General features: G+C 33.5%; 27 protein-coding genes. 12 read left to right on the top strand and 15 right to left on the bottom strand.

The window, feature by feature from the left end:
* Positions 1-117: 117 nt before the first annotated feature.
* The 8 genes from mnmE to FLJC2902T_RS10895 all read left to right on the top strand — a co-directional run bounded on the left by mnmE (position 118) and on the right by FLJC2902T_RS10895 (position 6,780).
* Positions 118-1,506, top strand: coding sequence for a tRNA uridine-5-carboxymethylaminomethyl(34) synthesis GTPase MnmE (gene mnmE, locus FLJC2902T_RS10930; RefSeq protein WP_023579852.1), 1,389 nt, complete (start codon positions 118-120; stop codon positions 1,504-1,506).
* Between the two features lie 257 nt (positions 1,507-1,763).
* Complete coding sequence (locus tag FLJC2902T_RS10925) at positions 1,764-2,327, top strand: helix-turn-helix domain-containing protein (protein WP_023579851.1); 564 nt, start codon at positions 1,764-1,766, stop codon at positions 2,325-2,327.
* On the top strand, positions 2,320-3,465 hold the full coding sequence (locus tag FLJC2902T_RS10920) for a tyrosine-type recombinase/integrase (RefSeq protein ID WP_035678418.1): 1,146 nt from the start codon (positions 2,320-2,322) through the stop codon (positions 3,463-3,465). Before FLJC2902T_RS10925 ends, FLJC2902T_RS10920 begins: the two co-directional genes overlap by 8 nt.
* Entirely contained in the window at positions 3,452-4,432 is a 981-nt protein-coding gene (locus FLJC2902T_RS10915) for a hypothetical protein (protein ID WP_035678416.1), read from the top strand. The genes FLJC2902T_RS10920 and FLJC2902T_RS10915 overlap by 14 nt, the downstream gene beginning before the upstream one ends.
* 185 nt (positions 4,433-4,617) lie before the next feature.
* On the top strand, positions 4,618-4,962 hold the full coding sequence (locus FLJC2902T_RS10910) for a helix-turn-helix domain-containing protein (protein ID WP_023579849.1): 345 nt from the start codon (positions 4,618-4,620) through the stop codon (positions 4,960-4,962).
* Positions 4,963-4,983: 21 nt separating this feature from the next.
* Positions 4,984-5,421, top strand: coding sequence for a hypothetical protein (locus FLJC2902T_RS10905; RefSeq protein ID WP_035678414.1), 438 nt, complete (start codon positions 4,984-4,986; stop codon positions 5,419-5,421).
* Positions 5,402-6,055 (top strand): hypothetical protein, encoded by a 654-nt coding sequence (locus tag FLJC2902T_RS10900; RefSeq protein ID WP_023579848.1) that lies wholly within the window; start codon positions 5,402-5,404, stop codon positions 6,053-6,055. Before FLJC2902T_RS10905 ends, FLJC2902T_RS10900 begins: the two co-directional genes overlap by 20 nt.
* Before the next feature lie 2 nt (positions 6,056-6,057).
* Positions 6,058-6,780 carry a hypothetical protein gene (locus FLJC2902T_RS10895; RefSeq protein WP_023579847.1) on the top strand — a complete coding sequence of 241 codons (723 nt, stop codon included), beginning with the start codon at positions 6,058-6,060 and terminating at the stop codon, positions 6,778-6,780.
* A 313-nt stretch (positions 6,781-7,093) separates the two neighbouring features.
* Here FLJC2902T_RS10895 and FLJC2902T_RS10890 read toward each other — a convergent pair whose 3' ends face one another.
* The 5 genes from FLJC2902T_RS10890 to FLJC2902T_RS10870 are packed head-to-tail and all read right to left on the bottom strand — an operon-like array spanning position 7,094 to position 19,447.
* Positions 7,094-10,903, bottom strand: coding sequence for a T9SS type B sorting domain-containing protein (locus tag FLJC2902T_RS10890; RefSeq protein ID WP_023579846.1), 3,810 nt, complete (start codon positions 10,901-10,903; stop codon positions 7,094-7,096).
* Between the two features lie 19 nt (positions 10,904-10,922).
* The gene (locus FLJC2902T_RS10885) at positions 10,923-11,717 is read right to left on the bottom strand and encodes a hypothetical protein (protein ID WP_023579845.1); all 795 of its coding nucleotides are present in this window, start codon (positions 11,715-11,717) and stop codon (positions 10,923-10,925) included.
* 4 nt (positions 11,718-11,721) lie between these two features.
* Positions 11,722-12,090, bottom strand: coding sequence for a hypothetical protein (locus FLJC2902T_RS10880; protein ID WP_035678413.1), 369 nt, complete (start codon positions 12,088-12,090; stop codon positions 11,722-11,724).
* Positions 12,090-18,986, bottom strand: coding sequence for an RHS repeat domain-containing protein (locus tag FLJC2902T_RS10875; protein WP_023579843.1), 6,897 nt, complete (start codon positions 18,984-18,986; stop codon positions 12,090-12,092). Before FLJC2902T_RS10875 ends, FLJC2902T_RS10880 begins: the two co-directional genes overlap by 1 nt.
* 11 nt (positions 18,987-18,997) lie before the next feature.
* Positions 18,998-19,447, bottom strand: a complete 450-nt coding sequence (locus tag FLJC2902T_RS10870) for a T9SS type A sorting domain-containing protein (protein WP_023579842.1) — start codon at positions 19,445-19,447, stop codon at positions 18,998-19,000.
* A gap of 625 nt (positions 19,448-20,072) precedes the next feature.
* Here FLJC2902T_RS10870 and FLJC2902T_RS10865 point away from each other — a divergent pair.
* The 3 genes from FLJC2902T_RS10865 to FLJC2902T_RS10855 are packed head-to-tail and all read left to right on the top strand — an operon-like array spanning position 20,073 to position 25,749.
* Entirely contained in the window at positions 20,073-23,339 is a 3,267-nt protein-coding gene (locus tag FLJC2902T_RS10865) for a DEAD/DEAH box helicase (RefSeq protein ID WP_023579840.1), read from the top strand.
* 54 nt (positions 23,340-23,393) lie between these two features.
* On the top strand, positions 23,394-24,905 hold the full coding sequence (locus FLJC2902T_RS10860) for an AAA family ATPase (RefSeq protein WP_023579839.1): 1,512 nt from the start codon (positions 23,394-23,396) through the stop codon (positions 24,903-24,905).
* A 1-nt stretch (position 24,906) separates the two neighbouring features.
* A complete protein-coding gene (locus FLJC2902T_RS10855; RefSeq protein WP_023579838.1) occupies positions 24,907-25,749 on the top strand; it encodes an HNH endonuclease in 843 nt (280 codons plus the stop codon).
* Between the two features lie 480 nt (positions 25,750-26,229).
* Here FLJC2902T_RS10855 and FLJC2902T_RS16250 read toward each other — a convergent pair whose 3' ends face one another.
* Both FLJC2902T_RS16250 and FLJC2902T_RS10845 read right to left on the bottom strand, forming a co-directional pair.
* On the bottom strand, positions 26,230-26,592 hold the full coding sequence (locus FLJC2902T_RS16250) for a hypothetical protein (protein ID WP_155958896.1): 363 nt from the start codon (positions 26,590-26,592) through the stop codon (positions 26,230-26,232).
* A 19-nt stretch (positions 26,593-26,611) separates the two neighbouring features.
* Positions 26,612-27,502, bottom strand: a complete 891-nt coding sequence (locus tag FLJC2902T_RS10845) for a hypothetical protein (RefSeq protein ID WP_035678405.1) — start codon at positions 27,500-27,502, stop codon at positions 26,612-26,614.
* 152 nt (positions 27,503-27,654) lie between these two features.
* Here FLJC2902T_RS10845 and FLJC2902T_RS10840 point away from each other — a divergent pair, with 152 nt between their 5' ends.
* On the top strand, positions 27,655-28,059 hold the full coding sequence (locus tag FLJC2902T_RS10840; RefSeq protein WP_023579834.1) for a helix-turn-helix domain-containing protein: 405 nt from the start codon (positions 27,655-27,657) through the stop codon (positions 28,057-28,059).
* A gap of 281 nt (positions 28,060-28,340) precedes the next feature.
* Here the strand turns inward: FLJC2902T_RS10840 and FLJC2902T_RS10835 are convergent, their stop codons facing one another.
* The 8 genes from FLJC2902T_RS10835 to FLJC2902T_RS10800 form a co-directional block, all read right to left on the bottom strand.
* Positions 28,341-29,132, bottom strand: a complete 792-nt coding sequence (locus tag FLJC2902T_RS10835) for a TIGR02391 family protein (RefSeq protein ID WP_023579833.1) — start codon at positions 29,130-29,132, stop codon at positions 28,341-28,343.
* 158 nt (positions 29,133-29,290) lie between these two features.
* Positions 29,291-31,561 (bottom strand): hypothetical protein, encoded by a 2,271-nt coding sequence (locus FLJC2902T_RS10830; RefSeq protein WP_023579832.1) that lies wholly within the window; start codon positions 31,559-31,561, stop codon positions 29,291-29,293.
* Between the two features lie 416 nt (positions 31,562-31,977).
* Positions 31,978-32,643, bottom strand: a complete 666-nt coding sequence (locus FLJC2902T_RS10825; protein ID WP_023579831.1) for a DUF4339 domain-containing protein — start codon at positions 32,641-32,643, stop codon at positions 31,978-31,980.
* 10 nt (positions 32,644-32,653) lie between these two features.
* Positions 32,654-33,553 carry a restriction endonuclease gene (locus FLJC2902T_RS10820; protein ID WP_023579829.1) on the bottom strand — a complete coding sequence of 300 codons (900 nt, stop codon included), beginning with the start codon at positions 33,551-33,553 and terminating at the stop codon, positions 32,654-32,656.
* An 80-nt stretch (positions 33,554-33,633) separates the two neighbouring features.
* A complete protein-coding gene (locus FLJC2902T_RS10815; RefSeq protein ID WP_023579828.1) occupies positions 33,634-35,496 on the bottom strand; it encodes an ATP-dependent nuclease in 1,863 nt (620 codons plus the stop codon).
* A 19-nt stretch (positions 35,497-35,515) separates the two neighbouring features.
* Entirely contained in the window at positions 35,516-38,776 is a 3,261-nt protein-coding gene (locus FLJC2902T_RS10810; RefSeq protein WP_035678401.1) for an Eco57I restriction-modification methylase domain-containing protein, read from the bottom strand.
* A gap of 719 nt (positions 38,777-39,495) precedes the next feature.
* Entirely contained in the window at positions 39,496-40,500 is a 1,005-nt protein-coding gene (locus tag FLJC2902T_RS10805) for a PorP/SprF family type IX secretion system membrane protein (RefSeq protein ID WP_023579825.1), read from the bottom strand.
* Between the two features lie 6 nt (positions 40,501-40,506).
* Positions 40,507-44,428, bottom strand: a 3,922-nt coding sequence (locus FLJC2902T_RS10800; RefSeq protein ID WP_051364375.1) for a PKD-like domain-containing protein, incomplete at its 5' end; no start/stop codon positions are given.

Raw genomic sequence — 44,428 nt, 5'->3', positions numbered from 1 at the left:
TTACTCTTTACTCTTTACTCTTACTCAGCCACTCAGTTACTCAGTTACTCAGAAACTAAGCAACTCAGAAACCTAAAAACTTTGTACCTTTGCCGCTCTGTAACTTTGTAACTAAAAATGATTTCAAACGATACTATTGTAGCCTTAGCAACACCTTCCGGAGCGGGTGCGATTGCCGTAATCCGTATTTCGGGTAAAGATGCCATTGCCATTGCTTCGCTGGTTTTTCAGTCGGTTTCCGGCAAGGATATTACCAGACAAAAAACCCATACACTGCATTTAGGCCATATTGTTGACGGAAATAAAGTATTGGATCAGGTTTTGTTGTCTCTTTTTATCGGAACGAATTCCTACACAGGTGAAAATACAGTAGAGATTTCATGTCATGGTTCAACCTACATCCAACAGCAGATTATCCAATTACTGCTTCGTAAAGGTTGTCGCATGGCGCAGCCGGGTGAATTTACCTTACGATCGTTTTTGAATGGTAAAATGGACTTATCGCAAGCCGAAGCCGTAGCCGATCTTATTGCTTCTGATAATGAAGCCTCACATCAGATTGCCATGCAGCAGATGCGCGGCGGTTTCAGTACCGAGATTGCCAAACTGCGTGAAGAACTTTTAAACTTCGCTTCCCTCATAGAATTAGAATTGGACTTTGCAGAAGAAGACGTTGAATTTGCCGACCGTTCGCAATTCCATGATTTATTAAACCGAATCGAATTCGTCTTAAAACGTCTTATCGATTCATTTGCAGTAGGAAATGTAATCAAAAACGGTATTCCCGTGGCGATTGTTGGCGAACCGAATGTCGGGAAATCCACACTACTGAACGCCTTACTGAACGAAGAACGCGCGATCGTATCCGACATAGCCGGTACAACCCGAGACACTATCGAAGACGAATTGGTGATTGAAGGTATCGGCTTCCGATTTATCGATACGGCCGGGATTCGTGAAACCAAAGATGTTGTGGAAAGCATCGGTATCCGAAAGACCTTCGAGAAGATGGAACAGGCCCAGGTAGTGGTGTATTTGTTCGACAGTACTGATTTTAAGACAACAGGCTCACAACTTCAGAAGGAGATTGCTAAGATTCAGAATCAGTTCCCGCTAAAACCTTTGTTAATCATCGGAAATAAAGCCGATAAACTAACTGAAACGGAACAGGTTGAACTGAAAGCCTTAATACCAGACATCCTTTTAATCAGCGCCAAAGAGAATTTAGGTGTAGACGAACTGAAAAGTAAACTGCTTTCTTTTGTAAACACCGGTGCCCTACGCAACAACGAAACCATAGTAACCAACACGCGTCACTACGACTCTTTACTGAAAGCCTTAGAGGAAATCCAGAAAGTACAGTGGGGATTACAGAGCGGTATTTCTGCCGATTTGATGGCGATTGACATTCGTCAGGCGTTGTATTATTTCGGAGAGATTACGGGTCAGGTTACTAACGATGAACTGCTTGGGAATATTTTTGCTAATTTCTGTATCGGAAAATAATGTAAGTAAAAAATTATATAATTTTAATTAAAATTCCACAACAAACCCGCATTTTAAGTGGGTTTTTATTTGTTTACAATGTTTTACAATTAATTAATATTTTCCACGATTTTTTACTGATTTGTACCTCACTTGTACCTCGTTTAAATTTATTTGTTATCTTTGAAATTATTGGCGAAATTATGGCACTTATTTCACCTTAAATTACTTAACAACATAGGCAAATAAATCATAAGCTTGGTCAAATTATAGTCAAAATGAGCTCAAATCTTAACATTAAAAAAAGGTGTGAACATTGCAAAAATGAGTTTGTCGCCAAAACGACAAAAACAAGATATTGTTCCCTTAAATGTAATAGCAGACACTATAAAATACTTCATCAACAAAAGAGTATTAAAACCATAGAAAAAGCTACGGAACTAAAATTGCCTCCTTTAGAGGAAATCAATAAAAAAGATTTTCTAACGGTGAAGGAAACTGCCTTCATTTTAAATATGTCTGTTCGGACGGTATACAGATTGGTTGCAGAGAAGGAAATCAATTCATATAATTTTTCAATTCGGAAAATATTAATCAGACGAAAAGATATTGACAGTTATTTTGACATAAATCTGAATGGTACCAATATTGATAGAGACCATCTGAAAAAACTAATTACTTTAGAAAATTCTTATACTATAAATGAGGTTTTAAAAAAATATAATATTTCAAATGGTGCACTATATAGAATATTGAGCCGACTTGAAATTCCTAAAAAGAATTTTGGCAAACATGTACTAGTAAGAAAAGAGGACATCGATAAAATATTTGTAAATGACTAAAGTAACACTAAGGCAAAAATCTCTGAAGACAGACAAAGTGAGTCTATACTTAGATTACTACCCTCCTATCATTCATCCTGAAACGGGTAAAGAAACACGCCGTGAGTTTTTAAATTTTCATATCCTCAAGACTCCAAAAACTCAAGAAGAAAAAAAATACAATAGTGATACTTTGGAGCTTGCAAGTTTAGTCAAATCGAAGCGAGAGGTTCAGTTAAGAAACAAGGAGTTTGGATTCAAAGAGAATGTAAATTTAAGCGTCGATTTAGTAGGTTTTTATCAAGGCATTGTCGATGATTACTATAACAAAGGAAGCAAATCAAATTACAATTCATGGAAAGCATCTCTTAGTCACTTTAGTGAATTTTGCAATGGATTAGTGATGAGCAATCAGCTTGATTTGACATTCGTTAAAAGATATCGTAATTATCTATTAAATGCCGAGCTAAGACGCAATCTGGAAGAACCTAAGAAAATTTCACGAAATACAGCTTCATCTTACTTCAAAAATTTTGTTTCAGTTTTAAAATTAGCTTACAAACGAAATCTCATAGAAAAAAATCTGGCTGAAGATGCTGAGTTCATAAAGGAAGAAGAAACACACCGCGAATATTTAACCGAAGAAGAACTTGCGAAATTATGGAACACTCCCATAAAAATTGAAAAGGTAAAACACATGGCGTTGTTTTCGGCCTTAACAGGTTTGCGTTTTGTAGATATCAAAAACTTAGATTGGAAAAACATATACAGCGACAAACATCAGGGTAATTATATTCTGCTGAGAGAACAGAAAACACAATCCATTAAAAACCACCCAATCTCTGAAACCGCTTATAATATTCTAAAGTCACAGAATACAACTGAAGGTTTGGTTTTTGGAGATATAGAATATCCACAAATTACGAGACCTTTGAAATTGTGGCTTGAGGAATCCGGAATAAATAAAAAAATATCGTTCCATAATTTCAGACACAGCTATGCAACACTGCAATTAGCCAACGGAACCGACATTTATACCGTATCGAAATTACTCGGGCATAAGAATGTCTCAACAACACAGATTTACACCAAAGTATTAGACAAAAACAAAATTGAAGCTGCTAACCGAATTAATTTGAAATTGGATGGACTATCTTGACACATATAACAAATACTATAATCTTGCATTAGAAAATGGGGAGGCAATCGCAAGACAAAGCCTAGAATCATTAAAAAAAGAAAAACGCAATTCTAATTTTGCCTATAACAGAACATTAGAATTATTAGAAACACATTTGGGAGTGAATATTATTAGTAAGAATGAAAGCCTCACTAATCTTGAAAGGTATTTTGAAAATTCTCTAAGCAAATATGACGAAGATCATATTGAACTTGTTCTGAAAAATGAGATAACTGAATTTTACAACAAACTTTCAACAAATCAATTACCCCAGAACTATTCTTTCATATTAATGATAGAAGATTTAGCAAATTATAGAGGTTTAAAAGAAATTGCCAGGTTATTTAGGAACCAGAGTACTCTATATGACATGATGTATAAACTTAATGATTTTGGTCGTTTCAAAATTGAAAATTATGACAATATTCATTATGAAGACACTCCATTGTTCAATGAACTTAGAAAAAGACTTTATCCTTCAAATAATAACATAGAAACAATTGTAGACACATCAGAAAAACAAAAAAATACAAACGAAAATATAATGACTGATAACACGAAAAAAAATGAGGATTTTAGTGATATCGAAAAAGGGTTACTATTAATGACAACCTACAAAATACTTGAAGAATACAATAAAGACACTGAAGGGGCTTTAAAAATAGAATGCACAGAATTTTATAAGGTTTTATCTATTGTGAATTTGAATGATATATCCTCTTTAGCAGGTGATAATTATAAAAATTCATTTAATTATAGAATTCTAACATCTGGAATTGAATATGTAGACAAAGAACTTAAGACTCAAGATGCCATATTTGATATTCTTATTAGCAAAACTAAAAAATCAAAACTGAGAAGTGTAACGAAATATCTATCAAAAAAAAGCACATTACTTAAAGCAAAAATTGCTTTAAACGAAAAAAAAGCTAAAAACAGCAAATAACTTATTAATTTAAGCACACACTTTTTAATGTTTTTTTAAGATTAGCACCTACAAAAAATAATTTTTAAAATTAAAAAAAACACAAAACACAATTAATTACCTCAAAAACAATCGCTTACTTTTTTCAATATCACACACTTTAAAACACATATCACAACACCTTTTCTATACCGGAACTTTGAAACATGCAAAACAATCAATTTTACATGCTCTCCGATGAAGGTATAAAAGTACTCGTTGAGCAAATCACGGCAAACATTAAAAAAGAGTTGCAATTAACTCCAAACGCAACTCAGGAAGATGAATTTTTAACTATTGATGAGTTAACAAAACTTATCGGGCTAACCAAGGCTACCATATATGGTCACGTTCATCGTAACACGATTCCTTTTATCAAAAAAGGAAAGATGCTTCGTTTTTCTAAACAGGATATTCTAAACTGGTTACAAGATGGAAAAAGTAAATCAAAAAGCGATTTAGAAGCTCGTGCTGACGAGTATTTAGCTAAAAATCCACTGTTTAATCGTTAATCTAACGTAAAACTTACGCACATGGAAAAATATCTATATATCTGTCAGTATTGCGGCAAAGAGTACAAACCCAACAGAAGACGCAAGCAACGTTTTTGCAGCAACAGTTGTAGAACCAATGCATTCAACTTAAAAAACAAAAACAATTCCGTTCAAAAAACAGAGAACACGGGAATTGAAAACAAACCCCAGAAGGTTGAAAAAATGAGTTGGGCTGGAGTTGGTAATGCCGCTGCCGGAACGTTAGCTGTCAACTTCGTTACAAACTTACTTACTAGTGATGAGAATAAGCCGGCAACGAAAAAGGATCTTAATCAGTTAAAAAACTCATTAAATCTCAGATACCATAGAATATTGAATTTACAAAACGATCTCTATGGAAAGTTACCCTATTATGATATTGAAACAAAAACTGTTGTTTATTTAATTAATAAAAATCATGGAAGAACAAATAGATAAAGGATTTGTAAAGTTAAAGAGAACCTACTTGGAATGGGAATGGTATCAAGACGGCAATACATTTCGACTAATGATTCATCTTCTGCTAAAGTCAAATTATATATCAAAAAGATGGCAAGGAAACATCATAAATCCAGGTGAATTAATAACTTCATTGAACAATTTAAGTAAAGAACTCAAATTATCTGAAAATGTAATTCGCACCTCCTTAAATAAACTTAAAAAAACAGGTTATATAGTAACAAAAAGCACAAACAGGTTCACTAAGATAACTATCCTAAAATCAACAATATTCGACAAAATCAATTCCGTACATAACGAACAGAATAACAATCAATCAACAATCCGAACACAAACAACAAACAATCAACCCACAACAACTAATAAAGTAAATAAAGAAAAAGATATTAAAGAAAGAATAGATCTATTTCAAAAAGAAATTTTTCAATTCAAGAATAAATTTTCTATTGAAACTTTAAACTCATTTTTTAAATACTGGACTGAAGAAAACAGGCAAACTGGGCGGCTGAAATTTGAGAATGAAGAATTTTGGAACTTAGAGACCCGCCTTTCCAACTGGAAAACCTTTGGAACAAACAAGCCTGAAAAAAAACAAATAATTAAAAACAGATAAATATGGATTTGAATTTGAACAAAATTCTGCAAACCTCAATAGAAAACAGATTATATAAGCCCATTATCAAGCCTTTATTACCAAAAGATCTGAAGGCTAACACAATCTATAATTATTTCAAAAAATACTATTCTGAAATTAACGGCAAAGCGTTTATTGAAACAAATGAAACAATAGCATTTGTATACACTCTAATATACTATTTCAAAAATGAAACTAATTTTCACCTCTCTCCATTGCTGTACAATGTTCCAAACACCTATATTTCTTTAGATAAAGGATTAATAATCATAGGAGGATACGGTACCGGTAAAAGCTCCTGCTTGTTAACTTTCCAATACATGTTAAACACCATTTTCAAATCAACTGTTACGCTCAAATTTGAAAAAGCGATTGATGTTGTTCATGAATATGAAAATCTACCGCAAGAGGAAATCGAACTTTTTTATGAAAAATATTGCAATGGCTTCCGGGTTATTGATGATCTAAAAAGTGAAAAAGAAGCCTCTCGTTACGGTAAAACAGATATCTATAAAGAGATTCTTTTTAAACGGTGTGATAACCCCATAATCAACTCAATAATTACAAGTAACTATTCCGAAGAAAATCCTAATAATATGGAGGCTGCTATTGAAAATTTTTACAGGTATGGTGGCAGAGTTTTAGATAGAATCTATGGGAAGTTTAACTTTATTGAACTCAATGGCAAAAGTTTTAGGAACTAATTTAAAATAATTACACTTGACATCTTTAAAATACCATTGCAATCATTTCTAAAAAAAACTAAGCTAGTTGCAATGGGAAACTTACACTGTAATTTGGCATATAACGAAAGGAAAATTAGATGGGCAGTTAAGAACTGAAATTTTCTATGTAACAATCACTAAAGGATATTTTTAGGAAATTTAGCACCAATAAAGAAAATAAAGACAACGCAACGTACCGGTTATAAATAATAGAGCCGTTAAAACTTGTTACATTGTCTTTACTCTACAAAGTTACTATTTTAATTAAATATCCAAGAGGAAATTATGATTACTACCTCTTCAACGCAAAATGTCCCTTAAATATCCTACCATCCTGAAGCTCGATAGAAAACCAATAATCATCGGAAGGCAAAGATTGACCATTATAAACTCCGTCCCAACCCGGACTGTGCGGGCTTAATTGTTTCAATAGTTTTCCGTATCTGTTGAAGATGTAAATTGTTGTTGCATTAGCATAGCTTTTACCTACTCCTTTAATGTTCCAAAAATCATTATATCCATCTCCATTAGGTGTGAAGAAATTCGGAATTCCCAACACGCTAACTTCCTTAGGTGGTGTTGTACCACAACCGTTCAGATCTTTTACGTAAACATTATAAATCCCGGCTTCAAGACCGGTAAATACATTTGATTGCTGAAAATTCATATTATCAAGACTATAGACATAATCTCCTTGACCGGTAACATGTACAACTATGGAATTATCATTGGATAAATCCGTTACTTCCACATTGGTAATAGTGGCGATATCGGAAGCCATTACAGTTATCGTTCTGGTTCTTATACAACCATTCGCATTACTGACATCAACCGTATAAACACCTTCCTGATTTACCGTTAATGCATAATTGTTTTCTCCAACGATAAGATTGCTGTTTAAATACCAGGTATAGGTAAAATTAGCTATGATCGATTCATCTAAAAGTCCTGAATTGATTACTTTGGTAAAATTCAGATTATCACTGCACACCAACTCTTCACCTGTTAATTGAATAACCGGAACTGGATTTACAACAAGCGGGATGGTCATTGTTGCTGAACAATTATTATTTATGGAATTAACAACTTCTACTCTGATATTCTGTGTTGCTGAATTAAACGGATTTGGAAGTGGGCTTGGCAGCGGATTATTATTCCCGTCGAAATAAGCAACTGTCATTCCGGTTTGACTTCCCAATATTGTCGATTGGAATGTGGTTGTATTGAACGGATAACTCCCGTTTTGGATAGCGGGATCCGTTTCATCGTCACAAACGGTTGTTAAAGTAACCGGGATTTGAAATGCTTCCGGTAAATCATCAACAATAAATCGAATGGTTGACGAATAATTGCAAGCCATTGCAGTGTTGTTTGCGACGGTTACAGTTATCGTTTGAGAGCTCGTTGCAAAAGGATTCGGCAGTGGGCTTGGTAACGGATTTCCGGTTTGGTCGGTGTAACTTACCGTTACGTTTGTTAATCCATTTAACAACGCGCTTTGCAAATTCGTTGTATCAAAAGCATAAATACCATCCTGATTGTCATCACAATGTTCAAGCACTTGTGGCTGAACAATCGGAATACTTTCCACATTCAACGTTATGTGATCTCCTAAGCCTAAACATTCGTTGTTTAACTGGCTGTCTACCCTGACATAAATGTTTTGCAAATTAGGATACCCAATATTGGTGTAATTTGAAATGTCGATAATCGTATTTTGTTCCGCTAAAGCATCTGCTAAATTTTTGTAATAGGTAATGTCGAGTTGTTGTCCAACAGGAAATAACGCTCGAATTTGCCCATCAACATTGCTGAAATCGAAAGTTGCAATGCCATCTGTATTACTTCCTGAAACAATATCATCACAAACCGCAACTATTCTTTGTGGGAAGTTTGCAGGAATTTGTGTTGTGGAAACCACTAAATTCAATTGAGTAACTCTGTGACATCCATTTGCATTTTGTACTCTGATGTAAACCGTATCGTTGTTTACAATTTGGTTGGTATAAACAGGTACATTGGTAATTGGATTACTGTTGCTGTTTGCTTCAGAAGATGATTCAAAAAACGAAAATGTCAGGCCACTAGTGGACGTTACTGCAAGCGTAATCGCTTCATCCAGATTGAAAGCACTGAATCCATCCTGATTGTCATCACATTGTTTTAACGTCACTACAGCATTTACAACAGGCAATGAAAACACTTCAATATCGAATGAGGTAACCGCGAAACAAGCTGGATTTTGAATATTAGTCATTTTAACCCAAATCGTTTCCGTTGGATTCGTATTGGCATAACTTGTTGGCGTAGTAATTTGCTGTGTTAAGGCACTGTCTTTGTAATAAGTTAAGGAAAAATCACTTACTGACTGCCCATTCAAAATAGCCGTTGCTCGCTGCGTTAAATTAAAAAGCACACGACCATCGACATCGGTTCCGACAGAAGTATTATCACAGGTTTGTATTGATGACACTACAGTTGAAGGAAGTGGTGTTTCAAATACCTGAATTACAAAACTCGTTGTGGCCTTGCAATCTCCATTGGCATTATTACTTACTTCCGCAATTATTGTTTGCGATTGATAAGCTGCCACATTTGGATAACTTGCAGGAGTTGCAATGGCTATATTATTAGTATAGTCTGTTGCATTGGCAAAATATCTGATGGAATATTGCGAAGGGCTTTGCCCGTTTAAAATAGCATTGTTTCTGCTAGTTAAATCGAAATTATAAAAACCGTTATTATCCGTATCACATGTTTTTATATCCTGTGGTTGTGTGGCAGTGGGAACAGCTGAGATAACAATATCTCTTGTTTGCGTACCAATTCCAATAGAACTCACTGCAGCAACTGATACCGTGTAAACACCCGGAGAAGCATACACATGACTTGCATTTAAGTTGTTTGATGTATTACCATCACCGAAATTCCATGTAGCACTTGTAATGGTTTGGTTGGTATTTAATTCAAAAGTAGTTGATTGCCCTACACAGGCATTGTCTGCAACAATTGCTGGACTAAAGAAAAACGATTGACTAAAAGAAGGAAGTCCACCTTGACTAATTCTTCCTCCCAAATCAATTGCATCAATTTGAAAATTACAACCCAAACCCAAAACATTGGGATTATTAATAACGCCCAGTTTATTTTGATTATAAACTGCTACATAAATCTTTCCATCCGGCCCCATTTGTAACGCCGAAGGCAATCTGCTTGAATTATATAGTGTGATTTTAGAACTTGGAATGTCCGCAGCATTCAAGTCGAATTGATACACTTTATTAAAAACATTGGTAACGTATAAAATTTCTTCATTTGGTGAAAATTCTACACCGTATAATTCCCAAGGCTCTTCAATTACTGTTCGGGCATTTGAAATAACGCCTGTTACATTATTAAAATCAAAAAGTTGAACAAAATCGGAAACACTAGACAAAGCCAATTTTCGTCCACTTGGTGAAATTTTAGCAATCCCTGCTGCTACAAAACCAGTACCGCTGATCGTATTACCGACATTAGAAGTGACAGGAGTAGCGCTTAATCCAGAAGAAGTTAATAAGTAAGCATGAAAACTATTACTTTCCCAACCATGCGATATTATCCAAAAATCATTCCCGTTTGCATGCTTTGTAATTGCAAAACTTTCTATAGTTGGCGTATAAATCAATATATTTTTATTTGATGTAACAGCTCCCATACCTCCATTTAAAGACATATCAACGATAGAGTATCTCAGTCCGTCAGGGTCATGCTCGTTATCGGTTGTAAAAATATAGTACAAAGTGGAAGAACCCGGCTTAGGAACTATTGTTGCCGATTGTGCTGATGAAGGATGTCCCAACAAACCTGAACCATTAACCATCACCTGATGGTTACGATTATAAACAGTTATTCCATCAGTATAAAACAGTAATTGCCCCGCAGCAGTTGAAAGTGTTGCACAACCTTCAATAGTATTTAACTGACCGTTGGTAAATGGAACCGGAGTACCACTACTAAAATCTAAACCTGCAAATTGACCAAAATACCAATTATTAGCCTCGCCTTGTGCAAACGAGGCTAATGAATAAATACTTACTACTATGTAAATCCAATACTTCATCAAATTTTGCTGCCAAAAATTAATTAGGCCATTCCACTTGCAAAATAAATTCTAGATTTATTTCAGGATAAGAATAAGCAATTGTAGTTGGCTTTGTAGTTGTGTAAGCTGATAATGAAAAACTTTTTGTATCCTGAATACTATTTAGCAGATTTTGCCCTAATGGCGGTTCGTCCTGATCGATAACACCTATTTGAATTGTTTTTAAAGGATCAACATATAAGCCTGCACTACTTATATTCCACGTTAGATCCCCTTGATTTTCTTTTACTGACGATTTGTACCATAATCGTGGCCAATACCCCTCTTCCAAAGAACTATTCAATTTTGATTTATTAAACCCAAAGAAAACATCCGCCAGATGATTTGGGTTGGATATTGGATACTCCGGATCCCATGTCCCATTGATGTTGTTAAACGATACAACTTGGACACCAGTAATTTTAACCGCATTACCACGATTAACATTGATAGCTATTTGCCTTTCCGAAACCTGATTTGCGGCATTTTGACATCTTACATAAATAGTTTTTTCTCCTAATGTGTCAAAATTAAAATGCAACACATAGGACGAACCAAAATTTCTGATAGAATAACCACCGGTTGCAAAATGATCCAATGAAACCCACATGGCTTTAATGGTTTCTTCTGCATTAACGGTTACCGTGAATTCTTCATCCACATTGGTTTGTGTAACTGAGGGCACCAACTCAACAATAAAATTATTTTGGCTTTGGTTTTCAGTACTGTTATCACTGTCTGAGTCACAGGCTAGAAAAGCAAAGGGCAATAAGTAAATTAGTTTTTTTAGCATACTTTTAAATTAATTTAGAGTTTTCTTTTAAATATTTCACACACAAACTTACTTGTTGTTTAAAAACTTCGAATTCATTTTGTGTACCATCATTTATTTGATTTAATGTACTCAACTCTAAAATCTCACTCACACTAATGGTAGTTTGTTTACGCATAAGCCCCCCTTCTTTTATTACTAAGAAATCAAATCCTGGTGTATACTTAATAAAAATTTTATTTTTTTTTAAATAGTTTTCATACATAACAAATAAACCATCCCTACTGTAACCATCATATTCGATATTAGAAATATGATATCCATGTATGGAAAAAAAATGGTATGTTTCCCTTAACAAAATAATAAGATATTTTTCAGCCCAATTTAAATTCATTAAAATCGATAATTTATTATCACGTTATTATTAAAAAATGTTCTTGTTTGATAAACATTTTGATAATTCATAGTATTGATAGTATTTATTTCAATTCCATTATAAAATGGGCTATAGCCATTTCTTCCTAGATCATAAATCCTATAATTAGACTTAATAACATCATTAATCCAATTTTGATTAAATTCAAGAGCTGCAGGATTTATAAGATCTCTCCCTTGATATGGAAATAAATCTTTTGGCCAATTAGAAATTTTATTACTATTAATTGTTTCTACTTGCATTTTGGAAGCAACCTGATCAACTTTGCTTTGAGGCCCTCCAATTAGAACTTCTCCTGCTTTAGCTTTTCCTGTAAAAAGATTATAACCTCCTTTTTTTGCAGCAGAATATGCCCCAGCGGCACCTGCAATTCCTCCTGTAACGAAACCTAATCTCATTCCATCAATACCAACTCCTATAGCATTGTCAAAACTTGCTCCAGAAGCTAATGCCATACTAAATCCAGTCACTCCACTTGTAAATGCTCCAACTAATGAACCTACTATGGTTCCCTGCAAAAGTGGACTTGTCACTTTTATCCCATTAACAACCACACCCCCCAAAGCTCCAGCCGCATATTTACCCGCATAGCCTCCAACGACGCTTGAAATACCTCCCATAACCGCACCTTCAATCGGATCGCCCCCTGATAACCAGCTATTAGTAGCTCCTACTATCGCACCTCCAGCTGCCCAGCCGCCAAATTCAGGATACAGAGCTAACCAACCTGCAGCCGCACCTGCCCCAAAAGCAGCAAGACCTTGACCAAAATTATGAATATTACCTTGGTATATATTTACCCCTAAATTAATTACCCCCCCTACGACAGCCGCTATAGCATCATCTAATCCAAAATATTCACCACTTGGATCGGTGAACTTAGTCGGATTATTCATTACATACCCATAACGATTGAAATTTTGAGTATTATATGGATCCTGAACATAGTTATCAGGCTGTAGGAACCTATGCAATTTAGGATCGTACAAACGACCGTTCATGTGAATCAATCCAACACTTTGCACATGTTCATGACCGGTATAACCTCTATCTAAAACGGTTAATCCTGTTAAATTATTGCCAGCACCATCTTGAACCTTTACTATAGCTCCCCAAGCATTAAAATGACGTTTTTCAACAATATTCCCTGTCTGATTGGTAATCGCAACTATCGTACCTTGGTAATCCCGGTGCAAATATAGATATTCTTGTGTTGTTCCATTATTTTTAAATACAACAGGTGCACTGTACCCATCCCCCCCGATGTAGGTAATAAATTCTACAGCTCCAGTTTGTGTATTATGTTTTATCTCCATAGAACCATCTGCAGAGTAATGCTTACGTAATGGACGAGCGAGCATATTGCTTTGCAATCCCCCATAGAACATACTACTTCTTCCACTTGCTGCATTATACCAAAAGTTAATAATATCTATACCCGGTTGTTCAATTTTAACCGGAGCTTTAAAAACATTATATGTAACAGTTTGTAACGGTTTAGCTGTATAATAAGCCAAAGCATCAGGCGTTGGATTTATCGAACTATTTTGATAATGTATTGGAAGACCTGTGCTATTAGTTTTGTTATAATTATAAGTTCCTAAATTATTTGCCGTTATTCTTCCCCTATCATCATAATCTTGTTTTTCTAAAGGATATTTGGTAACCACAAAATTATCAACATAAAAATAGGATGATGTTGTATCTTCTACCTCAACGAATGATTCGTTAATTTCAATTTCAATACTAGAATTTTGAGAAACAGTGTGGTCAAATGTTCTCGTACCATTTCTGTTTATCATCAGCTTATTAAATAATTGAGTAGCACCCGTTACACTGTTTGTTTCAATAATATCAACTCTTATATTAGGTGTATTCCCAATACCAACATATAAACTTACTGATATTTTCTCTCCTTCTATTGCTTGGGGAACAATTGCTTTTTTAGTTCCTGCAATTCCTGTCGCTGCCACTTTAAGCTGCCCGCTGAAATTAGAAACCGTAGAAGGGGCTATTGCCACAAATCCGTCTACACCTGAAACAAAAGCGTTATTATCTGTAACAACAGAAGGAATACTCCATTTAACTAATCTATCCAAATTGTCATATTCGAAAGTTTCATTCAAATTAAACAAGTTACTGGAACGACTAGTCAAATTACCCCTCAATGGTTCAAAAACAGTATTTAGCGTCATTATGTTAACAGAAGGAGTCCCTATTTTATCATGTTTTAATTGGGTAGGAAAACCGTATTGGTCATAACTATTTGTTATTGCAATCCCATTGCCGTAAGACGCCCCCGTTAATTGACCTCGTGAATTAACGCTGTTAGTTTGCCATAACATCTGGCTAGTTACATCGTCTAATATCTGCCAATGATGACCATTTTTATAAGTGTTTCTTATTTTTTTAGTAGAAGACTGTCCGCCTTGTAAATTATTTGCAATAAATTTTTCTGTTAAAACTCTTCCGAATGCATCATACTCATAATGAACTTCAAAAAATGATTTATCGTTGGATTCGTATTTAGTAATTAATCTATTATAACTATCATAAAAGTATTCTAAAGTAAATGGCAATCCATAATTATTATCAGTCCCATCTTCCATAACCAATAACCCGTTAACATATGCATAAAAAATGTTGTAATTAGTGTTAACTCCCTGAATTGATTTACTTTCTAGTCTGCCATAGCGATCCAAATTATAATATGTAGTACCATTGGGAGTAATTTCTTTTGTAAGTTCTCCGAGAATATTGTACTCATAGTCATACACACCGGCAGCAGGATCTGTCAATTTCTTTTTCCTACCCCAACCATCCTGCTCTATATCAATGGTGGTTCCATTATAATATGATTGCTTTAAATTACCATTTATATAATATTGATACGTGATAGTTCCACCATTATCCGTTTTGGAAACAACATTACCAACTGCATCTTTAACGATTATTTCCGTCTTTATACCATCACTTACAGTTGTGGTTAAGCCGTCATAGTCAATATTAGTTATTTTTCCTGTATGCTCTACAGTTTGACTAAGCCTCCCATATTCATCAAATGACGAGGTAGTATAACTTGTAGGATTACCCGACAAACCATTATAAGGCGTACTCACAGATATTTTTCTATTGTAAATATCGTATTGAGTATTTACCGTACTATGAGTATCATCAATATTTTTTTCAGAATCCTTTATTAATCGTCCTAAATCGTCATATTCAGATTTTTGATAACTATTATCCTCACCCGTGGTTGTTATGTACGAGTAGCCAGATGAAGACACACTATAGTCTATAGTTACCTTTTTACTCAAATAATCCTTTATTTCTTTCTTTTTACCCCAAACATCATAATTATAGGTTGTAGTTATGTTTCCCGGTTTAGTTTCCGTTTTTAATAATCCGTTATTAAAATCATACGTATAATCCGTTGCTAACGATTCTATATCAACAGCTTTTGTTAAAAAACGCCCTGAAGGATCGTAAACATAGGAAGTAATTCTCGGTGTCAATCCACTAGCCGAAATTGTTTTCTTTTTGATGTTTCCAAAATTATCATACTCATTATCTTCTATAATGTAATCAGTATTATGGCCTTTTCTCTTAACTCGAGTAAGTAAACTATTAGTATACGAATAAATCTCTTCTGCATCCATTTGATTTACACCATTAACACCATAACTAGTCGTGTTCTTTTTAGTTGGACGGCCAATTATATAGGGAGTTCCTAAATCATTAAAATATACAATTGATGTTATGTCAGTTTTTTGAATATTCGTTCCTAGTTTTGTGTAGACAGTATTAGATAAAGGATTATTATAATTATCATAACTTGTTGTTACGCTCTCTTTCGATGTGCCTTCTAATCCGTTATATATTACTGAGGACGTATTTTTAATCTTATAAACATAATTTTGTAATAAAGCGCCATCATATGAAAATACGGATTTGCTTATAAATGAATTTGTATTAAAGTTAGAAGAAAGAATATAATCTCCTTTAAATGTATAACTTTCACTAATTGCACCTCTCTTGGTTATATCGAATTTAGTTAAACTAGAAATTGGAGCAAAAGCATCATTAAACCAATTAGTTTTAGACGAACAACGGAAACCTAAAAATCCCAGTCCTTCAACATTAGAAACAGCTCCAAAATATCTAAACTCTTGCTTTTTATAATCTGTTTGACTCCTGTTTTCAATTTTTGAAACTACTTGGAATGTAGGAGCAACAACAATATCCACGTTTGGATAATTTTCAGTCCCACGACTATCATTATAGGTGGCTGAAAAAGAATTTGCTTCCGGTTCTAAAGGACTATAAGTTATACCTTCTTTGACACCGTTGCCTAAAGTTATCTCTTTTAGTCTTGTATCTTTTTTATTATCCTTATTATAAGTAAATGTGTGAATTTTATCAACAATAATTAACGAAAACTCTAAATTGTTGTTTTGATTTTTATAATCTAACAGTGACAAAACGGGAAATCTTCTTATTCCATAAACACTTATATCACCTGAATATAAATCATGTATCCCTCCTTCAACCCTAACATTAAACGCTATCTGATTTATTCCTGATATTTTATTTTCAGCCAATCTGAATACTGAAAAGAATGGGTCACCATCATGATTTGTATGGCATTGGGAGTCCGGTTGGACTGAATTTGCAAATTGAAAAATATCCGTTTTACCATCGCCATTGAAATCATTTGCCATATGATAAATCTCAGTATTCTTAACTGTATTGTCACATATTGGGGCAAAGTATGGTAAACCAATACCAGTTGTTTTTACAGTAAAAGAACTAATCCCATTTGAGAAATAAAAACTCCAATTATCTACATCAAGTTCTTGAGGAACAACAAAATCTGACTTTCCATCACCATTATAATCACCTATTAGAATTTGCTTGTCCGTTTTTATCCCGCTATCATTTTTGGAAAAAAGCAAAACTAATTGCTTAGCGTCGTTCATTGTATAGACGTGTACAACTCCTTGATTAATTACTAGAATATCCGATTTACCATCTCCATTAACGTCACATACAAAAAATTTACTATTAACAGTAGTGCTTAATCCACCCGCATAATTCACATAATTACTGCTTAACCTTTTATCTAAATCAACAAAATATGCTGTCCCACTAGTATGGGTGGCTGTAAATGTATTACAGTTTTGAGTCACTTCATATGAAACTGGTCCCTCGACAACAACTAAATCTGTTATAGCATCACCATTAAAATCACCATTCAAGTATATTTTTGGAAAATCTTTAACTACCTCAACCCAAACAGGATCGGTTGGATCAATCGGGTCCTCCGTCTTATTACTGCTCGAATTTCTCAACCCGCATGACACTCTCCAATAACCATAAGTAAATTTTGGGAATTGATATGATTTTTGATCTTGCAAATTAATCGGATTCATAACCCCTCCAGCTGAGTAAGTTGTAAAAGTTGTTACATTTCCATTTAATTTCACAACATTCCATCCTTGGGTATGAGATAATTTATACCCAAATGAAGCACTTCCCGTTATCCAAGAAACAGGAAAAATTTCATCAAAAGTCCCTACAGGGTGCTCATAAGCAATATTAGGGGCATCACCATTTATGTCAGTATACAACCAATACTTTTTCTTTGCGTCAGGATTAATCCAATCCCCATAAGGACTACTTATTGGGTAAAGTATCATGTCTATCTTACCATCTCCATCAAAATCACCATTAATATTTGCTGCATTAGTGTTTCTGACATTTGACATTCCAACTGATGTAGTATTTAAACTAAAAAAAGTATTACTTCCCTCGGAATCCTCATAAGTAAATACTGTTGGATTTAAACTTTTAGTATTATCACCACTTTTTTCAGTTACATTAATTAGGCGTTCATAGCCTAAGGTTGTTGCATTGTGTCCTAATAAATAATTTCTAAAACCAACACCGTTACCTACAACTTTTATTTCTTTTAATATGGAATTCATTATAAAGCTTTCTCCTCCTACAAATGATTCTTCAGCACGTTCCCTAGAATTATAGACGAACTGAACCTCATTTATGTGGGTTGATGCACCTAATGCGCCATATAAAACTTTACTAATACTTAGAGTATTATTTGAATTATTATAAACATAACTAATTCTTACTCCCTGAAGATTTTCCCAGTAAGTGATTGCCCATTCTGTTTTAGACCGAGAATTAGTAGTGATGCCATAATAAGCTTTTGAACCATCCGGATATTCTACAACAAAAGATTCTGGCCCAAAATTCGCTCCATACGGAGAAACTCCATTAGATGTTATTTTTAAATTTGAAAAGTTCTCGGTTTCGTAAACTGTTAGATTAGCTCCATATATTTCCCCTATTCTAGCCATCATTAACCGTTGACCATCTAACGCATAGCGATCTAAATTATCAAAGTCAACTGCATCAATAGCATTATCGTGATATTTTGTAGAAGGAACTCTAGTAATAACCGAAAGACCTGTTATATTCCAGCCAAATCCTGCTAAACCATTTCCTCCTTGGCTATTATATGCTAACCCAATTTGAGGCTCGGCTCCAGCAATTCCCGGCGGTACTGCAATAGGAATACTATAATTAGCACCTCCAGTTAATGAGACCGAAAGTTGTCCTTGAGTCACACCAACTTCAGTAGAGTTACCAGTCGGAACACCTGGATCAAGCAGTTGATTTTGCTCAATTTGCGCTTTATTTAGTGTCTTATTCGAATTTAAATCAGTTCTCTTTATTGGAATTATCCCTTTAACAGGAGTACCTCCCAAATCTTTTACTTGAGCGTTAACAAATAGGCTTATAAAAAGTAATACCAGCAAATAAATATTCTTCATGTTTCCTTTTCTTATTTTTTAATGATTTTAATATCTTTCTGCTCCCCATTTGAATACTGAAGAAGTATCATATAGACACCTTCACGATAATTACCAAAGGGGATATTTAATTTATTGGATACATCAAGATTGGTATATTTTTTTACCAATTGACCATTGAGTGAGTATATCTCTATACTATTTACATTTTTACCATCAATCAGATTCCATTTCAAAAAAAGCTCCTCTTTTACCGGATTAGGATAATAGGAAATAACATCTTCAGGGAAAAATTTCAACAAATCTTGTTCAGTCAAATTCTCAATGGCTATAATATTTTCGTCTCCATTTTTTGAAGGACAACTTGAACACAATTCTCTTTTTACCTGGTTTCCAGCTATATCATAGTCAAAACTTATTTTTTGAGCATTCCCCAAAAAACAATAGAAAAACACCGTTATAATTATTAAATTCCTTGCCATTGAATGTTGTTTTTAAAATTTTGGCAAAGAAAAGAATATTGTTTCATATTTCCTATCACCAATTTTGGTGATATCGCATCACTAAATTTGGTGAATTTTTACTTTTTTTTGATTGGATTAAAAACCCAAACATGCTTTAAAAACCATCTCTACTAATATTTTATCTTCTACTATGATTGAGAAAATTGGAAATACACTTGAGAAAACAAGATTAAGTAACTATAAACCAGAACTAAACCTTGATATCATATTCCTTTTAAGAATCTAAAACATACAACTATTCTTGTGAAATATTTGAATTCTAACATTAATTGACTAGATAGTGAACTACCAATTTATATTCTGAAAGATTAAAATTGCCCATTTACATATCAAAAAAATTAATAATCAAGATAATTTAGTTATCTAAAAAATCAGGATGGCAAACATGTAAGATAGATATTTCGGAGAACGCAGAAAACTTTAAGAAAATTTTATAGCTTTATTATGATCGATATGACACTTTCAACGAAAAATTTTCTTTAAATCTGCTATTTTAAAATAAATATGGATTGAATTCGATACAATATTTGTATGAAAAAACCATACATTTGAAATTCTTAACACCAATAACTAAGAATCTCTTATGATAGATATTACCCTTCCAGAATTAAATATAAATTGTTGGCAACAAGTCGGGAATAAAAACATAGTAAAACAACTTTTAGAAAAAGAATTAAAATCTCAGTTTAATTTCATTTCATCTCACAGGAGTCATTCTGTTATTGAATCAAAAGGCATTGAGTACTGCCTTTCTTGTAATTTAGAAAGCTTCCCTAATGATTTTGAATATGTTATATTAACCGATAAAAAAGCAACGCAACAAAAATTAGAAACGAATCAAATCAAATTTAAGTCTTGGATAAAACATCCAAAACTGAAAGAATACACAAATGAAGAAATAATAGAATCTTGGGATAACGATTTTAATTATATCGAGGAAAATATAATCAAAGGGACTAATGGCTTAAGAGAACCACAAATTGCAGGACTGTACTCTATTCTTAGCCATTTAAAAATAGCCGAATCTATTGGTACAGTAGTAATGCCTACTGGAACTGGAAAAACAGAAACTATGCTCGGAACATTAGTTGCAAATAAATGCAACAAATTATTAATTACTGTTCCATCCGATGCCCTTAGAAATCAAATAGCTAATAAATTTTATAAACTCGGACTATTAAAGCAATTTGGTATTGTTGGAGAAAAATCATTATTTCCAAAAGTTGGGATATTATTTCAAAATTTCTCAGACGCAAATGATTTAGTTGACTTCATAGACAATTGTAATGTACTTGTTACTACAATGAACTTATTAGCCAATAATAGTAATGAAAATCTTTTATTATTTTCTGAAAAATTTTCAAATATTTTTATTGATGAGGCTCACCATATCGAAGCAAGTTCATGGAAAAAAGTTAGAGATTTTTTTGATGACACAAAAATTCTTCAATTTACAGCTACTCCATTTAGAAATGACAGAAAAAGACTTGAGGGAAAAGTAATATTTAATTTCTCATTAAAGAAAGCACAGGAACAAGGGTATTTTAAACCTATTAACTTCATTCCAATCAGAGAGTATGATTTTAAAAAAGGTGACAAATTAATTGCCGAAAAGGCCATTGAAAAACTGCAAGAGGATTTAAATAACGGCTATAATCATATCTTAATGGCTCGCTGTGAAAATAAAACAAGAGCTGAAGAAATTTTTGAAATTTATAAAGAATATAAAGACTACAATCCGGTATTAATTCATTCATCGGTAACAGGTAAAAAAGATATTCTTTCATCTATTATAAATGGAGAACATCGCATTATAGTTGCAGTTAACATGCTTGGGGAGGGATTTGACTTACCACAGCTAAAGATTGCCGTTTTTCATGACATAAGGAAAAGTCTACCAATCACTTTACAGTTTGCAGGAAGATTTACAAGAACTTCAACAGATGATGAATTAGGTAATGCTACTTTTATTGCAAATTTAGCAGATATAAACACTGAGAATGAGTTAAGTGAATTATACGCACAAGATTCAGACTGGAATTTATTGCTATCGACATTAAGTTCCGATGAAATTCAAGAACAAGTTGACTTTAACGAATTTATCAATGGATTTCAACATTTAGACAATTCTAAAATACCATTTCAAAATATTAAATTTGCTTTAAGCACCGTGGTTTATAAAAATATGTCACAGGATAAATCTTTTAATTTTTCAAAGTTTAAAAATGGTTTTCAGAATTATGATGATTTAGAATACAAATTTTCGGATTATAATCCTAATGAAAACACTTTAGTAGTAATAACTGCAAGTAAAACAGAAGTTGAATGGGTAAATTATAAGGAAGTATTTGGATTAAATTGGGAACTAACAATTCTCTATTACAATACGGATTTAAATCTATTGTTCATTCATAGTTCTGATAAATCTGGATTTTATAGTGAATTAGCAAATTCAATATTAAATGATAGTGCTGAAATGATAAATCAATTAAATGTATTTAAAAGTTTTTATGATGTAAAGAGAGTGTCATTACAAAATGTTGGATTAAAAGAATTTTTAAATCGGAAAATTCGGTTTACAATGAGAGTTGGAACTGATATAGAAGAAGCACTTTCAATAGCTGAACAACAGAGAGGGCAAAAAGCATTTGTATTTGGCTCAGGGTATGAGCAAGGCAATAAAATAACTTTAGGTTGTTCATACAAAGGTAGAATTTGGAGTTATTTAAGAAGTGACTTAAAAGGATTTATTAGTTGGTGTAAAAATATAGGGGTTAAACTTATTGATGATGCAATAGATCCAAATCAAGTACTAAGACAGACACTAATACCTGAAATTATATCTGAAATTCCAAATATTTTTCCAACTCATATTGATTGGGATGATAACTTTTATGATTATCCTGAATCTAAAATATCTTTCAGAATAAACAATCAAGAATTTGGCTTATCAAACTGTTCTATAAATATTATAAATCCAAATGATCAAAGGAAAATCGAGTTTGAAATAAAAACCCCCACCTCTTCTGTAAAATATAGTAAAGAGCTTTTTATAGACACGAATGAAGATGGTTCTAATTTTCCCAATTTTAAAATCAATAAAATTGATCAAGTTAAAAGTGAAATTATCATAGGAAATAAAACCAATGATTTTACAGAATATTTGAATTCTAATCCACCAATAATATGGTTTGCAGATGGTTCTGCTCTTCAAGGAAATGAATATGTCGAACTAAAACATATTATTCAGCCATATTTAACTGAAAGACTTATTGCCTGGGATTGGACAGGAATTGATTTGAGTAAAGAAGCCCAAGGAGTTAATCCATTTAAAATTGATTCAATTCAATATAGAGTAATTCAAAGATTATTACAGGATGATTTTGATATTATTTATGATGATGATTATTCCGGAGAAATTGCAGATGTGATCACTATTAAAGAAACAGACAGGGAAATAAATATACAGTTTTACCATCTAAAATTTGCTAAAGATGGCAACATAAATACTCGGGTAGATAATTTTTATGAAGTATGTGGTCAAGCACAAAAATCAATTCATTGGAAACATAAAAGAGGTACCGAATTTTTCGAACATTTGTTAAGAAGAAAACTGAAAATTAGAAATGGAAGTGACAGAAGTAGATTAGAAAAGGGTACTGCACAAGATTTAGAGCGACTTTTGACTATTGCCAAAAATAGAAAGCCAATGAATTTTGAAATTTTTATAGTTCAACCAAGTTTGTCAAAACAAAATGTTTCAGAATCTATAATGACTCTTCTAGGTGTCACTGATAATTATTTAAAGGAAGTTGGAAACATCAATTTAAAAGTAATTGTAAGCAAATAAAATGATTAATGTTTAGTCAAATCATTATTTTTATCTAAGATAATTCAATTAAGTATGGATTTTTATTTATCTGATTCCCGATTATTACAAAGAATTGAGAAAAAAAACATTATAGTTTTAAACCACTCTTCGTGGGATGATTGGTTTACATACAATACGCTCTACAGAGTAAGTTATTATGATGATGATTATAATGAAATTATATTAGGTCCTGTTAAAATAGGTGAATTTAATATGGAAGAAAGAATACCAAGACTTCCTGAAAAATTTACAAGTTTAGACGATACTTTTTTTTCTGTAGGTCAAGATGTTAGTTATTATGAATTATTAAATTCTAAAGGCGAAGTCTTTAGGGATGCTATTTTAGAAGCCTTAAATGACATTTCTTTGAAAAATGAATTATTTGATAATGCAATTAAAGAAAGAGTAACAAAACAATCTCTTTTACGGTCTGTAAGCCTTGTTTCTGTAAAAGGAGAATATAGACGATTAGCACAGGGAATAGTTGAATTAACTCCTTATGATTTTACTTTTTATGCACCAAAACATTTTAAAAGTAGTATTAATCCAATGGTGCTTGATTTTAGTGTAAAACCAAAATCTAATCCTCCAACTAATATTCACGTAATAATTGGAAGAAATGGGGTTGGTAAAACACACCTTTTTAATAATATGATAACATCATTAATAGAGGAAAGATCAAGTAAAAAAGTTGGATACTTTGAAAGTAAAGATGATTTTGACATTCCTTTTGCAAATTTAGTTTCTGTTTCTTTTAGTGCATTTGATGATAGTAACCCGATAGTTGAAAAAAGAGATAAAACTAAAAGTATTAGTTATTCTTATATTGGATTAAAGAAAATAGAAAAAGGAAATATTAAACAGCCGCCTAAAAGCCCAACAGTCCTTAAAAATGAGTTTGTTAAAAGTATTGAAATTTGCAGGCTTGGAGCAAAAAATGAAAGATGGCTTAATGCACTTAAAACATTAGAAACAGACCCAATATTTAAAGAAGCAGAAGTTTCACAAATTGCTAAATTAGGAATTGAAGAAGATTTTACAGAATTAGCATCTAATATATTCAAAAATTTAAGTTCGGGACATAAAATTGTATTGCTAACAATTACACGATTAGTTGAAACTGTAGAAGAAAGAAGTCTTGTACTATTAGATGAACCCGAAGGATATTTACATCCACCTTTGCTATCTGCTTTTATAAGAGCATTGTCTGATTTATTAAAAAGAAGAAATGCAGTAGCAATAATTGGGACACACTCTCCTGTGGTTTTGCAAGAGGTTCCAAAAAATTGTATTTGGAACTTAAGACGACACGGAGCTGATGCTATTGCAGAAAGATTAGAAATGGAATCTTTTGGAGAAAACGTAGGAACACTTACACAAGAAGTATTTGGATTAGAAGTTACTGATTCAGGTTTTCATAGAATATTGAAAGATATTGCAGAAAGAACTGAAAACTTTGATGAAGCTATTACAAAGTTTAATAACCAATTAGGATTAGAAGCAAGGGCGATATTAAGAAATTTATTTTATCAAAAGAACTTGTAAAATGAAAAAGATAAAAAAGCCCGAAATAAAAGTAAAGCAAGTATTTACAGACTGTATTAGTATTGTTAGAAATCCAATTTATAAACAGCAATTAACTAATTGTATTGATACGTTAGAAGCTGCCGAAACAGATTTAGAGAATAAAATTACAGGAAATACAGTCCACGAAATTGCCCAAAATGAAGTTATTTTAGGAACTATCGTTAAGGAAGATATGGAGAAAGTTTATAATGATCGAATGTCCAAAAAAGGGACACCTGCAAGAGATCACTATAACACTATTTTTTTATCCGCACCAAATGGAAAGTGTCCCTTTTGTTCTCAAAGAATTGTAAAAACATTAGATCACTATTTACCAAAGTCAAAGTATCCAATTTTTGCAGTTACACCGATAAACTTAATTCCTTGTTGTAGTGATTGTAACAAAGATAAACTCGTTGACTACCCAACTTCGCAAGAAGAAGAAACTTTACACCCATATTTTGATGATGTAGAAAATGAAGTATGGCTAAAAGCAAAATTATTACAAACTAATCCCATAGGATTTGAATACTATGTATTTCCTTCTCCGAATAGGGCAGATTTATTAAATAGAAGAATTTTAAATCACTTTAATTCGTTTGGATTAAATAAACTTTATAGTGTACACGCAATAGAAGAATTAGAAAACAATAAACAACATTTTAAAAAATTATTTGCAAACGGAGGGTATGATTTATTAAGAGCACACTTAAAAGATGGTTTTGATAGCAGAAGTAGTGTAAATCTTAATTCATGGCAAACTGCTTTTTATTGTGCCCTATACGAAGATGAATGGTTTTGTAATGGAGGGGTAATGATTTAAAATAATGAAATTTGTGCATTTTTGTACCTCATTTGTACCTCTACCCTACACACCCCGTAAATAATAGCAATGTAAATTTCTGTATCGGTAAATAAATCATTCCCTCCTAAATAAAATAAATAAGGAATAGTTAGCGCTATTCCTTTTTTGTTTTAAGGCAGACACCCCTAGAACTATGTTCGCAACCTTCCATAACTTCTACACCCCTGATGAACTACGTTCGCAACCTTCCACAAACCCTGAACGGCTTTGTTACGGTCGTCCTCGAGGGGACAATCCTGATAACAGCGTTTGACTTATAAAGCTACTACTCGATTTATAAGACAAAAAACCTTCTAGGAATCCCCCCCTTTAGGGGGGCTCGGGGGGTGTTACGCAATATCCATACATTATCCATACACTATCCATGCATTATCTATGCATTATCTATACCTATGATAGAGGCGGGTTTGAAACCCGCCTCTACACCAATACCATGCATTATCCGTCTTGGATATTTTCTTTTTCCTGTTGCTTATTTTCTTGATACAGTTCGTGAATTTCATCAAGCAGCTGCATTTCTTCTAAAGGGACCAATTGTAATGCGATATCAAGAAGATTACGAACATTTGCACTTGAATCTACAATGTGCGTAGAATCGTAAGGTTCATCTGCTTCGAGAGCGAGGACGGAAACTTTTAAGATATCCATGATAGTTAGGAGCATGTCGGTATAGCCGGAAAATTTTAATTGAGCGGTGAAGGATTGCTCCCGATGTTCGCAGGGTTTAAGATGTGTGAAATACCGTCTGTTTTTGATGTGGTCGCAAAGTTCTGTGAGGGATTGCATTTCGGTTGCTTTCATAATTATTGGTTTTAGGTTGTTATTGGTTTGTTTCTTCAAGTCTTTTGAGTTCGGCTTCTATTAGTAAGGTTGCTTTTTCGAGGAACAGGTAACACCGCCTTTGCAGAAGTTCTGTATGCAGAAAATCGGTTGGTTTGAGGTTAGCAAAGCGTAGTTTGCTTAAATGTTGGGATAACAGGTTGAAAATTTTCTGTTCCTCCGGAGTGTTGCGCGGGAAGATTTCTTCGGCTAAGGGGCAAAACAAATTGCACAAATCGAAAAGATAACCCAATGAGAAATGCATGGGACGATACCCTAAAAAGGTATCGATCAGTGCTAAGGTGGTATTTTCTATTGCCAGATGCATCATCGATTCCTGTATGGGTTGGGTATCGCAGCCTTCTATTTGGTTTTGAGATTCAAGGAACACTTGGGCAATGCGGTTACGGTTGTGCCAATAGGCTTTTATGCTTTCTACATTTCGTTTGGGATTGGCTTCGAAAGCTATAGCCGGAGGCACCACAGGATGCTCATACAGTTTAATACCCGTTTGCATTACCCGATGAAAGAAATAGCTCTGATGCGGAGTTAGTTGCCTTACGGCTGTAGCTTTGTGCAACAATAAGGTTATGGTATAACGGCCTTCGCTTTTGGTTTTAAGAACATCGCTTACTTCTCCAACGGCGTTTTCTTTGAACTCGGGGCAAAATGCCAGCAGGTAATAATGGGTGTGCTGCTCATTACTGGATTTGCCCGATAGAGAACACTGATTGGATTTACAAGTTTGGCGAGTACCAAAACAGTACAAGCCCGAGAGCTTAAGATTATCCTGCAAGAAGGCGGTGATGTAGTCAAAGCCTTGGTTTGGAGCTACAGTACTTTCCGGAGGTGTGGTTTGATTGAACATGGCGGTAATTTTTTGGTGAAACATTCGCGAAAAATCTTATATTTGCTAAGTAACTGCAAGTACGGAAGATGGAACCGCGTACCGAACCAAAGTGATTGGTATAGTACCACTACCCGCTTGTATTTTACCAACAGCGAACCTTTTGAGGATAATGAACTAAAGACTATTTTTGAACTATGAACACACCTACCAAAAACCACATAGGAAGAAAGATAAGCCGCATAAGAGAATTACGCGACATGAAACAGGAAGCATTAGCGGCAGCCCTAGGCGTAAGCCAACAAACGATTTCCAATATTGAGAATAGTGAGACTATCGAGGATAGTACACTTGATAAAATTGCCCAAGTATTAGGAGTTAGCCCTGAAGCAATAAGAAAATTTTCTGAAGAAGCAGTCTTTAATATTATCAGCAATACTTTTCAAGATAGTAGTTCGAACAACAATAACTACTTGTGTACAATTAATCCCATTGATAAGATTGTTGCTTTATTTGAAGAAAAAGAAAAGCTTTACGAAAGGCTTTTACAGGCTGAAAAAGACAAGGTTACTTATTTAGAAAAGTTAGTTCCCAATAAATAATATTAAAATATATTTAGTTTTTTGAAAAGGAGATTACAATAGCAATCTCCTTTTTTTGTCATCCTATGGCATCAAAGTCTCCCGACTTTGAATAACTAATTACCAGAATATTTTTCAAAGCAATTGTACTTTATTTAATAAAAAAAAGCTTCAACATCACTGCTGAAGCTTTTTTTATAATTATAGCTCAAAGTCAAGCGACTTTACCCTTACTTTTAATGAGTTTTGCCATAAAGCCTACTTGCTTAAAACCGCTGTTGTAGCCAGTTTTTTTAGACTTTCTATTCCATTCTCCTGTGAATTAAAGAAATTGTTGAGAGAATATCTAAAGCATCCTTTTCATTAATTTCCCAAATAATTTTTGGCGAATGTGCGGTTGAATTTCTAAACATACCAAAAACTCCTTTTATCAAATTTGCAAAACCTTTATGTTCACTTTCTTTAGTTTCGGTAGACAAATCATTTATCTTGATAAGTGGATTTTTAATAGAAAAAGCTTTGTCAATTAATTCAGCACCATCTTCAGTTAGTCCAGTTTTTTGTCTAATATTTTCTGCAACGCTTTTTGTTGCTTCAAATACTGTATGAAAATAGTTTTCTGACAATAATTCAGCTTTACAATATTTAAAAATTTCTGGATGTGCATTTCTTTGTTCAAGTTTGCTTTTTAATCTATTAGCTCTTTGTTCCGCTTCCGAAATAGTTGCAGTAATTTCAGTTTTAATAAATTTACCGCTTTCCGAAAGTTCTAGACCAATGAATGACAATCTTTTGTTTAATTCTATTCTTAGATATTCAAAATGGCTATGATTACCTATGAATCTCGCAGGATTCATCGATATATTAATAAACTTTAAGATGTTGTTTGAGTTTTTGTTTTTATTTTGGTAAGTAACAAAAGCATTATACAATCTTTTCCATTTTGTATTTGTAGAATCTATATCATTAATCGTTGCTTCTTGTAAAAATTTACCGATTTCAGGACCTGTTAATCCATTAATAGTATCACCCAAGGTTTTGCTTATTCCTTCTAGAACGCTTCCGTCAATTGGTGGTAATTTTTTTATATCCATCTCGTTTTGTTAAAATTGGCTACAACGTCCCGCCGGCTTGCTGCAGGTGGGGATTTTTGTCCCTTTAGTTTGTTTATTACTGAAGCCAAATATACAAAAAGAAGTTTGGTTTTTCCCTAAAACCCCACTTGCTGCAAACCGCTGTTGTATGTCGTTTTTTAAAACTTCATTATTTCATTATAGTATTCAATTGATCCATAAATCATAAATACTAGACAACTAATTTTAGTTTCTATAATTTCAGTTTCAGTCCAAAAATTAGCATTGTGAGCATCTATATTTCTATTGTTATAAGCCCTAGAACAATGTTTACCAAATTCAAATTGTGAAGATGAATTTAAATCTTTGTATCTGTTTTTTTTAGGATCAATTTTGGCTAGATGATCGATCACACTTCCAAATCCTTTTTTGGAGGATTTAATGGAATTATAAGAATTTGGATCTGTTATAAATAATAACTTTTTAAAAAATGCTTCTTGAGATGTAACTATTTGTTTTAAGTAATTGAGTTTATCATTTCTGTCACTAGATCCAAAATAAAATTTATTTAATGTTGGTATTATTCTTTCTGCTAAATCTGAATTTTCAGGACAATTTTTGCTTATATCAAATGTTAATAATTTAAAGAAAGAATCTAAAGCATCTGATAAAGTCGTCGGATATGTTTTTTGAATATTAGAATTAAATATGTTATTTAATTCTTTTTCTAAAATATTCTTTAATTCATTCCAACTATATTTATTAAAATTATTTTTTTTATCATTTATAACTTCCAATAAAGAAACATATTTAGTTCCTGAATGATCTGTGAATTTATTGAATGATAAAGGATTATTAGTGATGCATCTATAAACATCCATTTTACTATAATTTTTCTCTAATAATAAAATAGTTTTTACAAGTTCAATGAGCTTAATAGAATTATTAGGTTGTTTTTCTAATACTTTTACGCAACATTTTTTTACTTCATCTATTTTTAAAGCCCCATTCTTTTTTACTGGCTTTTTTGTTTTTACAATTTCGTTTTTGTATTTTTCTTTAAGTTCAGAAAGTATAAATTGATTACCACTTATTTTAATGAAATTTTTCTTGTAATTCCTTAGATTGGAAGATACTGATCTTTTTGTTACATCTTTTCTATTTAGATTATTATTTATAAAATCTGTTATTTCATCAATATTGAGAGGTTTGTCAAGTATTCTACAAGACTTTAAAATTAAATTTACTTGACTTTCTATGCTTACATTAGATTCCTTCAATGTCCATTTTCCAGTTTTGCCTAGTGGAATAATGTTTTTGTCTTGTCTTAATGTTTGTTTTAAAGATTCTAGTGTTATCTCATTATTTGTTAGCGTTAACCTTTTATTTATTAAATGTAATAACTCTTCATATGATAAAACTTTCTTTTTTTCATATAGAAGTCTATAAACATAATTATTAATCGATGCTAAATTTTCGAACTTAATTTGATAAACATTATCATCAATTATTTCAATTTCATTAATTGTTTTGCAAACAGTTTTGATGAAATTATCATCAACAACATAGTCGTCTAGTATATCTATGACGATATCATCAAAGTGGAGAGGTAAAACATTATTTCGAAGTAATGCAAAAATTTTTGTTGCAACATTTAAATAAATATCATTATTTACACTTTTTTGAGTATAAATAATGTTATTTTTTAAAAAATAATGCTTTGAAACACTGACCTTTTCGTATTCCCAAATATTTAAAAGTAATTCTAAAATATTATAATTAATTTTCGCTATACCATAATCTTGTAGCCATTCTATTATTCTTTTTTGATTAATAATTTGTTCTCCAACCAATTCTTTTCTATATGATAAGAATTTATCAGTTATATTAGTATTAATTTTACAGTTCCAATCTTCTACAAGTTCGCCATTTAAAAGTTTTTGTAAATCAGGAATTAATTCATTTGAAATAATCTGTCTTATTCTTTCTCTATGTAATCTATACCTTTTAGCTATTTTATCGTGACTATATTGTTTGGATTCAATTCCAAACGATTTCTTTAAAATATCAATATTTCTTATTTCTCTTTCACGTGTTTTGTCACTTTTGTAAGTAAAATTTTCGACTAATGAAGTAAAATCTTTTATGATTTTTTCTAAAAGAGAAATTATATTATCATCTACATTATCATATTCATATGGTAATGTCTTAGGACTGATTTTATTATACTCTGATAGAATTATATTTTCATTATTTTGAATATATTTTTTTAAAATAATCAATTCTTCAACAACTTTTTTTCCTACAGTTGGATATTTGCAAAATTCTTTTTCGTCCAAAGATTTTAAATTTGAAATAGTAGTAATGTCAAATTTTATTAGTTTAGAGAGTAAGATGTTTGGAATTAAATTTGAAATATATTTAATTTCAATATTATCGATATCTATCATAGTTTAGTTTTGATAAAATGACATACAACTTATTTATATACGTAATCATTTTTTATATCTCCATTATTTCACATATATGGGGGAATATATACAATATTGACTTAAATATATTTATGCTAATATATCAAATAGTAAGAAATTAACACAATTTAGTTCTCAGCAATAACTTCGCGTAAATTCCAACCATTTTAAAAATAGGATTCGTCGTATAATAATCAATCCCCCAAGCTGGCGCGAGCATCTTGCTCGTGCACACAAACTAATTGCCGGCAATCTATAAAACAGAATGGTTCTAATTTACTTTTGGCACTGAGTATTTCGAGTTACAGCACAGGGAGCTCACGTTGTGGGCACATCCAAGATTCTCGCGCTATCGGGGACAATAAAGAGAATCAACTACATACTTCATAATAAAATCATTTAGTTAAAGCCCCGGCAATCCTCCATCCAATTTTAGCAACATTCCCATAGTTGGTAACCTTTAACTCAAATTCCTTTTGGGCAGAAGGAGGATAAAATTCATAAATAGTATACTGTTCAGTATTAATTTCAGAGCCTGTTTTACTGTAAAAAACAACTTCCACTGTTACATCTTTATAAGTTGTTACTGTAGCCTTGTTTTTAATAAATCCTTTTATTTTGAGTCTATCTCCTAAAAAATTCTCTCTGTATTGGCCGTCAGTTTCAAGATAAGTTAACGGATCGTTGGCCTCCATTTCTGCAACAGTCATAACTTGCTCTTCATAGGTAGAAGGACCGTTTTGACTGTTTGAGTATTCACCTAGTGCTGCAAAAACAACTAAAACCAAAACGGTAGTGACAAGTACTTTAAGTATAAACCATCTCCAATTAGTTTTTTTCTTAACAATTGGCGCAACAGGTTTTGGTTCTGCTTTTTTGGTTATTGGTGGGGGAACAACAGTTAAAATATTTTTCAACTCATCAACTGTTCCGGCTTCTTTCCAATCCTCCATGCCTTCGCACCATACTTGTGTGCTTTTTATTATTCCTTTGGCTTTTAATTCATCCAAATCAAAAGGGCCTGCGTTTTCAGTTCCGTTATGTAAGTAGTATTTTTGCATAAATTAAGAATTAATCGTTACTACCTAAAAAGTAAATAGGGTGTAGTGGTAACAGGTTTTTTTGTTCATCATTCATTTTTGAGTAGTATTCTTGCCATAAAGAAGTTAACCGCTCAAAATCTATTAATTCAATATGTTCTCTTGATTCTCTGGCTTCTTTAATAGCTGGTTTTGAAAAACTTCCTGAAGTAACAAAAATTCCAACATCTGAATTCCTCTTTAATGTACCAGCAAGTTTTTGAACTTCATCTGAAGAAACATTATCATTAGGCCTATGCTTTACCTGGACAATGATTCTGGGTTGTCTCGTTCCAAGTGGATCGGTATATGCAATAATATCAATTCCTCCATCTGGCCCACGTTGGGCTACATCGGATATGTGATATCCCATCGCTCGCAATAACTCTGCAACTAAATCTTGAAACTCATAAGGATTTTTACTGATTATGTAATTACGAATTCCATTAAATGCCTCATCTTCATATTGGCTGATTATTGATTTTTGAACTTGACCACTGTCTTCTTCTTTAAAATCTTCAATATCCTCTTCTACTGTTTCCTGTTTGCGCTTTCCGTCCCATTCTCTGTACAGTTTAGATGCAGTTTCCATTAATTTTTCTGCACCTAGTTTCATGGCTTTTTCCCCTTCGTCGGTTAGTATCCACGTTCCTTTATGTTTTCTCAAAAATCCTGCTTTCATGCAGTCAATAGTGTAAAAATGCAAAATAGATTCCCAACGGATATAGCCAGTCTTTTCATAACGATGACTTTCATATTCATCAAATTCTACGGTTTCACGTATTTTATCTACAACGTCTTTCCCTCGCATTTCTCCACCGGCTTCTTTTAATATTTTAAAAGTGGCGAAGATGGTTTTTTCGGCTATTTTTTGTGATTTTGATTTTGACATGCTTTTAATTATTCAAGGTTTCTATGAGGTGTTGGTTTACGGAGTATTTTTGCATTTTTTATTTAATTTGTAATATCATCTTATTTCTTTACTCCTTCAACTTCAACTATGTTTTTTTGAGGAACTTTAAAATTCTGTATATTTTTACTAAAAGATTGGTCAATAAAATCAAATACCTTTTCAAAATTTTGAATCGTTTGTTCGTCTAATTTAGATTTGGTAATTTTTTTATTAATTACATTTTGATAAAATTGTTTTGCATAAATAATCTTTCTACTATTTCCTATTATTTCCGATGACGTCTTACCTGATTTAATATTGAATTTATCATCTACAAGTAAAAAATCTTTTGTGCTAAACATATCTTCTACTTCTTTAAAATCAATCAGTTTAATTTTCTCATCAGTTAATATCTCGTCATTATTAAAAAGATTTTCTTTCAATTCCTCTCTTGTAGTTCTTGGATTCACTCCATTATCCATTAATAAAATCCAATCTAAACCATATCCAATGCAAAAGGAAATTAAAGGATAGATTTTTGAAGACTTAATGCCAATACCTGGGACGAATTTGTATTCCTTCTTTTTATTTAAAATTTTTGCCATAGATTCAAAATACCAAAAATCAGACAAACCTTCTAATAGAACATTCTTTTCTGATAAAATTGAAAAGTCCTTTAATGGCTCCAATCCCATAGCTTCAGAAATTGGTTGTAAAGCATCTTTTTTATATGTAGAATCAAGTTTTGAGGTAGTTAGTCCTTCCACTATGGTACCCTCATTTTCAGTATTTAACACTAAACCAATATTATGAAGTTTATCTAATTTTATTAGTGAAGGCGAATGGGTTGAATAAATTATTTGATGTCCAGATTTGGCTAAATTTTCGAAAACTTCTAACATGTCATTGTTAGCTTTAACATGTAAATTTTGTCCAGGTTCATCAAAAAGAAAAACTATTCCATTTTCTGATTCTGAAGCTTTCAATTCTAACCATAGAGATAAAAACCAAATCAACCCCTTACTTCTTCTTCTGGGCTGTAAATATTGACCGTCTTTTGATTTTACAAAAAAAGATACTTTCTCTTTGCCAGTTTGATCAAATGCTAATTCAAAATTAATTTCAACTTGTTTATTTCCTGAAATTTTCTGCTTCCAGTCTTTTTGAAATGACGCTGTAAGTTCTTTATTAAGAGTTTCAATTTTACCTTTTTTTAGCTGAGGATTTTTCTTCGAAAATTCAACAAAATTAATCTTGAGTATTTCTTGAAAATTTTTAACTGCTTTTATGCCTTTTTGACCCGAATCACTTTTTTCGAGTTCATCAACATAAATTTCATCGGGCAATAAATCTGCAACATCATCAAAAAAAATGATAGATGGACAACATCTCCAAATATCGTAAACAACTTTCTCTTTTAATAAGTTTATGTCTATTATAGGCCTTAAAATTTTTATAATTGCTGTTACAAAGTCATCTTTTTCATTAGGTAAATTGTTAATAGCTGATTTAATAATTTGAAAAGCGGGTTCATTAATTTCTAATTTATATTCATTTTGATTTTCCCATCCAAAATCAATTGTTTTTGTTAGAGTAAATTCCTGTAACTTTTTTAACTTCTCTACATCAAATACTTTAAAAAGCGTTGTTTCAGTTTTAAGTTCATCATTTACATACTGCCTGCACTCCTTTTCAAGTTCTTTAAAAAAAAACTCACTTGTTTTGTATGTTATTGAAATACTCTGTTTCAAATTCCCATTGCTTTCTTCCTCAAAATTTAAGTTTTCGCGATTCACTATATCGTCCTCAAAACTATATAGTGCTTCTAATATAGAACTTTTACCTGCTTCATTTTGGCCTGCTAGTGTAAATAGATTATCGCTAAGCTCAAACGAAGTATTAATTATACTTTTAAAATTTTGGATATGTATTTTTTTTATCATAATCAAGGTTTTAATATTTTTAACTATTCTCCACAATCAAAATCTCCTCCTCAGTCAACCCATAAAGCTCATAAACCATCGCATCAATCGCCTTATCCGTAGCATCAATCTGCGCTTTCAAATCCAGTGCTTGTTTACGTTCTCTCATAAAATAATCCTCCCATTCCGCTTCTTGAGCTAAGGAAAGTTTTATTTTCTTTTTCGCCAGTTCTTTAATAAACTCGGCATAGGATAACAAATACCAATCCTGCAGTTTTTTGGGTAGGTCTTCTAACTCAAATTTACGTTGTAATGTGCGTTGGAATTTTTGTGAGGTTTCTTGTAATTCCTTATTCTTAGCTAATTGACTGTTCACATTATCAATCATTACTTGAGAATTATTAGAAATTTCAGGTAATGGAAAAGGCTTTAAATAATTGGTTTTGAATCTAAAATAACCACCACCTAATTCCGTTCCTGTATTTTTTAAGAAGAACCACATCACTTTTGAGTTCAATATTCCTAAATAATATTTTTCATCAACTTCAAACTTTGGATTTTTGACAAATGAATAAATAGTTGTAGGATGATAATACTCTCCTTTTTCATCATAGGTCATATTACAGCCAAGAGAAATCTCTTGTGTCATTATTTTTGGATAATGAAATTTGGTTAAGTTTTTAGGATAGATGTACAAGTACCAATCTTTTTCAATATTCATTCTTCCCTTTTCTCTGTTTTTTATTTCTGCTTCAAAATACTTAATGTAATTATACCCCTTGGGAAATTTTTCTTTAATGAAATCTTCACTCATTGAAATAGCTTTGTCCATATCAATCTGATAAGGAAAAATAACATAATTAGATACAATCGGAGAACAATTTCTTGAGAGTTGATTCCCTTTTACAAACGGCTTAACTAAACCTTCTTCGATTTCAAACACATAATCATGTTTCGCATTGTATCCCTTTATAACATTACCTTCCTTAATACCTTGGAATACATAAATTTCGTCTAAACTTGTTTGTAATCCCACGAATATCTTATCAAATACATCCTCAACTTTGTAGGTTTGATTGTTTAATTTAGCTATTACATCAAAAACTTTTTCACTTTGCAAATCCCAATTTAAAGAAGTTAAATTTTTGTAATACATGTATTCCCATGAATTAGGCTCTAACAATTCAGAGGCTTTTATTTTTTTAAACTCAACTCTATCTTTTTCTGTTTTTGTCAGATTGACAATACAAGTATATGTTGCTGCATCACTAAAAATTATATCAGAGCCAAAATGTATTAAAGATTCAACAGCTTTATTCTCAACAAAAAACTTTCTAATGCCAACACCAAAATCGGTCACCAAAAATTTATGAGGCAATATGAAGGATACAATACCTTTTGAATGAATTAAATCAAATGATTTTTCCATAAACAAAGCATAAATATCATAGTTTCCAGTTGCTGACTGAAACTTTGTTTCATAATACAAAGTTTGGTTATAATAATGTTCTTTTAAACCTTGTACCCTAACATACGGTGGATTCCCAATCACCACATCAAACCCACCTTTAGCAAACACTTTCGGGAAGGCTTCCTGCCAGTTAAACGCTTTGTCACCGGCTACTTCAGGGTCGTCTATTAGCGAGTTCCCACATTTAATGTTGTTGTTCAGGCTGTTCAGTTTTCGGTTGCGTTGTGCCGTGCGTAACCATAACGAGAGTTTGGCAATTTCCACGCTTTCCTCGTTCAAATCCACACCGTACAGGTTGTTTTCCAAGATCCTGCCTTCTACGTCGCTCAATACCAAAGCATCACCAAACAATTTGGCTTGCAGTTCGTCTACATAACGGTGTTCGGCAATTAAAAACTCTAAGGCTTGGTTTAAAAACGCGCCACTACCACAGGCAGGGTCAACTATGGTTAATTCCAGTAACCAATTTCTATATACTGTGAGTTTATCAGCTAAACTCTCTTTCCTTTCGTTTGGGAAACCTTTTTCACCTCTTTTTAATTTTGTTTTTATTGTTTTAATAAAAACATATTCTTCTTCGATAATTTTTAGCTCAGCTTTCTTTTCGTTACACAGTTTACCAATGGTGTTGTCTACTATGTACTTGGTAATGTATTTAGGGGTATAAAAAACACCGTCTTTCTTGCGTTTGGTTTTCGTTTTTTCAGTTACGGTGCCTTCAATCTCGTTGGCGATTTCGTCTATCTCGTTCAGCGAGTTTTCAAAAATATGCCCTAAGATATTTACATCCACTTCGCTTTCAAAGTCATACTCACTCAGTTTTCGGGTATGCTTAAAAAGCAAATCATCATCAATGGCAATGCTGTCCAACAGTTCATCAGTCTGAAACAAACCCCCATTGTAGGCGTAAATGTCGTACTGTGCCGTAACGATTTCGTTGGTATGTTTTCCAAAAGCGGGTAAAGAAACGCGTGCTCCTGTATTCAAATCATCAAAATACATTTTGTAACGGTCGTATAACGAAACCGGTACACGCGCTTCCCTCAGTTTCTGCCACTCCAGATTAATCGAAAAAATAAGGTTGGTAGGTAACAGTAAACGGTCTTCGGCAAAAAAAATAAACAAAAAGCGGTCTAACAGTTTTTGCGTTTTCTTAAAAAGTTCCAGTTTGTTGTGCTGCGGGTTTAGGGCAACAATGTTATGAAACAACTCTTTCCTAAAAGCAGAGTAATCTTTGTACAGTTCTTTGGTAATCTTGTCTTCATTCGAAACACTCTCGGCTTTTAGCTTTCCTGGTAAATCGTTTTTAATGCTCTCAAACGACAAACACAGCCAAAGCGTGGTGAATTCTTCTTTGCTAAGTGTGAACAAATTAAATTCGACAAACTCGGTGGCATCGTCTATGTAAAAGCGGAGTTTTTCAAAGTTGGAGATAATTACATAACGGCAATCGCGTTGGTTGGTTTTATAGCCAAAGGCTTGGGCTTCTATTTTACCTAAATCAGTAGTATCGGTACCTTTCAATTCAATAACCGCCATTACTTTGTCGTCTATAATAATGGCACCATCTGCTTTTTTGTTGTTGGTGAGGTTTTTTAACTCAGTCTTTAAATTAAAATTGGCATCAGGATTAATGATATACCCCAAAACCTTTACAAACAATTCCCGTAAAAATCCTTCCTGATATTGTTCTTCCTTACTCGAACGGATATTGGTTTGTTTGTTGACATCGTGAAAGATAGAGGTATAAACTTCCCATTGCGAATCGAGTGTAGCCTGTGGTATGGATTGGCGGTATTTTTTCAATACCGTATTTTGAAATAATGACATTAATAGTAAGTTATTAGAATTTCTAAAAATAAGAAAATACGGTCTAGGGTAAGATTTTATTTATCAACAAAAAGCAGTTCAAAATTCGTTAATTACTTTTCATTGCTTCTTACCATCAAAGGCTCCTCTTAAATTCTGGGCGTTTCAAAAATAGTGTTCGTTTGGCAAATATGAAATCACCAATTTGGGTGATATTGGTATCACTAAAATTGGTGATATAAATTCACTACTTATGCCTGCAGTTATTCGGAATTTCCGAACAACTGAACCTTCATCGTATTCACGAACAATCTACCAGCACTTTTGCCCGCTGAGGATTTGTATTCTAAAGATGAGATTGCTTCGTCGTTCGTACCTCTCTCCTCGCAATGACGGCCGAGGGGAACACAAAATTCACGAACCACTGCTTGTAAATGACTTGGGCGATTTCTCCGATTTTAATGATAAGTTAGGTATTGACGGTAATGACCGGTCTCTGTATACCAAGTAGCAAATTGCGGTAATTAGACTTGTTAATCACCGCAAATAATGCGGAGAATACTACCGCTTCCTGAACAAAAAAGGAATAGTTTAGTGCTATTCCTTTTTGTTTTAATGCTGACACCCTTAACGTTCCTCAAGGGAACAATCCTACTAACGATGTTTAACTTTTCATTTCGAGCGAGTGAGATTCCTCCTTTCGTCGGAATGACAGCCGAGAAATAGTCAATTGCCCTACCCTATTTTACGAGGTAATTTGGACAACCAAAACATTTTCTTGCTTCCACATCAAATTGGTACACCAACGATAATTCATACACACCTCCTGTATTCTTTAATTTGGAAGTGCTGATATCGTATGAATATCCAATTTTGAAGTTCTCATACTGTAAACCTCCAAATAAATTTACGGATGTTACTGTATGACTATCATAAGCTTTTTCCATAGGATTGATAGCTGTTGTAGCTCCAACAAAAAATTTATTAAAGAGTAATGAAGTACCCAGATCCAGTCTGTTGTATTCCCCTTGTTTCATAAAATTAGCGGTAAGCGTCATTCGGGTTTCATACGGAAAAAAGGTAACATCGACATATTCCGCTAATTCAAATTCGTAACCTGCATTGACCGTAAAGAACATGTCTAAAGGAATATTTCCTTCTTGCGCCATAGAGATATTTGGCTTTGTTAAATGCTTTAAGGAAGTTCCGAACCAGATATTATCATTATAGAAAAGCAAACCTGCTGACATATCAAAAAAATGCAATCTGTTGTTTAACTTCATTGGATCGATAGACTCCGGGTTGATTGTTTCATTGGCTATATTAATCTGGTCTCTAAGAATTAAATTCTGAAAACCATAACTTTTACTTCCGTATCCAACTTCAATTCCGGGTCTGAAATACCAATAATCGGAAAGCGCTACCCTATATGCATAATTTGCATTTGCCTGCATGTAATTATACCCTGTAAAATCTTCTCTGTGACTTAGAAAATTAACTCCAACTCCGCTATTTGCATCTTCTAACCAAGTACTGAAATAACCATAATTAGTGTCAACCCTAAAATTTAAATCCGGCCATTGCGTACGATGAATAATACCCGCACTTGTGGTTTCTAAAAACCCCGTATATCCCGGATTCATTGTTTCCGGCATTAAAAAGGCTTGTGTAAAAATTGGATCTTGGGCATTAATAAAATTACTAAACAAGGCAACGGTTATAGTTATTATATATTTAAATTTCATTATAAATTATTTTATTAAAACAAAAGGACCATTTTCATTGATGACATCTCCGTAGAAAGTTTCTGCAGAAATTTTAAAATAGTAATTACCATTTTCTGCCTGAACACCTTTTATTGTTCCATCCCATCCTTTTAAAGTTTCTCCTGATTCCGAATAAATTAAACTTCCCCAAGTATCATAAACATCCATTTTAAGATTCTTAAGTCCTTCTGAAACCGGACCAAAAGTATCATTTACACCATCTGAATTCGCGGTAAATCCATTTGGAACCATCAATTTGTACCCTTTTTCAACATACAAAGTAATTATATGCGTGTAAACACATCCGAAGGGATAAGTAACCGTTTGAGTGACTACATAGCTTCCTTCCGATTCATAGGTGTGAACCGGATTCTCTTCTGTTGAAAAGCTTCCATCACCAAAATTCCATGAGATGCTGGTATAATCACCGGTAGCGGTACTCGTGAATTGTATCGGGTCCTGAATAGAATAAATTCCGAATGTTGTAAAACCATATGAATTCTGCGTAAATGAAGGAGAACCAAGTACAGGTATCACAACATTTAAACTGTAGGTAGTAGTACAACCCAAAGCATCTGTGGCGGTTAAAACTACCAATCCATTCTGATCAGTGGTCATCAATTGATTGTTTGCTCCGCTTACTGTTCCGCTTGACCAACTTAATTGGAATGGTGGCATTCCTCCAGAGACTTGGGCTTCGAAAAGCTGACTTATGTCTCTTGTTTCACAGTTTGCATTTGTAGTTGTTTCTACCGCTAAAGTTAATGGCAATGGTCTGTTAATAGTATATTGCGCTGTTTTGATACATCCCCTTGAATCTGTAACAGTTACTGCATAATTACCCGAAGTAATATTTATTAAATCTTCGGTTGTGGCTCCATTAGTCCAACTATAAGTAAATGGCGGAGTTCCTCCAGACACATTTAAATTAATTGCTCCGCTGTTTGCATCGTTACAATCAAGTGCATTTTGAGTATTAGCACCTAAAACCAAAGGTTGAGGCTCTATAATTGTAAATGTTCTTGTTATGTAACATGGCGTTCCGTCTGAAATTGTTACTGAATAGATTCCCGGAGGCAAATTATTTCTGACTAAGCCCGCTGTACTCCCATCGCCCCAAGTTAAAGCAAGTGGCGGAATACCTCCTATCAAATTCAGATTTATACTTCCGTCGTTAGCACCATGACAAGAAACATTGGTTACAACCGGATTAATTGTAAAAATTGGTGCTTCCGGTATGTTGACTACTATTGTTTTTGTACAGCCTTTACTGTCTGTTACAAGAATAGTATAATCTCCGGCTGCCAAATTATTTTGATACAATCCTGTAGCCAAATTAGCCCATTGCCCTTGATAAGGACCTGTACCTCCTGTTACAGTTAATGTTATTGATGCATTGTTAGCGCCATAACAAGTAATTGGTGTGGTCGTTGCAGTAATTACGATATCTGCCGGTTGCGTTACCGTTAAACCGGAAACCGTTTTTCTGCCTCCATTTGCATCAATCACAATTAAGGAATAAACACCGGCAACCAAGTTTGTGAATTGCGGGTTTAAATCTACTGTGTTATAAATTGAAGCAACGAGAGTATTGCTGCTGTTATACAATTCGTAATCGTATGGAGGAACTGATTCTTGTGTTATTAACACCCCTACTGCTCCATTTGAATCGCCATAACAATCTAAATTAACATTCAGACTCAAATCTTCCTGAATCAATAATTCTGGTGGTTGAGTCAATATGAATGTTACTACAAGCGGTTCACAATATCCATCTGTTATAGTCGCAGTATAAGTACCTGCTGCTAAATTTGAAATATCTTCATTGGCAGAAGTAAATCCGTTTGGTCCCGACCAGCTATACGTATAGCTACCCGATCCGCCTACAGTTGTAAGATCTATAGAGCCATCTGTAGCTCCGAAAAAACTTATGTTATAACCATTATAATTTGAGACTGCACCCGATGATGAAAGCGTTGGGTTTACAGTTATTGAATAGGTATAAATTGCTCCTGTACAAATAGCTCCATTATTATTAAATGTAGCCGTTGCTGAATATACAATTGTTAGTGGTACTGCTGTGGTATTTATTAACGTTTGCGCAGGAATCACGTCTGTTCCCGAACTTACCCCACCTGTAATTCCGGTTGGAATAGCCGCTGTCCAGTTGAATGTAATATTCCCCGGTAAAGTAGTGGAGAGCGTTACAGCCTCTGTGGTATGCTCATTACAAATGGTTTGATTTGCATGATTGAATACTACGTCCGGTTTAGGGAAAACATCAACAGTAATGGTGAATGAATTACCTGTACAAATTCCAGCCGATGGGATAACCGAATACACTAAAGTTACAATCTGATTAGTAGTATTCGTTAATTGTTGACTAAACGAACTCTGTGGCGTTGTACTATTGCCGGCACCAGTAACCCCGGCATTAGGAGTCATAGAAACCAACGACCATGTATAAGTTGTTGCACTTGGCACTGTATTTCCGTTACCCGATACAGGTTGATATGTAAAAGTATCCTCGCTACAAATTACAGCAGAATAATTAGTTAAAACAGGAACCTGATTAATCACCACTTGTGCCGTGGCAGATGACACACTGCTACATCCCCCTGAGGAGAAGGTGATCACACAATAATAATAAAGTGTTCCGACAATTGCAGCCGGCGGAGTATAGGTAGCGCTTGTTGCACCTGATACCGCGGTTCCTCCCGTTGTACTGTTTGTTGTATTGCTGAACCACTGATAAGAAGCAGTTCCCGTTCCGTTGGTGTAGGCTACGGTTAATGTTGTTGGTGATCCACCCTCACATACCGAACTTGAAGTTGGTTGCGTGGTAATCGCTGGTGCCGGTACTACTATTACTTGTGACACCGCGCTGGTAACATTACATCCTACCTCACTTTGAGTCACCACACAATAGTAATATTGGGTTCCTACTGTTGCAGTTGACGGACTGTATGTAGCATTCGTGGCGCCGCTTATAATTGTTCCGCCAGTGGTACTGTTACTGGTGTTGCTGTACCATTGGTAATTATAGGTTCCGATTCCGCCACTCACTGTGATTGTTAAATCGGTTACAGTAGTACTTTGACATAACGTTTGAGTCGCTAAAGCTTGGGCTGTAACGGTTGGATCCGGTACCACTATAACTTCGGCTGCTGCACTGGTAGTACTTCCACAACCGTTACCGCTTAATGTGATTACGGCATAATAGTAATAGGTTCCAGCAGTATTAAATGCCGGCGGGGTGTATGTGGAAGAAGTGGCTCCTGATATAGAAGTTCCTCCCGTAGTACTGTTACTCGTATTACTGTACCACTGGTAAGTTGGAGTACCAACTCCTGCGGTATAAGCAACGCTTAACGCTGAGATTGTTCCGCCTACACAGATACTTTGCGTCGCCGTAGGTTGTGTCGATACTGTTGGCAATGGATTGATAATAACCTGAGCCGTATTTGAAAGTATGCTTGTACATCCCCCTGATGAGAAGGTGATCTCACAATAATAATAAAGTGTTCCAACGGTTGTTGCCGGCGGAGCATAAGTTGCATTGGTTGCTCCTGATATCGCAGTTCCTCCCGTAGTACTGTTTGTTGTATTACTAAACCACTGATAAGAGGCTGTTCCTGTTCCGTTGGTGTAGGCTACGGTTAATACCGTTGGAGTTCCACCCTCACATACCGAGCTTGAAGTTGGCTGCGTTGTAATCGCTGGTGCCGCTACTACGATTACCTGTGACACGGCACTGGTAACATTACATCCTACTCCGCTTTGAGTCACCACACAGTAATAATATAAAGTTCCAACCGTGGAAGTTAACGGACTGTAAGTAGCATTTGTGGCTCCGCTTATAATTGTTCCGCCTGTAGTACTGTTGCTGGTGTTGCTGTACCATTGG

Origin of the sequence: Flavobacterium limnosediminis JC2902 (assembly GCF_000498535.1) — a bacterium.
In the GTDB taxonomy this organism is placed as follows: domain Bacteria; phylum Bacteroidota; class Bacteroidia; order Flavobacteriales; family Flavobacteriaceae; genus Flavobacterium; species Flavobacterium limnosediminis.
This window is presented reverse-complemented; position numbering and strand designations above follow the sequence as displayed.

Coding starts and splice junctions, on each gene's coding strand:
- FLJC2902T_RS10830 (WP_023579832.1), bottom strand. CDS start 31,561: ATGATAGATATCGATAATATTGAAATTAAATATATTTCAAATTTAATT.
- mnmE (WP_023579852.1), top strand. CDS start 118: ATGATTTCAAACGATACTATTGTAGCCTTAGCAACACCTTCCGGAGCG.
- FLJC2902T_RS10875 (WP_023579843.1), bottom strand. CDS start 18,986: ATGAAGAATATTTATTTGCTGGTATTACTTTTTATAAGCCTATTTGTT.
- FLJC2902T_RS10840 (WP_023579834.1), top strand. CDS start 27,655: ATGAACACACCTACCAAAAACCACATAGGAAGAAAGATAAGCCGCATA.
- FLJC2902T_RS10870 (WP_023579842.1), bottom strand. CDS start 19,447: ATGGCAAGGAATTTAATAATTATAACGGTGTTTTTCTATTGTTTTTTG.
- FLJC2902T_RS10820 (WP_023579829.1), bottom strand. CDS start 33,553: ATGTCAAAATCAAAATCACAAAAAATAGCCGAAAAAACCATCTTCGCC.
- FLJC2902T_RS10845 (WP_035678405.1), bottom strand. CDS start 27,502: ATGTTTCACCAAAAAATTACCGCCATGTTCAATCAAACCACACCTCCG.
- FLJC2902T_RS10925 (WP_023579851.1), top strand. CDS start 1,764: ATGAGCTCAAATCTTAACATTAAAAAAAGGTGTGAACATTGCAAAAAT.
- FLJC2902T_RS10920 (WP_035678418.1), top strand. CDS start 2,320: ATGACTAAAGTAACACTAAGGCAAAAATCTCTGAAGACAGACAAAGTG.
- FLJC2902T_RS10810 (WP_035678401.1), bottom strand. CDS start 38,776: ATGTCATTATTTCAAAATACGGTATTGAAAAAATACCGCCAATCCATA.
- FLJC2902T_RS10855 (WP_023579838.1), top strand. CDS start 24,907: ATGAAAAAGATAAAAAAGCCCGAAATAAAAGTAAAGCAAGTATTTACA.
- FLJC2902T_RS10910 (WP_023579849.1), top strand. CDS start 4,618: ATGCAAAACAATCAATTTTACATGCTCTCCGATGAAGGTATAAAAGTA.
- FLJC2902T_RS10835 (WP_023579833.1), bottom strand. CDS start 29,132: ATGGATATAAAAAAATTACCACCAATTGACGGAAGCGTTCTAGAAGGA.
- FLJC2902T_RS10880 (WP_035678413.1), bottom strand. CDS start 12,090: ATGAATTTAAATTGGGCTGAAAAATATCTTATTATTTTGTTAAGGGAA.
- FLJC2902T_RS10890 (WP_023579846.1), bottom strand. CDS start 10,903: ATGAAGTATTGGATTTACATAGTAGTAAGTATTTATTCATTAGCCTCG.
- FLJC2902T_RS10805 (WP_023579825.1), bottom strand. CDS start 40,500: ATGAAATTTAAATATATAATAACTATAACCGTTGCCTTGTTTAGTAAT.
- FLJC2902T_RS10905 (WP_035678414.1), top strand. CDS start 4,984: ATGGAAAAATATCTATATATCTGTCAGTATTGCGGCAAAGAGTACAAA.
- FLJC2902T_RS10865 (WP_023579840.1), top strand. CDS start 20,073: ATGATAGATATTACCCTTCCAGAATTAAATATAAATTGTTGGCAACAA.
- FLJC2902T_RS10815 (WP_023579828.1), bottom strand. CDS start 35,496: ATGATAAAAAAAATACATATCCAAAATTTTAAAAGTATAATTAATACT.
- FLJC2902T_RS10895 (WP_023579847.1), top strand. CDS start 6,058: ATGGATTTGAATTTGAACAAAATTCTGCAAACCTCAATAGAAAACAGA.
- FLJC2902T_RS10860 (WP_023579839.1), top strand. CDS start 23,394: ATGGATTTTTATTTATCTGATTCCCGATTATTACAAAGAATTGAGAAA.
- FLJC2902T_RS10825 (WP_023579831.1), bottom strand. CDS start 32,643: ATGCAAAAATACTACTTACATAACGGAACTGAAAACGCAGGCCCTTTT.
- FLJC2902T_RS10885 (WP_023579845.1), bottom strand. CDS start 11,717: ATGCTAAAAAAACTAATTTACTTATTGCCCTTTGCTTTTCTAGCCTGT.
- FLJC2902T_RS10900 (WP_023579848.1), top strand. CDS start 5,402: ATGGAAGAACAAATAGATAAAGGATTTGTAAAGTTAAAGAGAACCTAC.
- FLJC2902T_RS10915 (WP_035678416.1), top strand. CDS start 3,452: ATGGACTATCTTGACACATATAACAAATACTATAATCTTGCATTAGAA.
- FLJC2902T_RS16250 (WP_155958896.1), bottom strand. CDS start 26,592: ATGAAAGCAACCGAAATGCAATCCCTCACAGAACTTTGCGACCACATC.